Source organism: Pseudochrobactrum algeriensis, assembly GCF_018436245.1.
GTDB classification, from domain to species: Bacteria; Pseudomonadota; Alphaproteobacteria; order Rhizobiales; family Rhizobiaceae; genus Pseudochrobactrum; species Pseudochrobactrum saccharolyticum.
Window position 1 is genome coordinate 634,386 of record NZ_CP075361.1, and the last position, 57,671, is coordinate 692,056.

At 52.2% G+C, this 57,671-nt stretch carries 52 protein-coding genes and 1 riboswitch (2 of these 53 cut by a window edge); of the genes, 33 read left to right on the forward strand and 19 right to left on the reverse strand.

Going from position 1 to position 57,671, the window contains the following annotated elements; translation table 11 throughout:
• Together KHQ09_RS04905 and KHQ09_RS04910 are read left to right on the forward strand one after the other, a co-directional pair.
• Positions 1-781: the 3' end of a glycosyltransferase family 2 protein gene (locus KHQ09_RS04905; protein WP_213596739.1), read on the forward strand. The gene continues 1,163 nt to the left of window position 1, outside the view; the window shows 781 of its 1,944 coding nt (coding positions 1,164-1,944); its start codon lies beyond the left edge, outside the window; the stop codon is at positions 779-781.
• A gap of 225 nt (positions 782-1,006) precedes the next feature.
• Positions 1,007-2,314, forward strand: coding sequence for an ATP-binding protein (locus KHQ09_RS04910; RefSeq protein ID WP_213596741.1), 1,308 nt, complete (start codon positions 1,007-1,009; stop codon positions 2,312-2,314).
• Positions 2,315-2,343: 29 nt separating this feature from the next.
• Here the strand turns inward: KHQ09_RS04910 and KHQ09_RS04915 are convergent, their stop codons facing one another.
• On the reverse strand, positions 2,344-3,612 hold the full coding sequence (locus KHQ09_RS04915) for a GNAT family N-acetyltransferase (protein WP_213596743.1): 1,269 nt from the start codon (positions 3,610-3,612) through the stop codon (positions 2,344-2,346).
• A gap of 334 nt (positions 3,613-3,946) precedes the next feature.
• On the opposite strand from KHQ09_RS04915, the gene KHQ09_RS04920 reads away from it, so the two are divergent.
• Entirely contained in the window at positions 3,947-4,945 is a 999-nt protein-coding gene (locus KHQ09_RS04920) for a glycosyltransferase family 2 protein (protein ID WP_022711107.1), read from the forward strand.
• 142 nt (positions 4,946-5,087) lie between these two features.
• Here KHQ09_RS04920 and KHQ09_RS04925 read toward each other — a convergent pair whose 3' ends face one another.
• Entirely contained in the window at positions 5,088-6,383 is a 1,296-nt protein-coding gene (locus KHQ09_RS04925; RefSeq protein ID WP_238481565.1) for a lipopolysaccharide biosynthesis protein, read from the reverse strand.
• A gap of 275 nt (positions 6,384-6,658) precedes the next feature.
• Between KHQ09_RS04925 and KHQ09_RS04930 the strand changes: the two genes are divergently transcribed.
• From KHQ09_RS04930 to KHQ09_RS04950, 5 genes are all read left to right on the forward strand, one after another.
• A complete protein-coding gene (locus KHQ09_RS04930; protein ID WP_213596745.1) occupies positions 6,659-8,227 on the forward strand; it encodes a GumC family protein in 1,569 nt (522 codons plus the stop codon).
• A gap of 33 nt (positions 8,228-8,260) precedes the next feature.
• Positions 8,261-9,562 carry an O-antigen ligase family protein gene (locus tag KHQ09_RS04935; RefSeq protein WP_213596747.1) on the forward strand — a complete coding sequence of 434 codons (1,302 nt, stop codon included), beginning with the start codon at positions 8,261-8,263 and terminating at the stop codon, positions 9,560-9,562.
• A 44-nt stretch (positions 9,563-9,606) separates the two neighbouring features.
• Positions 9,607-10,338, forward strand: a complete 732-nt coding sequence (locus tag KHQ09_RS04940) for a polysaccharide deacetylase family protein (protein WP_213599815.1) — start codon at positions 9,607-9,609, stop codon at positions 10,336-10,338.
• A 137-nt stretch (positions 10,339-10,475) separates the two neighbouring features.
• Positions 10,476-11,720 (forward strand): glycosyltransferase family 4 protein, encoded by a 1,245-nt coding sequence (locus tag KHQ09_RS04945; protein ID WP_213596749.1) that lies wholly within the window; start codon positions 10,476-10,478, stop codon positions 11,718-11,720.
• Positions 11,717-12,844, forward strand: coding sequence for a glycosyltransferase family 4 protein (locus KHQ09_RS04950; protein WP_238481566.1), 1,128 nt, complete (start codon positions 11,717-11,719; stop codon positions 12,842-12,844). Before KHQ09_RS04945 ends, KHQ09_RS04950 begins: the two co-directional genes overlap by 4 nt.
• A 155-nt stretch (positions 12,845-12,999) precedes the next feature.
• On the opposite strand, the gene KHQ09_RS04955 is transcribed toward KHQ09_RS04950, so the two are convergent.
• The gene (locus tag KHQ09_RS04955; protein ID WP_022711114.1) at positions 13,000-13,560 is read right to left on the reverse strand and encodes a GcrA family cell cycle regulator; all 561 of its coding nucleotides are present in this window, start codon (positions 13,558-13,560) and stop codon (positions 13,000-13,002) included.
• Between the two features lie 607 nt (positions 13,561-14,167).
• On the opposite strand from KHQ09_RS04955, the gene KHQ09_RS04960 reads away from it, so the two are divergent.
• The 4 genes from KHQ09_RS04960 (at position 14,168) to KHQ09_RS04975 (ending at position 18,031) form a co-directional block, all read left to right on the forward strand.
• Positions 14,168-15,361 (forward strand): aspartate aminotransferase family protein, encoded by a 1,194-nt coding sequence (locus KHQ09_RS04960; RefSeq protein ID WP_121993728.1) that lies wholly within the window; start codon positions 14,168-14,170, stop codon positions 15,359-15,361.
• Positions 15,362-15,373: 12 nt separating this feature from the next.
• The gene (gene argF, locus KHQ09_RS04965) at positions 15,374-16,300 is read left to right on the forward strand and encodes an ornithine carbamoyltransferase (protein ID WP_213596751.1); all 927 of its coding nucleotides are present in this window, start codon (positions 15,374-15,376) and stop codon (positions 16,298-16,300) included.
• 196 nt (positions 16,301-16,496) lie between these two features.
• A complete protein-coding gene (locus KHQ09_RS04970) occupies positions 16,497-17,495 on the forward strand; it encodes an Hsp33 family molecular chaperone (RefSeq protein ID WP_238481701.1) in 999 nt (332 codons plus the stop codon).
• Positions 17,492-18,031 (forward strand): GNAT family N-acetyltransferase, encoded by a 540-nt coding sequence (locus KHQ09_RS04975; RefSeq protein ID WP_213596755.1) that lies wholly within the window; start codon positions 17,492-17,494, stop codon positions 18,029-18,031. The genes KHQ09_RS04970 and KHQ09_RS04975 overlap by 4 nt, the downstream gene beginning before the upstream one ends.
• Here the strand turns inward: KHQ09_RS04975 and apaG are convergent, their stop codons facing one another.
• Complete coding sequence (gene apaG / locus KHQ09_RS04980) at positions 18,032-18,442, reverse strand: Co2+/Mg2+ efflux protein ApaG (protein ID WP_022711120.1); 411 nt, start codon at positions 18,440-18,442, stop codon at positions 18,032-18,034.
• Positions 18,443-18,519: 77 nt separating this feature from the next.
• On the reverse strand, positions 18,520-19,716 hold the full coding sequence (locus KHQ09_RS04985; RefSeq protein WP_213596757.1) for an O-succinylhomoserine sulfhydrylase: 1,197 nt from the start codon (positions 19,714-19,716) through the stop codon (positions 18,520-18,522).
• 89 nt (positions 19,717-19,805) lie between these two features.
• Positions 19,806-19,885, reverse strand: a riboswitch (SAM riboswitch).
• Between the two features lie 152 nt (positions 19,886-20,037).
• Here KHQ09_RS04985 and KHQ09_RS04990 point away from each other — a divergent pair.
• The 12 genes from KHQ09_RS04990 (at position 20,038) to KHQ09_RS05045 (ending at position 30,640) form a co-directional block, all read left to right on the forward strand.
• A complete protein-coding gene (locus KHQ09_RS04990; RefSeq protein WP_213596759.1) occupies positions 20,038-21,129 on the forward strand; it encodes a 2'-deoxycytidine 5'-triphosphate deaminase in 1,092 nt (363 codons plus the stop codon).
• A gap of 112 nt (positions 21,130-21,241) precedes the next feature.
• Entirely contained in the window at positions 21,242-22,087 is an 846-nt protein-coding gene (locus tag KHQ09_RS04995; RefSeq protein WP_213596761.1) for a glycosyltransferase family 25 protein, read from the forward strand.
• Between the two features lie 139 nt (positions 22,088-22,226).
• Positions 22,227-23,222: a GlxA family transcriptional regulator gene (locus KHQ09_RS05000; RefSeq protein WP_420801466.1), complete on the forward strand. Its 996-nt coding sequence runs from the start codon at positions 22,227-22,229 to the stop codon at positions 23,220-23,222.
• Positions 23,223-23,323: 101 nt separating this feature from the next.
• Positions 23,324-23,590 (forward strand): DUF6460 domain-containing protein, encoded by a 267-nt coding sequence (locus tag KHQ09_RS05005; protein WP_022711125.1) that lies wholly within the window; start codon positions 23,324-23,326, stop codon positions 23,588-23,590.
• A 72-nt stretch (positions 23,591-23,662) separates the two neighbouring features.
• Entirely contained in the window at positions 23,663-24,157 is a 495-nt protein-coding gene (locus KHQ09_RS05010; protein ID WP_213596765.1) for a CAP domain-containing protein, read from the forward strand.
• A 295-nt stretch (positions 24,158-24,452) separates the two neighbouring features.
• A complete protein-coding gene (locus tag KHQ09_RS05015; protein ID WP_116086872.1) occupies positions 24,453-25,811 on the forward strand; it encodes an MATE family efflux transporter in 1,359 nt (452 codons plus the stop codon).
• Positions 25,812-26,148: 337 nt separating this feature from the next.
• Positions 26,149-27,447 carry a cell wall hydrolase gene (locus KHQ09_RS05020; RefSeq protein WP_213596767.1) on the forward strand — a complete coding sequence of 433 codons (1,299 nt, stop codon included), beginning with the start codon at positions 26,149-26,151 and terminating at the stop codon, positions 27,445-27,447.
• A 211-nt stretch (positions 27,448-27,658) separates the two neighbouring features.
• Positions 27,659-28,084 carry an AtpZ/AtpI family protein gene (locus KHQ09_RS05025; protein ID WP_022711129.1) on the forward strand — a complete coding sequence of 142 codons (426 nt, stop codon included), beginning with the start codon at positions 27,659-27,661 and terminating at the stop codon, positions 28,082-28,084.
• A 180-nt stretch (positions 28,085-28,264) separates the two neighbouring features.
• Positions 28,265-29,017, forward strand: coding sequence for a F0F1 ATP synthase subunit A (locus tag KHQ09_RS05030; protein WP_022711130.1), 753 nt, complete (start codon positions 28,265-28,267; stop codon positions 29,015-29,017).
• A gap of 181 nt (positions 29,018-29,198) precedes the next feature.
• The gene (locus KHQ09_RS05035; protein WP_022711131.1) at positions 29,199-29,426 is read left to right on the forward strand and encodes a F0F1 ATP synthase subunit C; all 228 of its coding nucleotides are present in this window, start codon (positions 29,199-29,201) and stop codon (positions 29,424-29,426) included.
• A gap of 111 nt (positions 29,427-29,537) precedes the next feature.
• Complete coding sequence (locus KHQ09_RS05040; RefSeq protein ID WP_213596769.1) at positions 29,538-30,149, forward strand: F0F1 ATP synthase subunit B; 612 nt, start codon at positions 29,538-29,540, stop codon at positions 30,147-30,149.
• Positions 30,150-30,160: 11 nt separating this feature from the next.
• Positions 30,161-30,640, forward strand: a complete 480-nt coding sequence (locus KHQ09_RS05045; protein WP_022711133.1) for a F0F1 ATP synthase subunit B — start codon at positions 30,161-30,163, stop codon at positions 30,638-30,640.
• A gap of 146 nt (positions 30,641-30,786) precedes the next feature.
• Here the strand turns inward: KHQ09_RS05045 and KHQ09_RS05050 are convergent, their stop codons facing one another.
• From KHQ09_RS05050 to KHQ09_RS05085, 8 genes are all read right to left on the reverse strand, one after another.
• Positions 30,787-31,497, reverse strand: coding sequence for a ribonuclease HII (locus KHQ09_RS05050; protein ID WP_213596771.1), 711 nt, complete (start codon positions 31,495-31,497; stop codon positions 30,787-30,789).
• Between the two features lie 113 nt (positions 31,498-31,610).
• Positions 31,611-32,795 carry a PA0069 family radical SAM protein gene (locus tag KHQ09_RS05055; RefSeq protein WP_213596773.1) on the reverse strand — a complete coding sequence of 395 codons (1,185 nt, stop codon included), beginning with the start codon at positions 32,793-32,795 and terminating at the stop codon, positions 31,611-31,613.
• A gap of 163 nt (positions 32,796-32,958) precedes the next feature.
• Complete coding sequence (moaB, locus tag KHQ09_RS05060; protein WP_151158448.1) at positions 32,959-33,507, reverse strand: molybdenum cofactor biosynthesis protein B; 549 nt, start codon at positions 33,505-33,507, stop codon at positions 32,959-32,961.
• Positions 33,508-33,519: 12 nt separating this feature from the next.
• Positions 33,520-34,443 carry a 4-(cytidine 5'-diphospho)-2-C-methyl-D-erythritol kinase gene (locus tag KHQ09_RS05065; protein WP_213596775.1) on the reverse strand — a complete coding sequence of 308 codons (924 nt, stop codon included), beginning with the start codon at positions 34,441-34,443 and terminating at the stop codon, positions 33,520-33,522.
• Between the two features lie 9 nt (positions 34,444-34,452).
• Positions 34,453-34,641 carry a membrane protein gene (locus KHQ09_RS05070; RefSeq protein WP_022711138.1) on the reverse strand — a complete coding sequence of 63 codons (189 nt, stop codon included), beginning with the start codon at positions 34,639-34,641 and terminating at the stop codon, positions 34,453-34,455.
• 113 nt (positions 34,642-34,754) lie between these two features.
• Positions 34,755-35,609 (reverse strand): S49 family peptidase, encoded by an 855-nt coding sequence (locus KHQ09_RS05075; RefSeq protein WP_213596777.1) that lies wholly within the window; start codon positions 35,607-35,609, stop codon positions 34,755-34,757.
• Between the two features lie 82 nt (positions 35,610-35,691).
• Positions 35,692-36,873 (reverse strand): Na+/H+ antiporter NhaA, encoded by a 1,182-nt coding sequence (gene nhaA / locus KHQ09_RS05080; protein ID WP_213596779.1) that lies wholly within the window; start codon positions 36,871-36,873, stop codon positions 35,692-35,694.
• 152 nt (positions 36,874-37,025) lie between these two features.
• On the reverse strand, positions 37,026-37,808 hold the full coding sequence (locus tag KHQ09_RS05085) for a tRNA1(Val) (adenine(37)-N6)-methyltransferase (RefSeq protein ID WP_213596781.1): 783 nt from the start codon (positions 37,806-37,808) through the stop codon (positions 37,026-37,028).
• Positions 37,809-38,087: 279 nt separating this feature from the next.
• Between KHQ09_RS05085 and KHQ09_RS05090 the strand changes: the two genes are divergently transcribed.
• The 4 genes from KHQ09_RS05090 to glyS all read left to right on the forward strand — a co-directional run bounded on the left by KHQ09_RS05090 (position 38,088) and on the right by glyS (position 44,673).
• Entirely contained in the window at positions 38,088-39,104 is a 1,017-nt protein-coding gene (locus tag KHQ09_RS05090; RefSeq protein ID WP_121993792.1) for a polyprenyl synthetase family protein, read from the forward strand.
• Between the two features lie 283 nt (positions 39,105-39,387).
• On the forward strand, positions 39,388-41,190 hold the full coding sequence (locus KHQ09_RS05095; protein ID WP_420801467.1) for a tetratricopeptide repeat protein: 1,803 nt from the start codon (positions 39,388-39,390) through the stop codon (positions 41,188-41,190).
• 203 nt (positions 41,191-41,393) lie between these two features.
• Positions 41,394-42,362 carry a glycine--tRNA ligase subunit alpha gene (locus tag KHQ09_RS05100; RefSeq protein WP_033316061.1) on the forward strand — a complete coding sequence of 323 codons (969 nt, stop codon included), beginning with the start codon at positions 41,394-41,396 and terminating at the stop codon, positions 42,360-42,362.
• 160 nt (positions 42,363-42,522) lie between these two features.
• Positions 42,523-44,673 (forward strand): glycine--tRNA ligase subunit beta, encoded by a 2,151-nt coding sequence (gene glyS / locus KHQ09_RS05105; protein WP_420801468.1) that lies wholly within the window; start codon positions 42,523-42,525, stop codon positions 44,671-44,673.
• A gap of 75 nt (positions 44,674-44,748) precedes the next feature.
• Here the strand turns inward: glyS and KHQ09_RS05110 are convergent, their stop codons facing one another.
• Positions 44,749-45,849: a quinone-dependent dihydroorotate dehydrogenase gene (locus KHQ09_RS05110; RefSeq protein ID WP_213596786.1), complete on the reverse strand. Its 1,101-nt coding sequence runs from the start codon at positions 45,847-45,849 to the stop codon at positions 44,749-44,751.
• Positions 45,846-46,211, reverse strand: coding sequence for a DUF952 domain-containing protein (locus KHQ09_RS05115; RefSeq protein WP_213596787.1), 366 nt, complete (start codon positions 46,209-46,211; stop codon positions 45,846-45,848). Before KHQ09_RS05115 ends, KHQ09_RS05110 begins: the two co-directional genes overlap by 4 nt.
• 248 nt (positions 46,212-46,459) lie before the next feature.
• Between KHQ09_RS05115 and KHQ09_RS05120 the strand changes: the two genes are divergently transcribed.
• The gene (locus KHQ09_RS05120) at positions 46,460-46,936 is read left to right on the forward strand and encodes a hypothetical protein (protein ID WP_213596788.1); all 477 of its coding nucleotides are present in this window, start codon (positions 46,460-46,462) and stop codon (positions 46,934-46,936) included.
• A 55-nt stretch (positions 46,937-46,991) separates the two neighbouring features.
• Here KHQ09_RS05120 and pip read toward each other — a convergent pair whose 3' ends face one another.
• Positions 46,992-47,948, reverse strand: coding sequence for a prolyl aminopeptidase (gene pip, locus KHQ09_RS05125; protein WP_075654379.1), 957 nt, complete (start codon positions 47,946-47,948; stop codon positions 46,992-46,994).
• A 534-nt stretch (positions 47,949-48,482) separates the two neighbouring features.
• On the opposite strand from pip, the gene KHQ09_RS05130 reads away from it, so the two are divergent.
• A complete protein-coding gene (locus KHQ09_RS05130) occupies positions 48,483-49,133 on the forward strand; it encodes a response regulator transcription factor (protein ID WP_022711153.1) in 651 nt (216 codons plus the stop codon).
• Positions 49,134-49,154: 21 nt separating this feature from the next.
• Here the strand turns inward: KHQ09_RS05130 and KHQ09_RS05135 are convergent, their stop codons facing one another.
• The gene (locus tag KHQ09_RS05135; RefSeq protein WP_213596789.1) at positions 49,155-52,652 is read right to left on the reverse strand and encodes a PAS domain-containing hybrid sensor histidine kinase/response regulator; all 3,498 of its coding nucleotides are present in this window, start codon (positions 52,650-52,652) and stop codon (positions 49,155-49,157) included.
• A gap of 232 nt (positions 52,653-52,884) precedes the next feature.
• Between KHQ09_RS05135 and mscL the strand changes: the two genes are divergently transcribed.
• Positions 52,885-53,301: a large conductance mechanosensitive channel protein MscL gene (gene mscL, locus KHQ09_RS05140; RefSeq protein WP_213596790.1), complete on the forward strand. Its 417-nt coding sequence runs from the start codon at positions 52,885-52,887 to the stop codon at positions 53,299-53,301.
• A 151-nt stretch (positions 53,302-53,452) separates the two neighbouring features.
• Complete coding sequence (locus tag KHQ09_RS05145; RefSeq protein ID WP_213596791.1) at positions 53,453-54,529, forward strand: AbrB family transcriptional regulator; 1,077 nt, start codon at positions 53,453-53,455, stop codon at positions 54,527-54,529.
• A 35-nt stretch (positions 54,530-54,564) separates the two neighbouring features.
• On the opposite strand, the gene hemA is transcribed toward KHQ09_RS05145, so the two are convergent.
• Positions 54,565-55,809 (reverse strand): 5-aminolevulinate synthase, encoded by a 1,245-nt coding sequence (gene hemA / locus KHQ09_RS05150; protein ID WP_213596793.1) that lies wholly within the window; start codon positions 55,807-55,809, stop codon positions 54,565-54,567.
• Positions 55,810-56,086: 277 nt separating this feature from the next.
• Here hemA and KHQ09_RS05155 point away from each other — a divergent pair, with 277 nt between their 5' ends.
• Positions 56,087-56,803, forward strand: a complete 717-nt coding sequence (locus KHQ09_RS05155; RefSeq protein ID WP_151158436.1) for a TetR/AcrR family transcriptional regulator C-terminal domain-containing protein — start codon at positions 56,087-56,089, stop codon at positions 56,801-56,803.
• Here KHQ09_RS05155 and KHQ09_RS05160 read toward each other — a convergent pair.
• Positions 56,766-57,671, reverse strand: partial view of an FAD/NAD(P)-binding protein gene (locus KHQ09_RS05160; protein ID WP_213596795.1) — the 3' portion only. It continues 630 nt past the right edge of the window; the window shows 906 of its 1,536 coding nt (coding positions 631-1,536); its start codon lies beyond the right edge, outside the window; it ends in the stop codon at positions 56,766-56,768. The two genes, KHQ09_RS05155 and KHQ09_RS05160, sit on opposite strands and share 38 nt — an antisense overlap.

The window sequence follows — 57,671 nt, forward strand, 5'->3', positions numbered from 1 at the left end:
CGGGTTTTTGCCATGGCTCAGCCGTCGTGGTGCCGTAATGCCTTTGGGCGGAACATCCAATCATCTCCGGCGTAAAGTACTGCAGAAGGTCGGTGGCTGGGACAGCTATAATGTGACGGAAGATGCAGATCTGGGGATGCGACTGGCACGCTTCGGTTACAGGGTGGATGTGATTAACCGTCCGACGACCGAAGATGCACCGGAAAATTATAAGGACTGGAAAACGCAACGCACCCGCTGGTTTAAAGGCTGGATGCAGACATGGCTGGTGCATATGCGCTCGCCTGTTCAAACCTGCCGTCAGTTAGGTGCAGCACGTTTCAGTCTATACTTGTTATATACAACAGGTCTGCTGTTATCCGCTTTGCTGCATCCCTTTATGCTGGTCAGTCTGATTTGGGGTATTGCTCTAACAATCTCCGGTTATCACGACCAGTCGGTTGTGGCTGCGGTTTTGTTTAATGGTCTGAATTTGCTGACAGCTTATCTGAGCTTTCATTTGCTGTGTCAGAAGACACTGCGTTATGAAGAAAAACGCCGGTATTTTTATCTTTGGGGCGTGCCTTTATATTGGCTTCTACTGTCCGTTGCATCATGGCGGGCATTTTATCAGATGTTCACTGCGCCCCATCACTGGGAAAAAACACCGCATTTTCCTAGCCGTATTGAGAGCGGGTTAAAACACGTTGAGGACGACAGAAGAACTGTGCAGACTTTACCGGCGCATTATGCACAGGAAGGCTTAATCATCCGGCCGGATTGTCACAAAACCGCAATATAAATCATAAATAGTCCGGCTGTTCTTTCGGGGCGGAGTATGCGCTTTTCCGGAAAAACATTTGTAATCAGCAAAATAAATGTATTCTGTGAAACTGTGCTGCTATCGGAAAGATAATATGCGCATCTGTTGGAATAGAACATAGCAGGCTGCAACAGGGCAGGCATAAAGGCGGCATTCAGATCTATGGTTACCGGTCAGAAACAGCAAGGCGGCGTTTCAAACATAATGGCATCAGATACAGATGGTGAGCGGAAGCAGGAGAGTAGTCAGCAGAGATTGCTAAAATCTTTGCGTAAATCGGCGTCTTCTATACTGATAATCTTGCCGTTGTTTTTGCTGCTGCGCTATTGGGGCGTTTCCGTACCCCTTGCTGCGGCAGGCTGTGTGCTGCTTTTTATTCTGGTGATTGCTCTGGCGTTTTTCAGTACACCGAAACCAGTTGCGGTTACGACCAAAACCGGCAAGCGGGAGGGGCCGCTGTCGCGCCTGTCCGGTGAGCGGCTTGCCGATTTTCTGCCTGATCCGCTGGTGCTTTTTGATACAGACGGTACGATCCTTTATGTCAATCATGCAGCTCGCGAAGCATTCCCGCCACTGGCTCGGGATGCGTCACTGTATTTATGTTTTCGCTCGCCGGAAATGCATTCACTGATACAGGGGATTATTGCTGACGGGCAGGCGCGGTCATCGGATTATCTGGAGCGGCTGCCGTTTGAGCGCTGGTATCGTGCTTCGGTCATGACTTTTGAAACGGCAAAAGGTGAGGCAGATTGTTTTATCCTGATCTTCCGCGACCAGACGGAGTTACGCCGTATTGACCGTATGCGGTCAGATTTTATTGCCAATGCCAGTCATGAACTGCGCACGCCTCTGGCTTCATTGCGTGGTTTTATTGAAACGCTGCAAGGCCCTGCGCGCGACGATGCTGCTGCGCGCGAGCGTTTTCTTGGCATTATGCAGACACAGGCAGACCGCATGTCGCGTCTGATCGATGATTTGCTGTCTCTTTCCCGTCTGGAAATGAAGGCCGCTATTCCGGTTAAAGAACGCATTGATATCGGGCAGGTGCTGAGCCATGTAGTGGAAACACTGGCGCCAATGGCCTCGGGTGTTGGTGTAACCATTGAATGGACAAAGCCGGATCATCCGGTCTGGCTGCCCGGCGACAAAGACGAGCTTATTCAGGTGTTCCAGAACCTGATTGAAAATGCCTGTAAATACGGGCAAGCGGGTAAGCGTGTTATTGTCAGTCTTGATGAGCAGGGGGGCGAAGCAGCGTCAACCACTGCAGATGCATTGCGTGGTTTTTCCGTCAGCGTAGAGGATTTCGGTCCCGGTATACCGGCGGAGCATTTGCCACGTCTGACGGAGCGCTTTTACCGTGTCGATGTGGATAGCAGCCGCGCTCATAAAGGGACGGGATTGGGGCTCGCCATTGTTAAACATATTCTGACCCGCCATCGCGGAAGGTTGATCGTACGCTCGCAGCTTGGAAAAGGCGCTGTATTCACAGTCGTATTTGCTGGGTCATAATCATAGGGTGCGATCCGCGGGCGGACTAATCAGCGTTTAACGCCGCGGATCAGCTGCCATTTCAACGGCCGCAGAGCCTGCCAGAATGACGTGGCACGTAAACGCGCCATTATTTCTTTATGTGCTTCATAGAGGCGGCCACGTAAAGTGGCGCAGACGGTGAGACGTTTAAGCGGAATGGTCAGATCACAGTTCTGCAATTTCCAGTCTTCGTCACCAACGCCAAGATCAAGGCAATTATAGCCTTGCTCTTTCAGGTCTTTGATAAGCAGATAATGTAATACATGGCCGGGGGAATATTTTGCCCAGTTTTTCAGATTAGAAGCAATCATGATGCCGTAATAATGTGGGCCGCTGACCAGTCCCCACATACAGGCGAGAATTTCACCATTCAGTTTCAGCGCAGAAAAATGCAGCACACCGGCTGATTGAAATACCCGTGTTGCTTCGTTGAAATAGTGAATTTTCTCAGGATATTGCTCAAATCCCGGCACATGCGTTTCAATAAAGCGCTGTTGTTTTTCTCGCAGCATGAAGTTCAGCAATGCCTGATTTTCGGCGTCATTTTTCGAGATAAAAAACTCGCAATTGCCTAATTCATGGAGGCGGCGGAGTTTGCGCCGGATAATTTTCGGGCGCACGAGGCTTTGCTGTACTCTGTCCCAGTCATGAGACAATATATTGGCATGGCTGTCCGCTGAGTTGCTCTGATTGGCCAGCAAAAATATCGGATTGGTCAGATTACCCAGTTTTTCAGGCATATTATTCAAATCGGCAAAATCAAAAACCGGCAGAGCTTTCTGTATCTGCTGCCACACATTTTCTGCCTGCGCACGGGTCCAGATCATTCCGCAGGCAAACAATACTGGCGCATTATAATCGGCCACACCCTGATCTGTAAAAGACAGGATGCGTGTTCCGTTGCGCACAAAGATAGCCAGAGGCAGAAACATAACCGGTCTGCCGTTTTCTGTACGAACTTCGATAAGGCACAGCTCGGCCTTCAATGCCGTAGCATAGGTTTTTTCCCAGATTTTCAAAAATGTTGTGGTCTGAAAAATATGATAATTCGGACTTGCATGGCTATGCAGTTTGCCGGGCCCGTTCTTTTCAGCGGCAGGCCAGTCGCCGGAAACATCGTCAACGGACTTAAAACAGCGGATCTGATAGGTCGGGCATAGGGAGATTTGCGGATCGGAACTGAGGGCAAGATATTCGCTTTTAGGAACTTGCGCAGTTTCGAACAGGCTTAAATCCGGCTCTCCCCGGGAAAGCTGTATCGAACTGATTAATGCCATGCCGCTTGCCCTGTTTTGTTCAATGATAGTCAGGCGTGATGCTGAAAGCCGTTTTATGTTTGATTGAAAGCTAGGGCGACTCTGGCAGAATTGTGTAAACAATGTCCTAGGGAAAAATTTGAAACACAGAATTATTATGTTGCTTTGCAGATAAGCAAAAAACAGGACGTTGCTTGGTGGTATTTAAGTGAGTTTTATTTAAGTGAAATAATAATATTAACGTATTTTGAGAATATAGTCTGCCAGCATGTTCCATGGCCGTGTTAATTGCATTTTATATGTCTTATGCCTATATGCGCGTGATAGCCCGATGCTCAGACAAGCAGGATGTAAGATGGCGGTCTCAATCATTATCAAAGCATTGAATGAAGAACGACGGATTGCCGCCGCGCTTGAAAGTGCTCTTGCGGCTTTGCCTGACGGGCAGGGTGAAGTTATTCTGGCTGACAGCGGTTCCCGCGACCGTACGATTGAGATTGCAAAGCAATATCCGGTAAAAATTGTTCAGATTGAAGCGCCTGCCAAAGCCAGTTGCGGATTGGGGCCTCAATTGGGCTATCAGTATAGCAGCGGCTCTTTTATCTGCCTGATGGACGGTGATACAGAACTGGCACCGGACTTTATTATCGAGGCGCTGAAATATCTGGAAGCAAATCCGCGCGTTGCCGGTGTTACCGGCCATGTGATGGAGCGCAATAATGAGAGCCTTGAATATGTCCGGCGCGGCTTGCGGAAAACCGCGTATAAAGCAGTCGGAACGATCGACCGTATTAATTGCGGAGGACTTTACCGGCGCGAGGCGATAGAAGAAATCGGCTATTTGTCTGACCGTAATCTGCATAGCTATGAAGAATATGATCTGGGTGTGCGTTTACGTGCCAAAGGCTGGACATTGTTTCGTCTCGACCGGCGCTTCGTGTATCACACGGGGCATAGTGCCAATGCATACAAGCTTCTAATTAAGCGCTGGCAGTCAAAATATATTCGCGGCATCGGAGAATTGCTGCGCTCGGCAACGGGCAAGCCACATTTCAAAATGTTGTTTGCCGAATTGCCGGAATTACGTCTGTGGATGGCAGTTTATGGATGGATTATCGCGATGCTGCTGGTGCTGGCTGTTTTGCCAACCGGTATTGCACTCTTGATTGATCTGGCGATGATTGCTGCTGCAGTAGCTTTGATGAGTGTGAAACATCGCAGTTTTTCAATCGGACTCTATTCAGTTACAGCATGGTTTTTCCATGCTGCGGCACTGCCGCTTGGCTTTTTCACGCCGCGCAAAAATCCTGCTGCTATGATCGAGAGCAAAATCATTCAGGAAAACAAGCATTAGAGCATTTCACAGTCAAGTTGGATCAACTTGACGCCCGTGATAATGCGACCAAATAAAGAATTGAGACGCGAGCGCTATGATCCAATCTGGACGTAAACCGCTCTAGAGCGACGGACACCTCTTCGGGTGCAATAAGGTCGCTCTAAACTGAGTTCTGTTTTGCCCTGCGCATCAAGCGCAACAGCACCAGCCATGCGCAGATAGCGATGGAGATTTCAATCAGATAGATCGAAATAAATGTACCTGTCGGCGGCATCAGCCATGTGGCAAATGCCAGTATCGGCGCACCGATTATATTGCCGGTGTTAAGAATAGCCGCGCGATAGCCGTGTTCACCGGCGGATCCCATTACCTCGACGCTGACAGACCATAATGCATAGAAAATAATGACCCAGCACAGCACCTGCGTGAAATAGACCATGGACTGATATTCCTGACCGAAAATCAGTGGCAGATATGGTGCCAGAAAATAAACAAATGTCGCTGTGAAAACGGAAATACCCAATGCCATCAGCGTGGCTTTTTGTGCCAGCGGCCAGGCTTTGTCGATGCCGTTCGCACTCATTTTGGCAAAGCGGGGATAGAGCAAACGGCTCATGGCATCAATATTCAGATAGCTGCTGTCGACAATACGTCGTGCAACGCCGTAGCTGCCGATGACTGCGGGGGAGAGAAGAAGACCAAGCAGCAGCAAGTCGATATTCTGGCGAATGGCGCGGAAGATGAAGGGTGTTGCAAAGAAAATACCGAGTTTGATTTCTTCACGCATAATACGGAAGATAGGTTTGCCCAGTCGCATTAAAAACAGCCAGTATATTCCGGCAACTAAAACGTGACAGGCAAATTGCCACCAGGCCCAGCCGTTAATGGTGCTGACGCCAAACACAATACAGGCCAGAACAGCCGCAAGTGTACGGGCAAGGGCGAAGCCGACCACAGAAAGATTGGCTGCTTTGAAATTGCTGTGTCCGATATAGACGGCCTCAGCCAGCAAAATCATGCGCAGCAAGACAATATTGGTAACAAGATAGAGAAAGAGACTGATCGCGTTGGTGACAGGATCAGGTGAGAATTCGATCCAGTAGGGCAGGATAAGCATTCCGGCAGCTACGAGCAGAGCACCGCTGATACCGATCAGTATCAGATTGTGACCGAGCATGACCGGATATATTTTTTTATTCTGCGCCACGCGCCGCAGCAGACTTTCAGCGCTGCCAATGCCGCAAATATGCACGACAATGCTGGTGATTGCCATGATAGTGATGAACATACCAAATTCAGCCGCGCCGAGAAAACGCGCGAGAATAGCAAATGTCGCAAGCTGTGCTACACTTGCCATAATGAGGCTGCCGCTGGAAGCCATATAGGAGAGGAGCGACGGTAAATATCGTCGGATACGTGCAGACATGCGGTTGTCCGGCAACTCCGTTTCACTCATAGTTTTATTTCCCTTGTCGCAGCCTCTCTATAGCATTTTCCGGTGAAAGGGAACAATTTTAGACCGATTTAGGCCGGAAAACAAAAAGACAGGGGAAGCCTGTTATTAATTATTATAAGTAAAATTTAAAATAATGCTTTTCATGAAATCTAATACTTAAACTATGCCGATGAGGCTTTGTTAACCTTTTTTTTTAATATCTCTGTTACTGCATAAGTAGATACAGCAATTGAGCCCTCTATACGGGTTTTGCCTCAAGCGATTAGAGATGTCTGATGTATACGCTGCAAGAATTAGCTAAAAAAGCCAAACCCGCGTCTGCCGGCAGCCGTGGTGCAGAAGCTGTTTTGCAGCCGGATACAGATATGCAGCCGGATATACGAGCCTCTCAAACCGCTTCTGCACCTTCGCAACAAGATTATGCAGACAGTGACGAGGCGCGTTCTGCACAGCGCAGCTGGGTTTTTCCGGTTGTTGGTTTTTCAGATATTATCAATTGGTTGCTGCGCTTTTGGTGGCTGATCCTGCTGCTGGCTCTGGTGGGAGCAGCTGTCGGCATAGGTTTTGGTAAAACCGCCAAGCCGCGTTTCACTGCGGGTTCGGATATTATTGTTGCACCATCGAATTTGCAGGTTGTGCCGAATGATGTTTATGCCACCAGTATGCAGGCAGAAAGCCAGCTGATGGATATTGAAAGCAAGCTGCGCTTGCTGACATCCGGTAATGTGATGCAACGTGTGGTCGACGAACTGAAATTGCAGGATGATCCGGAATTTAACGGAACAGAGAAAACATTATTCTCCGGTCTTCTGGGTGAGCCGAAGAAGGATGATGCAGTTGATCCGCAACAGGCAAAAAATATTGCAGCCTTGCGTGAATTGTCATCACGCGTTGAGGCGCGCCGTCCGGAACGCTCTTATCTGATTAATCTCACTGTCTGGGCGCGGGAGCCTGAAAAGGCCGTTATATTAGCAGATACTGTCGCCAAGGCTTTTCAGGATGAAGTTGCACAGAATGAGCGGGATGGTGCCGCACGCGCTGCCCGTGCTTTGACCGAGCCGCTGAGTGAGCTGAAAAAAGCTGCAACTGAAGCCGAAATGAAAGTAGCGCAGTTCCGTAATGCGCAGGGGCTTCAGACCGGTAATACCGGTGAGCTGGTCAGTGCGCAGGCTTTGACAGAAATCAATTCACAGCTTGTCGGCGCTCTGAGCCGTCAGGCCGAGGCAAAATCCCGTTATGCAGAACTGACCAGTGCCGGTAATCAGGCTCTGGATCCGTCCGGTACATTGCAATCCCCGACGCTGACTGCACTGCGCACACAATATGCGACCCTGAAACAGCGTCTTGATGCTATGACCATGACTTATGGTCCGCGTTATCCTGAACTGGCCAGCACGCAGTCGCAGATTGCAGGCCTGCAGGCACAAATTTCGCAGGAAACGTCACGGATTTTACGTGCCGCAAAGCTGGATCTGGATCAGGCAAATTCTGTGGTCGAAACTTTGCGCCGTCAGATTGAGACTGCCCGCTCAGCGGTTTCCCTCGATACGGATGCACAGGTTACGCTGAATGATCTTGAACGCGACCGCCTGACAAAAACAACTCTGTATCAGACCTATCTGACCCGTGCGCAGGAAATTGCCCAGCGCCAGCAGATCGATGCCACCAATATCCGTATTGCTTCACCGGCCTTGCCACCGAAAAGCCGCTCATGGCCTCCGGGTACAGCTCTTCTTACTGTTGCCGGTGCCGTTGTCGGCGGCGGTCTCGGTACTGGTTTGGCTTTGCTTTTCGGATTTATCGGTCTTTTACGTGCACAGTCCCGCGCTTCTTATAAAAAATAGTGAAGCAAGTTGCAGATGATCCGCACCTCCGGCATGAGTGATATAAGGGGTTTTCTTGCTGCGACCTTATTCATGGCGCAGTTCTTTTACCTCTGGGTGACGATCGAGCCTTTTCCTGCGGAAACGGCTTCGGCGGCGGCTGAAGGCGGCTCAAGCCTGTTTAATCAGGTCGTTTCCTTGCTGCTTTTTGCCAGTGCTATTTGTTATGTTGCCCTCAGCCCGTTAAAGAAGCTGGTATTGCAACCCAGACCTTTAATCGTGTTGCTGGTCATATGGATTTTGCTCGCGGCGCTTTTCTCTGCAGAGCGGGTTGAATCCTTAAAACAGCTTATTCTTTCCTGCATCATTATGCTCAATGCCTCAGTATTCCTGCTATTGCCGCGTTCTGAAGAGCAATTTGCTAAAATGATTATGGCAGGACTGTTTGTTATGCTGGGGCTTGCCTATTTCGGTGTAATGTTCAAGCCGTTAGTGGCTATTCATCAGTTCAGTTCCGAATTGGGCGACGAGCAGTTAGGGAACTGGCGCGGCCATTTTGCCCATAAGAATGTCGCCTCTGCAGCCATGCTGGTCAGTGGCTTCTTCGGGCTCTACCTGAAAGATAAAGGCTATCATCTTGCGGGCTGGCTGATCCTTGTTTTGTCGGTGTTCTTTTTGATGCATACCGGCGGCAAGACATCGACAGCCATGTTCCCGATGATCCTGCTGATTGCCTATGTTTTCGAGAAAATTAAGTGGCTGCGCGTGCCGATTGCTGTCGGGGGGGTGTTAACGATCAATTTTTTAACGGTCGGCGCTGCATTGATACCGTCTGTCTATGAGTTTATTACATCGCTCGGCATTGATGCCAGTTTCACCAACCGTTCGGATATCTGGCGGCTGGCTGTAGGGGCAATGGCTGATAGGCCATTGATCGGGCACGGGCTTCATGGTTATTGGTTGACGGACGCTTTGGTCAATAATGATACAGTGGAAAACTGGTCTCCGCGTGCTTTTAACGGTCATAATGCATGGGTCGATGCGTTAATTAATCTCGGTGTCGTAGGTTTTTTTCTTGTCTTTATTTGGATTTTAGTGCTGCCATTACTTTACATCAGGCGGATTTCACAGCAAAACCTCTATACGCCTGTTGTGCGGCTTTATGTACGTATCTGGCTTTACGGTTTGTTTGGGGGCGCGCTTGAAAGTGTATTCTTTGAAACCGGCAGTTTATTATGGTTCAGCGTTATGATGGCTCTGTTCGGCTTGCGTTTGCAGGCATTGGCGGTGCCGGTTCCTTATGACGATGCGCCTTCGCTTGCGTTCGCATCAGGCAGTATCGGAGTGACACGGTGAAGCACAAAATTAAATACTGGGTCGCTCGTTTACAGGCACGGCTGATGTCCCGCCTCGCTCCTAAAACACTTCATGTGCCAACGGATCATGCGGTGATCACGTTCACTTTCGACGATGTACCCGACAGCACTTTGTATTATGGCGCGGCCATATTGGAAAAATACGGATTGCGCGGAACATTTTATGTGGCCGGAGGGCTCGCCGGTACATCAGAAACCAGCCGTAAACTGATTACCGAAAGCGGAATTCGTGAACTGGCGGAGCGCGGGCATGAAATCGGGTGCCATACATTTTCACATGCGAATGTTGCGACACTTAAGGATGCGCAGTTGCAAAGTGAGATTGACCGAAACCGGTCATTTCTGAGCCGGATTCTGGGAGATAACAAAGGCGGACATGGTCCGAAGTTTAACTTTGCCTATCCCTATAATGCGGTTTCCTATTTTGCCCATCGGCGGTTGGCGCGTAATTACCGTACTTGCCGCGCCGGAGAAAACCGGATCAATCGCGGGGCAATAAGCCCGCAAATGTTGTATGGTATGGAGATCCGCCAGCCAGAGGCACATTCACTGCAATTGACGCGGGAAATTGATGCGGTGAAAGCGCAGCCGGGCTGGCTGATCTTTTTTACGCATGACATTTCTGAAACACCGACATCCTATGGCTGCACACCGGCGACCTTTGAAAAACTGGTTCAATATGCGGTGCAAAGCGGATGTGAAATTTTAACAGTTGATGAAGCACTGGATGATTATGCATCTGCACATGCTGTGTGATGTGTAAAATTTATAAAGCTTTAGAGCGCCAGACACCCCATTGGGCGCACAAAACTCGCTCTGACACTTTAAAGTGAGAGTATAATTTCTGTTCCAAGTTTAAGAAATTATGCTCTCAGGCCTGCTTGAGGGAACGCATGACCTTAGATGAGAAGCAGATGCGTCTGCTGGCGATTAATAATTATTTTTACCGGCGTGGCGGGGCGGAAGCGATCTTTCTCGATCATATGAGCCTGTTCGAGGATATCGGCTGGGATGCCGTGCCTTTTGCCATGCAGCATCCGGAAAATCTGCCTTCAGACTGGTCACGCTATTTTGTATCTGAAATTGAATATGGCCGTGAAAGCTCTGCGCTGACCAAGGTTAAGCAGGCTGCCAAGATCATTTATTCCCGCGAGGCGCAGCAAAATCTGAACCAATTGCTGCAAGCCGCGAAGCCGGACATTGCTCATGCGCATAATGTCTATCATCATTTATCGCCGTCAATTTTTGCGACGCTGAAGCAGCATAATATTCCGGTTGTAATGACCGTGCATGATCTGAAACTGGCCTGTCCCGCTTATAAAATGCTGGTTGACGGTCATGTTTGTGAGCAGTGCAAGGGTGGCCGGATTTATAATGTGGTCGCCAATCGCTGCATTAAAGGGTCGGTTTCGCTCAGCGGGCTGGTTTTTGTCGAAACTGCCGTTCACCGTATGCTCGGCCTTTACCGCAATAAAGTGGATCGCTTTGTGGTGCCGAGCCGTTTCTACCGTGAGAAGCTGATTGAATGGGGCTGGCCGCCGGAGCAGCTGGTCTATATTCCGAATTTTGTTGAGACAGATCATCTGAAGCCGGTTTATGAGGCGCAGGACTATCTGCTGTTTGCCGGTCGCCTCGCACCGGAAAAAGGTCTCAAGACGCTTATCACTGCAGCGGCAAAATCCGGTGTGAAATTGGTCATTGCCGGTACGGGCCCTGATGAGGCTGAATTGAAAGCACTGGCAGCGGAGCTCAATGCGCCGGTAGTTTTCGCCGGTTATGTGACAGGTGAAAAGCTGCATCGTCTGATCGGAGAGGCAAGGGCGCTGGTTCTGCCGTCTGAATGGTATGAAAATGCGCCGGTCAGTATTCTGGAAGCCTATGCGCTTGGCACACCGGTGATCGGCGCGCGCATCGGCGGTATTCCGGAGATGATCCGTGAAGGCGAGACTGGTCTGACCGCCGAGGCCGGTAATGCTGACGATCTGGCAGCGCAACTGAGGCACATGGCTGCTATGCCACTTGCGGAGCGTAACCGGATGGGACTGGCCGGGCGCGAGTGGATTTTGAATGAATTCTCGGCTGAAGCCTATCGCAACCGTATGCTCGCTCTTTACGCTGATCTGGGAGTAAGCGCATGAGTAAGCGTCCCAAAGTGATGATGCTCGGTCTGCGCGGTGTGCCGCAAGTACAGGGCGGCGTGGAAAAACATGTTGAGGAGCTTGCCCGCGTTTTTGTTGAAAAAGGCTGGGATGTCGAAGTGCTGGGGCGCAAACCCTATCTGACCCAGAAAAAACCTTATCAGTGGGAGGGTGTACAGGTCACGCCGCTTTGGGCGCCGCTTTCCACGAAATTTGAAGCGATTGCTCATACATTTCTTGGTGTTCTGGTGGCGGCAGTCCGTCGACCTGACATCCTGCATATTCATGCGATCGGCCCCGCTTTGCTGACCCCTTTGGCACGATTACTTGGGCTTAAAACCGTCGTCACCCACCATGGGTTTGATTATAATCGCGATAAATGGGGCGGACTTGCCCGCAAAATGCTGAAAACCGGCGAATGGGCAGGCATGCGTTTTGCCAGTCAGCGGATAGCCGTTTCCCGTCATATCGCTGAGGCTATGGCAGAACGCTATCAGGTTTCCGCACAATTTATTCCGAATGGTGTGACCTTACGGGAAACCGGTGGGGCAAGCGCTGTGTTGCAGACATTCGCGCTGGAACAGAAGAAATATGTGGTGATGGTTGCCCGTATCGTGCCGGAAAAGAACCAGCATGATCTGATTGCTGCTTTTGCTGCCATGCAGGCTGCGGGTTTTCACACGGATAAGAAACTGGCGATTGTCGGTGCCGCCGATCACCAGTCACCTTATGTCGATCAGGTGAAAGCTCTGGCTGCCAAAACGCCGAATATCGTGCTCACCGGCATGCAACGCGGCGATGATCTGACGGCGCTTTACAGCAATGCAGCTTTGTTTATTTTACCGTCCAGTCATGAAGGCATGCCGATCGCGATGATGGAGGCGATGGGCTACGGATTGCCGGTTCTGGCCAGTGATATTACCGCCAATCTTGAAGTCGGCTTGCCGGAGGCTGATTATTTCCCTCTCGGAGATACGCAGGCCTTAGCAAAGCAAATGGCTGAGAAACTGGATCAGCCTTTCAGTGCAGCGCAGGCGGCTGAACAGAGTGCGGAAATTGCAAAAAACTACAGCTGGTCTGGAATCGCAGATCAGACTTTGGCGGTTTATCAGCGCCTGCTTTAAGTTTTGCGCGCTGAGTGGTGCAAAAAGCAGTGCATTTCCTGCTTTGCCTTTGCACTATATTCGGATGAATTAATGCCGCTTGCGCATGATGCGCCGGATATCAGGACAATAAAAAAGGCGCTGAAAAGCGCCTTTTTGTTTGCGTATGGTGCCGATTAGCGGGCGCGGCGGCGCTCTGCAGTCGGCTGGAAAGCCAGCTTGGAATGATAGCTGCAATAAGGGCTGGATTCACCGGATTCATGACCGCAGAAGTGGAAATCTTCGTGCAGCGGATCACCGACCGGCCATTTGCATGTGCGTTCTGTCAACTGCAGCAGGGTCAGGTGACGGGAAATCGGCACAACAACATTTTCATTGTGACGGATAATCGGTTCCGCAACGGCATCAGCCAGAACTTCTGCCTGCAGTGCTGCGGCACCGGAGGTTTTCATCACTGTGGCACGCATTGTCGGCTGCGGTGCACTTGCACTGCCGGATGACATGCTGCTGCTTGATGTTGTTGTCGGGCGTGGTGCAGCGACCGGAGCGGGAGCCGGTTTCTTGCTGCGTGGCGCGGCAGTGGTTGTTTTGCCGCGTCCGGATAGTTTAAGCCGGTGCACTTTCCCGATCACCGCATTGCGGCTGACGCCGCCCAGCTGGGCTGCGATCTGGCTTGCACTCAGACCTTCACTCCACAATTTCTTGAGAAGCTCGACGCGTTCATCTGTCCAGTTCATTGTGGCTCAGGCTCCGTTCTTTATAATCTTTATAGCGTCCGGCTATCGTTTTTGCGGGCCCGTCCAAGCAGGCACCATATGTACCGGACAGCTGGCGCTGTCGCACTAAATCTAGTCTTACTTTAATATGAAACTACCTTAAGCAAGGACTCCGTGACAAGCGCGGCGCCCGGTGCTGGAATGGTTTTCCCCAACCTTGGAGATCAGCGGGCATTTAATAGACCGGTTTTTTTTAAATACAAGGTTTTCGTGCAACACTTCGGAGTTTATTTCACGGGCACGGGGCTGAAAATTGACAATTATGGTTGTACCGGCCTGTTGTTCAGGCCAGATCCCTTATTGAAGCCTGCGTAACAAAATTGCGCAACAGCGACATTTTTGCACATTTTAAGGGGGCGGTTTTCACCCCGCAGAGCCGCGGTCTTTGATTGACATTTATATATTGGCGAACAATAGTGCATTGTCGAGCCGCCCTGAGGGCGGCTTTTTGATTTCATCCGCGCGCAACAACCGCTTCTCCGGGGGGAGTTTTAGAGAACTCACGGAGACCGGTGAAGACTGATGTTGATGCCCGCTTCAATTTAAAGGCTTTGGAGGCCTTATTGGCATGACGACTGCGACTGTGCACCCGCTTTACGACACCTATAATCGTGCAGCGTTGCGCTTTGAGCGAGGGGAGGGCGTTTGGCTGATTACCGAGGGCGGCGAACGCTATCTCGATTTCGCAGCCGGTATTGCTGTGAATTCACTCGGACACAGCCACCCGCATCTGGTAAAGACACTTCAGGATCAGGCCGCCAAATTGTGGCACCTGTCCAATGTCTATGAAGTACCGGGTCAGGAACGCCTTGGTCAGCGCCTCGTCGATAATACATTTGCCGATAAAGTCTTTTTCACCAATTCCGGTGCCGAAGCTCTGGAATGCGCGATTAAAACCGCGCGCCGCTATCATTTCGCCAATGGTCAGCCTGAGCGTTATCGCATCGTTACCTTTGAAGGTGCTTTCCACGGGCGTACACTGGCAACCATCGCAGCCGGCGGTCAGGCCAAATATCTGGAAGGTTTCGGCCCGAAGGTTGATGGTTTTGATCAGGTGCCGTTCGGTGATGAAGCTGCCCTGCGCGCTGCTATTACACCGGAAACCGCGGCTATCCTTCTGGAACCGGTACAGGGCGAGGGCGGTCTTCGCTCCTTCTCAAATGAATTTCTGCGTCTGATCCGTCAGATCTGCGACGAAAACGGCCTGTTGCTGATTTTGGATGAAGTGCAGACCGGCGTTGGCCGTACCGGCAAATTCTATGCCTATGAATGGGCAGGTATTGAGCCTGACCTGCTGGCAACTGCCAAAGGTATCGGTGGCGGTTTCCCTATGGGGGCCTGCCTGGCGACTGCTGAAGCAGCCAAAGGTATGGTCGCAGGCGTGCATGGCACCACTTATGGCGGCAATCCGCTGGCTATGGCCGTCGGTGAGGCTGTACTGGATGTGATGCTGGCCGATGGTTTCTTTGACCATGTTAATGAAATGGCATCGCAGTTCCGTCAGGGGATGGCGTCGATCATCGACCGTTATCCGGATGTATTTACTGACGTGCGTGGTAAAGGCCTGATGATCGGTCTGAAATGCGCCGTGCCAAATACAGATGTGATTACCGGATTGCGTGCGGAGCATATGCTGAGCGTTGGCGCCGGTGACAATGTTGTGCGTTTGTTGCCTCCGCTGACAGTAACGGCAGATGATATGCGTGAAGCTCTGAACCGGATTGAAAAGGTTGCAGCCAAGCTTTCCAAAGCTCCTGCATAACGGTGACTAATAATGGCAAATGATAAGACTTTAAGGCATTTTACCGACCTCTCTGCAGTCAGCCCGCAGGATTTGCGCTTCATCCTGGATGAAGCGCGCGCCCGCAAAGAACGATTAAAAGCCGGTGAGCGCGATAAGCCGCTTGATGGCAAAGTTCTGGCTATGATTTTTGAAAAACCGTCAACGCGAACCCGCGTCTCTTTTGATGTGGGTATGCACCAGCTCGGCGGCGAAACAATCATGCTGACCGGTTCGGAAATGCAGCTTGGCCGCAGTGAAACCATTGCGGACACAGCCAAAGTTTTGTCACGTTTTGTCGATGCCATTATGATCCGTACAACCTCTCATGATCGCATGCTCGAACTCGCCGAGCATGCGACCGTGCCGGTTATCAATGCGCTGACCGATGATACCCATCCGTGTCAGATCATGGCCGATATTCTGACTTTTGAAGAACATCGCGGACCAATCAAGGGCCGCACGGTGACGTGGAGCGGTGACGGTAATAATGTGCTGCATTCCTTCATTGAGGCTGCGGCGCAATTTGATTTCCGTCTGAATATTGCAACACCATCGGGCAGTGAACCGCTGTCGCGTTTTGTTGACTGGGCAAATGCAAAGGGTGCTAAAATCTTCTCAACCACCAGTGCGGAAAAGGCTGTGGCCGGTTCGGACTGCATCGTGACCGATACATGGGTTTCGATGGGGCAGGAAGATAATGCGCGCGGCAATAATGTTTTCATGCCATATCAGGTGAATGCGGATCTGATGGCGAAAGCCAATAAAGATGCGCTGTTCATGCACTGTCTGCCAGCCCATCGTGGCGAGGAAGTGACGGATGAAGTGATCGACGGCCCGCAATCCGTGGTCTTTGATGAGGCAGAAAACCGTATGCATGCGCAGAAAGCGATTTTGACCTGGTGTCTTGAAGGACGCTGATCGCTTCTTATCTATAGGATAACGTATGGATCGGCTGCCCTGATCCTGATTTGAAGATTGAACCACGGCTTGCAGGTCGTATAACGCCTGCGAGCCGTGTGTTATTTATGGCGCAGTGATGCAGCCCCAGTGGCGACACCCGTGGCAGCCAATAAAAAAGAGATAAGTGATGAATAACCAGACCAATACAGACCAGATGATGATTGATAGCCCGATGCCAGACCATATTACCCTGTCCGGTGATGATGTTGTTGTGCCTTTTCAGGTTGAAGGTCTGGATGTGCGCGGCCGCACAGTGCAGCTTGGTGCGGCGCTGGATGCTATTCTGAAACGCCATAATTATCCGGAAGTCGTGTCCCGCCTGTTGGGCGAAGCCGCGGTTTTGACCGTGTTGCTCGGCACATCGTTGAAATTTGAAGGCAAATTCATTTTCCAGACCCGCTCGGATGGTCCGGTAGATATGCTGGTGGTGGATTTCCGCACGCCGGATGCGATCCGCGCTTATGCCCGTTTTGATGAAGAGCGTGTGGCAGAGTTTGTGGCTGCCGGTAAAACCAAACCGGAAGAATTACTGGGCAAGGGTACGCTGGCGCTGACCGTCGATCAGGGCGAATTCACCCAGCGCTATCAGGGTATTGTTGCACTGGACGGCTCGTCGCTGGAAGATATTGCACGCAATTATTTCATGCAGTCTGAACAGATTGCCACGGAAGTGCAGCTGGCTGTGGCCAAACTTTTTGAGCGCGGTGCCGATGGCAAAGCGAGTGAACAATGGCGTGCCGGTGGTCTGATGGTGCAGTTTCTGCCGCAGTCCGAATTGCGTGCGCGTCATCGTGATCTGCATGGCGGTGATAATCCGAATGGTACTGAAGCTGAACAGGCTCCGGTTGAGGATGAATGGCAGGAAGCCCGCTCACTGGTTGCGACCATTGAGGATTCCGAGCTGACTGATCCGCAGGTGCCGTCTGAACGTCTGCTTTATCGTCTGTTCCATGAACGCGGCGTGCGGGTTTATGAAGGCACCAAAGTCGTCGATCATTGCGCCTGTTCGCGGGACAAGATTTTTGGTGTGCTCAAAGGCTTCTCGGCTGAAGAAATCGAACATAGCACTGAGAATGGCAAAATCTCGGTGACCTGTGAGTTCTGCTCCAGCCGTTATGATTTTGACCCTTCGGAAATTAACGCGCCACAATGAGTGCCGAGCATGACAAAAGTGCCTGCCTGATAAGGCGGGCACAGCCGTCTGATGCTGCGTTGCTGCCGGAGATTGAACGCTCGGCAGCTTCAACATTTGCAGTTGACCCGTCTTTGCATTTTATTCTCGATATGCCTGTCATGTCTGCTGAGCAGCATCTCGATTTTATGCAGAAAGGCCATGTGCTGGTTGCAGAATGCGATACTGTGCTTGGCGGTTTTCTGGTGGCAGAAACCATGCCGGATGAAGGTTGCCTGCATGTCTGGGAGCTATCTGTGCATCAGGATTTCCAGCGCCGCGGGCTTGGCCGTAAATTGCTGGATGCTGCGGCTGACCTTGCGAAAGCGCAGGGCTGCTCAAGTCTTAGCCTGACAACATTTGGCGATATACCATGGAACCGGCCTTTCTATGAAGGCTGCGGCTATCAGGTGCTGCCGGTATCGCAATATAATGCGCGGTTCCGCTCGATTGCCGAGTTGGAAGAATCCATCGGCCTACCGATTGAGCGCCGTGTGGCGATGATTAGAACTATTTAGTCAGTTCAGAACCGGTCTGTGTCCGGGCATGTCGAGCGAAAATGCCGGAATGGTAATAGGGAATAGTTTGCCTTCATCAGGGCTGCCAGCCTCATGATTCTGCATCATATAGCTGCCGGACATCATGCCGGATGAAGTCGTCAGCGGACAACCGGACGAATATTGATAGCTGTCTCCCGGTTTCAGAAACGGTTCTTCACCCACAACACCGGGGCCGCGCACTTCTTCAGTCCGGCCATGGGCATCGGTGATCTTCCATGTCCGTGAGCGCAACTGCACCGGAATATCCGAATGATTGATAATCGTTACCCGATAAGCCCAGACATAACGGGATTCATCCGGTGAAGATTGTTCTTCCAGATAAAACGGCTCGACGGTGACTTCGATATTTTCGGTAATGGCGCGATACATAGAGGTTACTCTGGAAAGCCACGGGAGCTGGCAGGATATGACGGCTGCCGGCAAATCAGCAGCCGTCTGATACCAGTTTAGCCTTGAGCCGCTTTCAGTGCAAAGCCAATATCGTCAATCAGATCATCTGCATCTTCCAGACCAATGGAAAGGCGCAGCAGACCGTCGGTAATACCGAGTTCTGCCTTGGCATCGTCGCTGAGATTTTTATGGGTCGAGGTTGCCGGATGGGTAATCAGGCTTTTTGCGTCACCGAGATTGTTGGAAATGCTGATGACTTCCAGCGCATTCTCAAAGGCAAAAGCTGCTTTCTTGCCGCCTTTCAGCTCCAGCGCAATCATGGTTGAGCCGCCGCTCATCTGTTTGGCGATAATGTCTGCCTGCGGGTGATCTTTGCGACCCGGATAAATTACGCGGGCAATGGCATTCTGTTCGGCCAGAAAATCGGCAATCTTAGCGGCAGAACGGGTTTGTGCTTCCACGCGTACGGCCAGTGTTTCCAGACCTTTGAGCATCGTCCATGCATTGAACGGGCTGAGACCCGGACCGGTATGGCGGAAATAATCCTGCAGAACTTCCGTAATCCATTCACGATCAGACAGAACAACACCGCCGAGGCAGCGTCCCTGACCGTCAATATGTTTGGTGGCAGAATAGACAACAATATGAGCGCCGAGCGCCAGTGGCCGCTGATAGAGCGGGGTGGCAAACACATTGTCGACGATCAGCTTGGCACCGACACTATTGGCAATGCCTGCAATTCTGGCGATATCCATCACTTCCAGCGTCGGATTGGTCGGGCTTTCCAGAAACAGCACTTTGGTATTCGGGCGGATAGCGTTTTCCCAGTTCTCAATATTCACGCCATCAATCAAAGTGAATTCAACGCCGTATTTAGGCAGCAGGGTTTCAATAATGTACCGACACGAACCAAACATCGCTTTGGCTGCCAGCACATGGTCACCTGCACGAACCTGACAGAGAATGGCCGCAGCAACAGCAGCCATGCCGGAGGCAGTGGCGCGGGCTTCTTCCGCGCCTTCAATCGCGCACATGCGCTTTTCAAACATATCCGTCGTCGGGTTTGCATAACGGGAATAGATGAAACCCGGATCTTCACCGGTAAAACGGGCTTCGCAAGCCTCGGCGCTGTCATAAACAAAACCCTGCGTCAGAAACAGCGCTTCTGATGTTTCGCCATAAGGCGTGCGGGTTGTGCCGCTATGCACAAGCTGAGTTGCAGGGCGAAGGGTACGAATATGTGTCTTTGTCATCGGTCCAGCCTATATAAAAGGATGGTCGGCAGGGTTCGGGCCACACCGGCCAATAAAAAACCGGCCTTTGCATGAAGACGCAAAAAGACCGGCTCGGAACCGCGGCCATATTTAGCGACTTCTTTAACGTGGCTGCAAGCCGGCCGGCCAAATCACCACGACTGATTTTGTAGGACTGTTATGATTATAATGTCAAGCACTCGATTTCACAGGACTTGACAGCGGGGAGTGAAATCTATCTGTAAATGCGCATATCACAGTAGCCCTCTTTTAACCGTTCAAGGCTAGATTGCGGCAAAATAGTATTTTATGACTGGACAAATGATGACCCGAGATAGCGGAATTTTGGCAGACAGCGATATTGCAGCTCTGTTTGAAACCGGTGCGCTGACTTCAGCGCGGGACTTGGATCATGATCAGATACAGCCTGCCAGTCTTGATCTGCGTCTTGGCGAAAAAGCCTATCGCGTCCGCGCATCTTTCATGCCGGGGCCGGACACACCGGTTGCCAAAAAACTGGAACGCCTGAAGCTGCACGAGATTGATCTGCGTGAAGGTGCGGTGCTGGAAACCGGCTGCGTCTATATTGTGCCGCTGTTGGAAGGGCTGGCGCTGCCATCGGAATTGTCGGCTTCCGCAAACCCGAAAAGCTCGACCGGCCGCCTCGATATTTTCACCCGTGTGATTACCGATAATGCGCAGGAATTTGACAAGGTGCCCGCCGGTTATAACGGCCCGCTGTATCTGGAAGTCAGCCCGCGCACTTTCCCGATTGTGGCGCGTACCGGTTCGCGTCTGTCGCAGATCCGTTTCCGTAAAGGCACTGCGCATATCAATGAAGCCGAACTCGCTGCATTGCACGCAGCAGAAACGCTGGTGGCCTCCGCTGTGCCGAATATTTCCAATGGTGGAATTGCCCTGTCGATTGATCTGAGTGGTGGTGAAAACGGCCTGATCGGCTATCGCGGCAAACATCATACGTCTGTTGTTGATGTCGATAAACGCGCGCAGCATGATGTGCTGGATTTCTGGGAACCGATTTATGATCGCGGACATCGCGAATTGGTTCTCGATCCCGATGAGTTTTACATTCTGGTTTCACAGGAAGCCGTGCATGTGCCGCCGCTTTATGCTGCGGAAATGACCCCTTTTGATCCGCTGGTCGGTGAGTTCCGCGTGCATTATGCCGGTTTCTTCGATCCGGGTTTTGGTAATGTCTCTGCCGGTGGCAAGGGCAGTCGCGCAGTGTTGGAAGTGCGCAGCCATGAAGTGCCGTTTATCCTTGAACACGGACAGATTGTCGGTCGTCTGATTTATGAACATATGCTCAAACGGCCGAAAGCGCTCTATGGCAGTGATCTCGGCTCGCACTATCAGGCGCAGGGTTTGAAACTGTCAAAACATTTCCGTTAAAAACTCATAATTTCTTGATTGTATCTCCGCAAATGAACATCTAGTGATACGTCGCTGATGCGCGCCTGCCGGTTTTTGGCAGGAGGCTTTAAGCCATTTTATGGCGGAGATTATGGTGAGAACCTATCTTATAAATCTTGACGGCAGTCAGGAACGGCTGGACATTTCCCGCGGACAATTGGAGCGCGCGGGTATGGAATTTACCCGCGTTCCGGCGGTAGATGGCCGGAAAAGTGATCCGAGAGCGCATCCGGCCTATCATGAAAAGCGTGCCTTGGCGTTTATGGGCTGTCAGGTCAGCGGCGGAGAGCTCGGATGTTATCTGAGCCATCTTAAAGCGGCGCAGATGTTTCTGGATTCCGACGAGAAATACGCAATGGTGCTGGAGGACGATATGTCTGTTCCGGCAGACCTTGCTAAAATGACGGAAGAACTGCTGTCATGGCTCGAAAAAGACGGGCGTTACTGGGATCTCATTAATATCGGCACAGACGGAATAAAACGTCATACACCGCTTTGCACTCTTCAGGGGCAGGATCAGCAGCGTAATCTGACCAGTGCGCATTATTTTCCGATGACGACAGGCGGTTTGATCTGGTCGCGTGCCGGTGCGCAGAATTTCGTCAACAGTCAGCATGAGATTTTTGCGCCGGTTGATAATTATCTGCGTTTCTGGCTGACAAGAACCAATACCGGTCTTGCCGTTTGGCCGCCTTTAGTCAAAGCGCGCGGCGCGCAAAGTGACATAGATGCGCTAGGAACCGGATCAAGAACGGCTGCGTCCGTTGAGAAACATTTCTTCTACAATCTGATCCGGCAAAGATGGTTTGTGCTCAACAAATTGCGCTCCTACCGGCATTTATGGACAACACGTCTGAAGCGGCGCCTGAGTGGTAATTCTGCTCTGCCGGTGGCTGATCAGATTGTTTTACCGCCAAAAATCAGTCCTGCCGAATGAGAGGTCATAAGAGCGCGTGTTGTACTCACAATTCTATGTGCTCTTTACAAAAGCTGTGACGGACTTTATCGCTCAGATTGGCCTGTATGCCGGATGACAGACAGGATTATGCGTTTCAAGGGGAGTGATGCGCACGATCATGGCAATGGAAAAGAACCGAACAGTTTTAAACGCAGAAACAGAAGCGCAGCGTCTGACGCTGGGTATTGTTGTTTTACCCGGTTTTACCCTGTCTGCACTCAGCCTGTTTCTCGATCCGTTTCGCCTTGCCGCAGATGATAAGGATAAGAGCCGCCAGATCCGTTGCGGCTGGAAAATCTGCACGCTCACCGGCCTGCCGGTTGAATCCAGCTCCGGCATGGCGGTGGAACCAACCGCCCCGATCGGTGCGCTGGATGATTGTGATTATATTGTTGTTGTCGGCGGCGTTCTTCCTCATTACCGGCCGGGACAAAATACGCTGATTGAAGTGCTGAAACGCGCCGACCGTCAGAAGAAAAATGTCATCGGCCTGTGTACTGCTGCTTTCATTGTGGCTGAAGCCGGATTGCTGGAAGATCGCAATTGCTGCGTGAACTGGTTTCATAAAGACGATTTCCTGCAATTATTTGACGGGTTCACGGCAGATACAACCAGCCTGTTTCATCGCAGTGGCAGACATTTTACCTGTGCGGGCGGTTTGGGCGCTGCTTCACTGGCGCTCTCCATCATTCAGGCGGAAATCTCTGAGGAACTGGCACGTAAAAGCGCCTCCATCCTGATGTTTCCTTATGAGTTGCTGACATCGGAGCAACCTGCGCTGAGTTTCAACGGTGTTCGCTCGCCGATGATCCGCAAGGCAATCCGTATTTTTGAGGAAACGCTGGAAGATCCGCTGGCAATGGCTGAAGTCGCACGCCGTCTTGGGATTTCCACCCGCCAGATGGAGCGCGGGTTCCGCTTGGGATTGGGCAAAACGGCCTTTCAGGTGCGCGAGGAATTGCGTGTGCAGCGCGCCAAGGAATTGCTGATGAGCGGAAATGCATCTCTGCTGGAGGTGGCTGTCGCCAGCGGCTTCACAGACACACGCAGTATGAACCGTTCTTTCCTGCGCCAGAGCCAGAGCCTGCCGCGTACCTATAAAAACAGCCGCTGAAACCTGAATGTGGAACGCAACCGGCCAATATCCGGCACAGGGAAGGCTTGTCTCTTCAGATATTCGCGCTTATTTGTTGGTCTCAACAAAGGAGTGCTTCTATGTCTGACCGTGCTACCCGCTTTCTGGGCGATACACCGGGTCGTGTTATCGTTAAACTGATACTGGTGTCACTGATTGTCGGCGTTGTGATGCATGCCTTTAACTGGACGCCTTATGACATTCTCTGGAATATCCGCGATTTCTTCGTGAGAATCTGGAATATGGGTTTCTCGGCCTTGTCACGTTTTGCTGATTATCTGCTGCTGGGCGCGGCAGTTGTGATCCCTGCCTTTATTTTGCTCAGAATTATCAATTACAGGAAATAAAATGCATGCTGAAGGCGTGAAGCGGCTTCGGGAATGCATCTGAAAAATCCTTCTTTTTATTTATGGTTTTCGATGACTGATACATTGCTGCCTTCTGCGTTGATTTCACGCCGCCGGTTACTGGTTGCCGGTGGCGCTTTGTTGCTGAGCCCTGCCATCCTGCCGCTCTCTGATGCTTTTGCAGAAGAGGATGTGGCGGCTATGGTGAATAAAGTGCGCCGTCAATATGGTGCGCCGCCGATGATGCCGGAAGCAAAACTTGAACAGGCCGCACTGCATCAGGCACGGTTAATGGCAAAGCACGGCAAAATCGGTCACAGTATCGGCTGGGGAAACAGTTTTGGCGGCAGGCTGAAACAGGCCGGTATCCGCGGCCCTGCTGCGGAGAATGTTGCATCCGGCCAGAAAGACGTGCCGGACGCGCTGAATGCCTGGCTGAATTCTGCCGGTCATCGTAAAAATCTGCTTGATCCGATCTTTACCCGTTATGGCCTTGCCTATGCGGCGCGGGCAGACAAGCCGCATTATCTCTATTGGGCGATGCTCTACGGAGTTGATCTGCCGTAATACGAGAACGGGTATGCGCGACAAATTGCTGTCCTGATGCAGAAACCTGCTGACCATGACAGGAAAACAGGATATGACTGTGCAGGATCTTCTGCGCTGACCGGAAAAACTATCTGCACTTACTATCTTCAGGTGAGGAGCACGCACGGCTGACAGCAGGATCTTTTTATTCGCTGACAGTATTCGTGTGGTATCTAAGCATTCCCATTAGCAGTGGAAGCCGGTTTTGCGCCGGACAATGCGTTAATACCCAAATAGAGCGGTTCCTTGAGGCCGCTTTAAGTGGAACCGCTCTATGTTCAAGCCAGATAATGACGCGCTCGAAACGTCTCTCGTTCGCCCGTTTACCGTGACGCACCGCATGGTGCTGACGATCGCTATTCCTATGACATTGGCCGGTATGACCACGCCTTTGCTCGGGCTGGTGGATACAGGTGTGATCGGGCAGCTTGGCAATGCCGGTATGCTCGGCGGTCTGGCCATGGGCGCTCTGGTCTTTGATTGTCTGTTTTCTATTTTCGGCTTTTTGCGTTCCGGCACGACAGGGCTTGTTGCGCAAGCCATGGGGCGCGGCGATCGTTCGGAAGAAATTATGGTGTTCTGGCGCGCAATTATTGTGGCGCTGGTTGCCGGTTTGCTGATGATCGCGCTTCTGCCGCTCACACTCTATGCGGCCAATGATATTCTCAAGCCCACATCCGATACAGCCAAAGCATTGAACGAATATGTGTCGATCCGTATGCTCTCGGCACCAATGGCGTTAGTCAATTTCTCGGTGCTGGGCCTGCTGCTCGGGCGCGGGAAGGGGCTGTTCGGTCTTGCGCTGCAGTTCCTGCTCAATGGTATTAATATTATTCTGGCGCTGGTTCTGGGGTTGGGGCTGGGCTGGGAGGTCTCCGGCGTTGCATGGGCGACCGTCACCGGCGAAACCGTGGCAGCCATTACAGGTATGACAGTGCTGATCTGGCGCGGCGGCGCTTTGCGCAAGCTGGATGTCAACCGCCTGTTTGACAAGGCCGGTATGTGGCGGATGATCGTTATCAGCCGCGATATCATGATCCGTTCGCTGTTGCTGATGTCGACCTATGTATTCTTTGCCCGCGTCGGCAATGAAATGGGCACAATCACTCTGGCGGCCAATGCGGTGCTGATGAATTTCTATCTCGTTGTCGGCTTTTTTCTTGAAGGGGTGACGATTGCTGCCGAACAGCTGGCAGGGCGGGCAGTCGGTGCGCGTTACAGTCCGGCTTTCCGGCGCTCCATTCAGCTGACCTTCTTCTGGGGGATGGTCATGGCCTTTGTCATGGGGCTGATCTTCCTCGCTTTCGGAGATCGTCTGGTCAATATTCTGACAACGGAGCCGGATGTCCGCATGATGGCGGTTTATTATCTGCCTTGGGTGTCACTCACCGCACTCACTGGTCTTTATGCTTTCCAGATGGACAGTATTTTTATCGGTGCATCCTGGTCGAAAGACATGCGCAATATGATGTTCCTGTCGCTGTTTGTGTTTTTCGGTGTGCTCTATGGTACCCGTGACTGGCTGGGTAATCACAGCCTGTGGCTGGCGCTGAATATGTTCCTGTTTATTCGCGGCGTTACTCTGTCTGCGATGTTGCCAAGGCGCTATCGCGGGGAGTTTCCGGTCGCCTGACGATACCGTCTCTGCATTAAAGCCTGTAATGGACAATATTAAACCTGCCGGATCATCATGCCCTGATGATCCGGCAGGTTTATTTTTGGACTAATGATTTTTCTAAATTAGAAATATTTTTTATGAACTATCCCTGTGGGTGAAGTTCGGATTTTTGCCGCCCTGCCACGGGAAAGGTCAATAAAAACTAACCGCTTAAGGTGACTGGCAATCTTCGTGTTAATTAAAAATTAATAAATAAAATCAATGACTAAACGCTGCCGGCGTTAACGAAGCATCAAGGTTAATAGATCATTATCTGACTATAGTCATCTTGTTGAGTGAGTGGAGTATTCCGGTGCGTAGTGTAGCTTTGCGGGCCCTGTTTGGCCGATCCGGCAATGAGCCAGCACAGGTCTGGTATTATCCTTCCGAGGGTTACTGCCCGCAGGATGGCCGCTATTATCCGGTGGCCGTAACAGTGAAGCAGAAGCGCAAATCCGCGACCCTGCCAAAGCTTCTCGCCGGAGTAGGGCTGTTTTTCTATTCAAGCAATGTCATCGCCTATCAGGATATGGCCAGCATGATGAGTGTTGCCGAGCAATCGGGCAGCCGCTGGGCAACCTATATGGTGGATGCGCCTGCCGGTTCCATTCATCAGGCGGAAATGCCGTTTGTTGATTCGTCCGTGGTCACAGGCAGCCTGAGCGCTGCGGCAGATATCAGCGGCGTGGGTCGCGTGGTAATGAGCGGACGCGTTGCCGGCGGAAAACGCGGTGTCGACGATCCAAATCCCGATGAAAAACGTATCAGCCGCACTGACAAGCAGGGGCGTCTGGTTTCCGTGCAGACTAAAGCTCCGGCACGCATGTTCAATGCCGGTTCGCTGGCAGAGCAGGTTTCATCGGTGAGTCCCAGGCTGATGCAGCCGGTAGCCGGTAAAAAAGACGTCAAAACAGCTTTCGTTAAAGGTCCGATCCGCGGCAAGGAAGTGGAAATCACACTCGCTTTCCATCGTCCGGAAGTGAAGCCGGTCGTGCCGGTGCCGACCGCACTCGCATCACTGATTACCAATGATACACCGGATGTGCTGGCGCTTGGTTATGCGCCGTCCAAGCCGGATTATGCCAAAACATCGCCTTTTGAGAGCATTTTGGTGCCTGAAAAGGACAATGGCCGCTTCATTCCGCCAATCAGTGCGCGGGATCACAATTGGGCGGCAACCCCGTTGCCACCGGCGGCATTCAGTGCGGCAGAGCAGAAATGTCTGGCTGAAGGTATCTATTTTGAAGCGCGCGGCGAGCCGGTCAAAGGGCAGGCGGCCGTTGGTCAGGTTATTCTCAACCGCGTACGTAACCCTGCTTATCCTTCCACGATCTGCGGCGTGGTCTATCAGAACAAAGACTGGCGTAATGCCTGTCAGTTCTCCTTCGCCTGTGACGGTTTAAAACATCGTGTCACAGAGCCGGGTCACTGGCGCATGGCACAGCAGGTAGCAAAAGCTGTCACAGCGGGTCAGATCTGGCTGCCGGAAGTGGGTTCGGCGACCCATTATCATGCAACTTATGTGCGTCCTCGCTGGGCCTCAACAATGGAAAAAGTCAAAAAGATCGGCCTGCATGTTTTCTACCGGACTTATGGCGGCGGCTGGAGCTGATCTGTCAAGGATTCGCTGTCTGAAATCACGGCGTGAAGCAGGATTCAAGGCCTGCTTCATGCTGCTGCCTGTTAAGTATATGATTTAATAATACAAAAAACCTTCAACTTCTGTGCAGACAGTGCCTTGACGAATGAGTTGGCTGTTAATATGTTGCGGCCGACTTCAGAGTGGGGTGGAAACCTCGGTTTTCTTGCCAAAGGAGGCATGAATGGCAGTCGGGAAAACACCCGAAAAGCCACAGCAATCCGATGATGCGGCAAGCGAAGCTGGTGGTCCGGTGCAGACCGGATCTCAGGCCGACGCTCAGGGGAGTCTGGACGACCGTCTTCGTAAGCTTGAAAGCCATCTGGCTGCTAAGGGCGTGGGGGTGGAATCCAAAAAAGATGAACAGGCTGAGAAAAACGCAAGCTCTATGGCGCAGGCCATGAAATTATCCAGTGAATTTATCGCTGGTATCGTGGTAGGTGCGGTTTTAGGTTGGTTTTTTGACCGTGTTCTGGGTACGAACCCTTGGGGATTGATTATCTTTCTCTTTTTAGGATTCGGTGCCGGTACTCTGAATGTTTTACGCACCGCAGGATATGTTGCAGAAAGCGGCAATAATGTGGGCGAGAAGCAACAGAAAGAAAAATAATGTGCATAAAGGTTATCCTTCATATGCACGGCAGTGAATAAGCCTGTAAAGGCAATCAGGGCGGCTCAGGCAGATTTGCTTTTGAGTGTTCTGAAAAGACCGGAACGCAAGTTTGCGGTTGAGAAGCGCCCTCGGGCATGAATGTAACGCCTTCGGGCACGGGTGACAGGTGAGGTTAAGGTGGCAAACGATCCGATCCATCAGTTTCAGGTTTCCAGATGGATTCCTATCGATGTCGGCGGTGTCGATCTGTCGTTTACGAATGTGTCCGCCTTTATGGTGCTGACTGTCGTAACCGCTTCCGCTTTTCTGTTTCTGACATCAGCAGGCCGCGGCATTGTTCCGACTCGCCTGCAGTCAGTTTCTGAGATGGCCTATGAGTTTGTGGCATCCTCCTTGCGGGATTCTGCCGGTTCTCATGGGATGAAATTTTTTCCGTTTGTGTTCTCTCTGTTCACATTCATCCTTGTAGCAAACTTTATCGGTCTGTTCCCGTATTTCTATACCGTAACCAGTCAGATTATTGTTACTTTCGCGCTGGCGCTGCTGGTGATCGGAACAGTGATTATTTACGGTTTCTTCAAGCACGGTTTCCGCTTCCTCAAGCTGTTCGTGCCAAGCGGTGTTCCTATGGCTATCGTGCCGCTGGTATCCGCGATTGAAATCATTTCCTTCCTGTCCCGTCCGATCAGCCTCTCTGTGCGTCTTTTCGCCAGTATGCTGGCCGGCCACATCACCGTAAAGATTTTCGCAGGCTTCGTGGTTTCCATGGCTGCACTCGGTCCGCTCGGTGTTGGTGGTGCGATCCTGCCTCTGTTCATGACCGTTGCTATTACCGGTCTGGAATTCCTGGTCGCATTCCTGCAGGCCTATGTGTTCACTGTTCTGACCTGCATGTATATCAATGATGCAGTTCATCCGGACGGTCACTAACTGAAATTACTGCTGTCCGTTATCGGGCAGCAGTCTTGCCTATCTACCAATCAGGCTCTGCATTTTGAAAATACCTGTGTCTGACACATGATTTTGAAATAACAGGTCGCTCTGAAATATCACCGGCGGGTTTCCGCCAGAACTGAAATCCGCATTTATATCAATCCAGAAGGAGCTTAACATGGAAGCGGAAGCAGCAAAGTACATCGGCGCAGGTCTGGCCTGTTTCGGTATGGCCGGTACGGCTCTCGGCCTCGGCAACATTTTCGGTAGCTTTCTTTCGGGTGCACTGCGCAATCCGTCTGCCGCTGACAGCCAGTTCGGCCGTCTGGTATTCGGCTTCGCCGTAACTGAAGCTCTGGGCATCTTCTCGCTGCTCATCGCGCTTCTGCTCCTGTTCGCAGTTTAATCTTAAGCTGCCGGATTAAATCGGCCGCATATGCAAAAATCTCCTTGTGAGACCTGAAGGCATATGCGGCTGGTTATCGTTTATTAAGCCTGAGTGATAAGGGGAAAATGGATGTTCGTGTCCACGGCGTTTGCCCAAACCGCAACTGACTCTCAGCCGGCACCAGTGTCGGGAGCTGACAGTGGCAACTCTGTTGTGCACACTGAAACAGGTGTGGCGCACGATGCCGGTAAAGGCGTGTTTCCACCATTTGATTCCACCCATTATGCATCGCAGCTTCTGTGGCTCGCGATTACCTTCGGGCTGTTCTATCTGTTCATGTCGCGCGTTGTGCTGCCACGTATCGGCGGCGTCATCGAAACGCGTCGTGACCGTATTGCACAGGATCTGGAACAGGCTGCACGCCTGAAAACCGATGCTGACAATGCAATTGCTGCTTACGAGCAGGAACTGGCTGAAGCCCGCAGACACGCGGCTGTTATCGGTCAGGAAGCCCGCGACAAGGCAAAGCATGACATTGATGCTGAACGCAAAACCGTTGAAGCATCGCTTGAAAAGAAATTGGCTGAAGCTGAAGAACGCATCGCTGCCATTAAGGCAAAAGCGATGAGCGATCTCGGCTCGATTGCTGAAGAAACAACTGCAGAAATCGTTGAGAAACTGCTTGGCGGCAAGTCCGACAAAGCTGAAATCTCAGCTGCTGTTAAAGCTGTCAGCGCGTAAGGGAGACCATTATGGATGCAACATTTATTGCCCTCGTCGGTCTGATTATTTTCCTGGCGCTGTTGGCCTATCTTAAAGTGCCTGGCATGATCGGCCGTTCGCTTGATGAACGTGCTGCCAATATCGCCAAGGAACTGGACGAAGCACGCACCCTGCGTGAAGAAGCTCAGGCTCTGCTTGCTGAATATCACCGCAAGCGCAAAGAAGCTGAAAAAGAAGCCAGCGAAATCGTTGCTGCTGCACAGCGTGAAGCTGCAGCTCTCCTGAGCGAAGCAAAAGCGAAGTCGGAAGATTATATTGTTCGCCGCAACAAGCTGGCTGAACAGAAAATCGCTCAGGCTGAAAGCGATGCTGTTAATCAGGTTCGTGCATCTGCAGTGGAAATCGCTGTTGCTGCTGCCGGTTCGCTGATTGCAAATAAAATGGACGCAAAAACTGCCGGTGAAATGTTCAAAGCATCACTGGATCAGGTTAAAACCAACCTGAATTGATTGCAGTTCATAAAGTTCAAAAAAACGCCGCTTTATGCGGCGTTTTTTTATGTCTGAAATCGGGCTTGCTGTTCTGCGGCGATGCTTATTTCTTGCAGTTAAGGATATCCTGAAACCGGCTCGGGGGCGCGTATTCAGTATCTCGCTTATTTATCCGCTGTCCAGCGTCCCTTGATTGGCGCAAAGCTGTAGCGATGCAAACCGGTAATCGGCCCTTGTTCTTCAATCGCCTGCCGGTGCGCCGCAGTGCCGTATCCTGCATGTTTCTCAAGGCCGTAAGCAGGATGGATAAGACCTGCGCGTTCCAGCATCTTGTCGCGGGTGACTTTGGCAATGATCGAAGCGGCGGCAATAGTCAGGGATCGCTGATCCCCTTTGACCAGTGTCATGGCAGGGCAGGGCAATCCGCTTGGGGTTTTATTGCCGTCGATCAAAGCATAATCCGGACTGATTGTCAGACTATCCACGCAGCGCTTCATTGCCAGCAGTGAGGCTGCGAGAATATTGCTTTCATCAATGGTACGGGCACTGAGGCTGCACAGGCTGACTGCAAGTGCCTTTTCCATGATGCTGTTAAACAGCCGGTTGCGCTTGGCAGCGGTGAGCCTTTTTGAGTCATCCAGACCTTCAGGCAGATTATCAGGGTCGAGGATCACGCAGGCAGCAACAACAGGCCCTGCAAGAGGGCCGCGGCCGACTTCATCGAGCCCTGCAATCAGTTTGTACCCCTGAGCTTGCAACTGCTGCTCATGGCTGTAATCCGGCGTGAAGATTTCAGATTTGTCAGCCTTTATCTTGGCTGGCGACTTCGGTCGCTTTTCAGAAAAAAGCGGAGAATCAGATGGTGCTTTACTCATGTGCTGAGATTGCATCCTATCTAATTCTCCGCAAGCCACATCGCAAAAAGGGGGGCACGATGTGGAAGGCTGCTGGCAAAAGGACGGGCAGCCTATATCTGCTGGAGGGCAGATCAGAAAAGCGAGAGCTGAACGCCGCTTGTTTGCGGCGGGGTGAACAGATCACAACGCAGGCGCCGTTTATGAATATTCAGCCCGAGCTTTTTAGAGGTAATCTCAAAACGCCGGCCAATTTGCCATGCATAAGGACCATCACCACGCATCCGCTTGCCCCATTCCGCATCATAGTCCTTGCCGCCGCGCATTGAGCGCAACAGGGACATGACATGGCGGTAACGGTCAGGAAAATGCTGCAGCAGCCAGTCCTTGAAGAGGGGCGCGACCTCATAAGGCAGGCGTAGCAAGACATATCCGGCCTCGCGTGCGCCCATCGCATAGGCGGCATCCAATATACGTTCAATCTCGTGGTCATTGATGCCGGGGATCACAGGGCCAAGCATCACCGATGCCGGAATACCTGCCTCATTCAGCTGTCGGATGGCCTGTAAGCGCAATCCCGGAGTTGAAGCACGCGGCTCCATATTCCGTGCTAATTTGGCATCCATCGTGGTGACAGAGAGGGCAACCTTTGCCAGACCACGCTCGGCCATCGAACCCAGAATATCAATGTCGCGGGTAACCAGTGCGGATTTGGTGACGATGCCGACCGGATGATTGGCGGCATCCAGCACACTCAATATATCCCGCATAATCCGCCATTTCTTTTCTACCGGCTGATAAGGGTCTGTATTGGTGCCAATGGCGATCGTCTTGGGAATATAACCGGCTTTGGAAAGTTCCTTTTCCAGCAACCGTGCTGCATCGGGTTTAGCAAAGAGTTTGGTTTCAAAATCAAGACCGGCAGACAGTCCCATATAGCTGTGGGTAGGGCGGGCGAAGCAATAAATACAGCCATGCTCGCAACCGCGATAAGGATTGATTGAGCGGTCGAAATTAATATCCGGCGAGTCATTGCGGGTGATAATGGTGCGCGGCTTTTCGATTTGGACTTCTGTCTTGAACGGTTCCAGCTCTTCCAGAGAGTTCCAGCCGTCATCACTGTCGATACGTGTCTGACTTTCAAACCGGCCGGAAGGATTGATACCGGCACCACGTCCGCGACGGCGGCTGTGGTCAATCCGCAAGCCGGTTCCGTCAACAATAGCATTTGCCTGATCTGTGCGCTCCGATCCGAAGACTGCCGGACGGGAGAAGACGGCCTGATCGGCTGGTCCGAAAATCTCCTGTAAAATTGCCATAGCTTTCTCCTTGCCGGAAATGCAGAGGCATGACCGGAGCAAAACAATCAAAATGAAGCAATGAATACAGCGCGAATTATGCGACTCTGATGCGCCGTTTATGGTTCAAATTTAATCTGAAAATAAGAACAAAGCAAGAACTTAATTTATGTCTTTTTAGCAGTCAGCTTTTGCGTTTCAAATGCTCATCAAGGCGCGGCATGATTTCAACGAAATTGCACGGGCGGTGACGATAGTCGAGCTGCTGGGCGAGAATACCGTCCCATGCATCGCGGCAAGCGCCGCCGGAACCCGGCAGGACAAAAACAAATGTCTGGTTGATGAGACCGGCAGTTGCGCGGGACTGGATCGTGGAAGTACCGATCTTGGCATAGGACTGCTGATGGAAGATCACTGAAAACCCGTCCATACGCTTGTCGAAGACCGGCTCCAAAGCGTCAGGTGTCACATCGCGTCCGGTGAAGCCGGTGCCGCCGGTGGTAATCACCACATCAATCGCCGGATCTTTGGACCATTGCACAACCAGCTCGCGGATTTTTGCAGCGTCATCAGTCACGATCTGCCGGTCACGCAACAAATGGCCTGCCTCTTCAATACGGGAGGCAAGAAATGCACCGGATGTATCGGTTTCCAATGTCCGGCTGTCTGATACCGTCAGCACCGCAATCCCCACCGGAATGAACGGACGCTCGGCTTTGGCTGTATCGGACATGGTTGTCTCCGGTTAAATCTTGTCGGGCAGGGTCGTGGTTGCGCAGACAAACCAATGCGGATTTTGCTGTTGCAAATGCATTACCGCCTGTTGCGCCTGATCCTCTGTATCATAAATGCCGAAGCAGGTCGCGCCTGAGCCGGACATTTGCGCATATTGTGCGCCGCTGTCCCGCAAAGTCTGGAGAATTTCCGGCAATTGCTGTGCAAGCTCTGCAGCGGATGGCAGCAGATCATTGCGGGTTGATTGCAGGAAGTTGCAAAGCTCCGCCTGACTATTCAAGCGTGTCAGTTCCGGCAGTGCAGGATTATCACGCTTCTGCATATGTTTGAAAATCTGGGGCGTGGAAATTGCTGTTCCGTCATTCACAAGCACCAGCGACAATACCGGCAGGCCGGACAGCCGCTGCACATCTTCACCGATGCCCTTGGCAATCAATGCACCGCCGTTGAGCTGACCATGCAGGCACATCGGCACATCAGCGCCAAGCTGAAGGCAAATCTGCTCAAGCAAAGCCTGTTCCGCTTCGATATTCCACAAGCGCAAGAGCAGCGCCAGTACTGTGGCGGCATCGCTAGACCCGCCGCCGATACCGGAAGCAACAGGGAGATTTTTTTCCAGATGAATGGCAACGCCGGAGCTGTGCTGCGGAAAATGCGCGCGCAGAAGATCACGCGCTTTTAAAACAAGATTGTCGCCATTGGCTGGCAGCCCCGCACCAAAGCGGCCGGAAAGCGTAAAACTGTCTTCCTGCGTAGAGGAAACTGTGAGTTCGTCACCGTAATCGGCAAAGGCAACAAGCGTATCCAGCAGATGATAGCCGTCCTCGCGCCGTCCGGTCACATGCAACGCCAGATTAAGCTTGGCATAGGCTGTGGCGCGAAGATGTGAGGCAGTCTGTTGGCTCGCTGCCTGTGAAGCTAAAATATCTGGCATGCTTTAGGATCAGTCTTTATCTGCCGGACGGTAAACACCGGTTTTCGGGTCGCGCACCAGCGTGCCACTGGCTCCTGTGCGAGCTTCCTGTTCGGCCTGACGAACTTTCTGGGAAACACGCGCCGCTTCGCGCTTGAAGGAGCGATAGCCATAGATCGCAGCTGCAACCAGAAGGATCAGAAAAATCAGCTGTGGCATACCGGCTCCTTTCCGGAAAAATAACATGCCTGTTGATTTAATCAGGCTGTAACCTCGTTTCAAGAAGCTCTTATAGCATCTTATTCTGATGATATTATGATAACATATGCCTGTTACAGGCCATAGCGTGACCAAAGAGCTTTTTCTTCGAGTACATTCATCAGGCTTTCACCTGCTGCGCCAAGCATTTGCGCATGAGAAATACCGCCGGTATTTTTGCGCCCCAGCAGTCCGCGCGAAGGCTGGATCAGATTAAGCTTGGTTTTTTCGCCATAGAGCTTGCGCAGATGTGAGCGCATATCATCCAGACCATCAATCAGCCCGAGCTGCAAAGCTGTAATGCCTGTCCAGAACTGACCGGTGAAAAGATCGTCATTGTCCTGCAATTTACTGCCGCGGCGCTCTTTCACCATATCAATAAAGGTCTGGTGAATTTCCAGTTGCAGCGCTTTGATATGTTCGACATCCGATGCTTTTTCCGGCTGAAACGGATCCATCGTGGCTTTGTTTTTACCGGCTGTGTACACGCGGCGCTCAACGCCGATTTTCTTGATCAGTTCGGTAAAGCCAAAGGAAGCGGAAACCACGCCGATTGAACCCAGAATGGAAGACGGATCAGCAATAATCTCGTCTCCGGCAATAGCGATCATATAGCCGCCGGAAGCCGCCACATCCTCAACAAAGACATGGACTTTCTTGTTCTTTTCTTCGGCCAGGTCACGGATGCGCTTATAGATCAGCCGCGATTGTACCGGTGAACCGCCGGGGGAATTAATGCTCAGCGCCACAGCGGGACTGTGCTTGTTGTCAAAGGCTTTTTCCAGCTGAACCGCGATGCCTTCGAGCGACAGATTTTGCCGTAAAGGGCTGTTGCCTGTCATGATCGCACCGCTCAGCCGGACAACCGGAATTTCAACACTGGAAGCCCGGAAGCGACGCGGGATAACACGGCTGATAAGTGACGGCACTGAAAATCTCCGGTGTGAAAATGCAGACGATAAAATAGTTTTCACCCGCTGTTATAGCCACAGCGGGTGAAAACTGAACCTGTTATTTTACAGCGCGGTTGCGTGTGGAAATGCGCAGCAATGCCCAGCCACAAACGGCGGAGAGCAGGGAGCCGAGCAGAACACCAATCTTGGTTTCGCTGTGCAGCAGGTCATTGTCAAAGGACAGCAGGCCGATGAACAGGCTCATGGTAAAGCCGATACCGCAGAGCAGTGCCACACCATAGAGCTGTGTCCAGCTTGCACCCATCGGTTTGGTGGCAATCCCTGCACGGATAGCAATCCATGCGGCACCGAAGACGCCAATCTGCTTACCGACAAACAGGCCGAGCGCAATACCGAGTGTGAGCGAGTCACCAAGGATCGACGGGCTCATGCCGGCGAAAGAAACGCCCGCATTGGCAAAGCCGAAGATCGGTACAATGACAAAGCCGACCCATTTTGCCAGCGCATGTTCCAGCGTGTGCAGCGGGGAGCTCATATCATCAGGGCGGCCAAGAGCCGGCTTGATCGGAATAGTCAGCGCGGTCAGCACACCGGCAACCGTTGCATGAACACCGGAGCGCAGTACAAAATACCAAAGCACGGCACCGAGGATCAGATATGGAGTGAGGCGCATAATGCCCATCTTGTTCAGAACAAACATCAGCGCAAAAATACCGGCAGCACCGGCGAGATAGAGCGTGGCAATATCGGCGGTGTAAAACACGGCGATAATCGCAACGGCCGCAAGGTCGTCAAGAATGGCGAGTGTTGCCAGAAACACTTTCAGGCTGGTCGGAACGCGTGGGCCGAGCAGCGACAGCACACCGAGTGCAAAGGCAATATCGGTTGCCGACGGAATAGCCCAGCCGCGAATGGTTTCAGGATTTGACCAGTTGAAACCGGCAAAAACCAGTGCCGGAACAATCACGCCGCCCGCGGCGGCAATGCCCGGCAAAGCGCGGTTCGACCAGCTGGCAAGCTGGCCGTCGAGAAATTCACGTTTGATTTCGAGGCCAACGAGAAGGAAGAAGACGGCCATCAGCGCGTCATTAATCCAGTGCAGAACGCTCATCGGGCCGAGCTTGCTCTCCAGAACCTGAAAATATGTGGCTGCAAGCGGCGAATTAGCAACGATCAGAGCCAGAGCAGCGGCAATCATCAGAGCGATACCGCTGGCGGATTCACTGTCGAGCCAATGGCGGAGCGTTGAGAAGGGGCGCTTGGTCTGGCTTTGTGTCATCCGGTATCGGCCTTTTTCTTTGCGGGCAGCGTTTTGACAACGCTCAACCCTTGATCTGTCCTCAGAGTTCCGCGCTTTAAATAGAGCGAAAGACCTGTTCGGACAGTCCGTGTTTTCGGGAAAATGTGCTCCGTCCTCCTGAACAACAACCGTTACAGGCTGTCGCAACCATTAATGAGGCTTTCTGCACGTGGCGTAAATTCATGGCCGGAACTTTTATGCAAAATTAACGGCGGCGCAAGGAAAACCGGAGCGCGGCTGCCTTTTATGCCCGTAATTACGACACGGATGGCCGGTTCATCCGGTCTGGCATAGAGCGGAAGAATTGCGATGCCGCCAAAACGGCGCTCCATCGCGGACAGAATTTCATTCAGATTAGCGGGGCGTGCGATAATCGCAATATTCCCGCGCGGGCGTAAAATGCCGGATGCTGTGCGTATCCAGCTTTCAAACATGCCCTGATGCATCACATGCGCCTGTGCCTTTAAATCGTCCGGCGTGGCACGGTCATGGCTCTGGTTGAAAGGCGGGTTCATAATCACATAGTCAAACTGATTATCAGCCAGCCCTGCTTCATGACGGGCTGGGCCGGTCATTGTCACATCAGCCTGCAGGTATGACAGACGGCCATGCATATGGGCATTTTCGGTCAATGCGCAGGATTTTTCCGCATAGAGCAGCATTTCCGGTGAGCGTTCAATCAGGGTGACATCTGTGCTTGCGCAGCGCGAGGCAACGGCCAGTCCCGCCGCACCGGCACCGGCACCGAGATCTGCTACTGTACCTTTGAAATCCGTTGGCACCGCACTTGCCAAAATCATGGCATCAATCCCCGAACGGTGACCTTTTGCGGATGGCTGCACCAGGTAGAATGCACCACGGTGAAAGGCATCAAGAGTTTCGCCATAGGGCAGAGAGCTGAACGGAGCAGACATAAAGACGGCAGTTTCCTGACTTGTTGCAGACTGAAAGCGATCAAACCGGCTTTAACCGATTCTGTATAGAGGCGGTGAAAGCCGCAATTCTGTTTGCTGACAGCAATTTGACATCTTATATCAGCAGAATATGCTTTATTGTGTTGTGTTGCGGCTCGCAACACTTGCCTTTAGCACGGCTTTTGGTGCATTTGACGCTTGAGCATAAAGGCCGCCTTGAATAATGTGTGGCTATAAAACGGGTCTCATTATCAGGCCGCGTGAACTGGAGATATGGCATTGGGTGTGGTTCTCAATCTCGATGAGAAAAAAAATCAGCAGGCGTCCATTCAGAAGCTGGTTGATCTGACGAAAGCGGATATGGGACGTGTCAATGCGCTTATCCTGTCCAAGGCCGGTTCTGATGTTGAGATGATACCGGAAGTAGCCAATCATCTGATTTCATCGGGTGGTAAGCGTTTGCGTCCGATGATGACGCTCGCTGCTGCAGCCATGTTCGGCTATGAGGGCGAAGGTCACGTGCAGCTCGCAACCAGCGTTGAATTCATGCACACGGCAACGCTTCTCCATGATGATGTGGTGGATGAGAGCGATCTGCGCCGCGGCAAAAGCACCGCGCGGATGATCTGGGGCAATCAGGCCAGCGTTCTGGTCGGCGATTTCCTGCTCGGTCAGGCTTTCAAAATGATGGTGGATGTCGGCTCGCTCGACGCGCTGGATGTGCTGGCAACTTCGGCTTCGGTGATTGCCGAAGGTGAAGTGATGCAGCTCGCCGCCGCTAAAAATATGGAAACCACGGAAGACGAATATCTGGCCGTTATCAAAGCCAAGACTGCGGCGCTGTTCTCTGCTGCTGCCGAAGTTGGTCCGATCATTGCCGATGCTCCGCGTGCACAGCGTCTGGCGCTGCGCTCCTATGGTCTCAATCTCGGTCTTGCTTTCCAGCTGATTGATGATGCGCTGGATTATGGCGGTTCGGCTGCGGATCTCGGCAAGAATGTGGGTGATGATTTCCGGGAAGGTAAAATCACTATGCCGCTGCTGCTCAGCTATCGCCGTGGTTCTGAAGAAGAACGCGCTTTCTGGAAATCATCCATTGAGCAGGGCAATAATGATGATGAAGCCTTGCAGAAGGCTATCGGCCTGATGACCAAGCATGGTTCAATTGCTGATACCGTACAGCGTGCCCGTCATTTTGGCGAAATCGCCCGCGATGCACTGGCTCCGCTGCCGCAGAGCCCGCAAAAAGATGCTCTGATTGATGTGATTGATTTCTGCATCAGCCGTGTAAACTGATTATTGACCGGTACTGGCGCATATTTCCGGTACCGGACTTTGAAATACCCTTTTCTCCGGCCATATAAAAACCACGACATGGCCGGATGGTGTGTTTGTTTCGGAAATAAGCCAGACCAGAGCATTTCCAGCAAAAGTGGCAACCGGTTTTGCGTCAGGAAATGTGTAAAATAAAGAGATAGAGCATTCCTTCTGTTTCAAAATTGGAAATGCTCTATAAATGCAAGGGGAAGTGCCAATGCGGCGGAATACAGTTAAAGCGCGTGCTCTGGTTTTCGCTTTGATGGCAGGGGCGGCTTTCACAAGCGGTGTCTCCGGCGCGGCCTATGCTGCATCTGCGGCAAAGACAGCGGCGACAGACGAGCCGGTGATTGTCTCGCGTGCAGGTTCTTTCCCTGGTGCTTATCTGGCTGGTCGCATTGCCGAGATCGACAATAATCTCCCTGTAGCCATCGCTTATTATCGTCAGGCACTGGCATTTGATCCGTCAAACCAGCCGATGAAGCGTGATTTGTTGCTGTCCTATCTGACCGACGGTCAGCTGGATGAAGCGCTGCCCTTTGCCCGCGCGCTCAAAAATGAGCCGGAAGTCGAGCGTTTCTCCCGCATCATTTTGGCGATCAAGGCTTTTAACGACAAGCATTACCGCACTGCCCGTACCAATCTGAAGCTCACGCAGCAGTCAGAAATGGATCGTTTAGCGACCGGCCTGATGACGGCATGGACATTCTACGGCGAAGGTCGTCCGAAAGACGCGCTGGCAGCAGTTGATAAGCTTGATGGGCCGGTCTGGTACGATCTTTTCAAAACTTACACATCGGCATTGATTGCAGACAGCGCTGGTCAGACCAAGGCTGCGGATAAATTCTATGCGCAGGCCGTGGCTGATAAAGAAGGCGGCAGCGCTGCCCCCGATACTTATGAGCGCATCATTTACGCCTATGCCGATTTCAAACAGCGTCAGGGCGATAAAGCCGGTGCGATCAAGCTGGTGGAAGATGCCGAGCAAATTCTCAGCGGCCGCGTGATCCTGCGCGAAGTACGCCAGAAGCTTGAAGACGGTGAAAAGCTTGATCCGCAGATGCGCAGCCCCCAGCAGGGCGCGGCTGAGGTTCTGTATTCTTTGGGTACCGCGATTAACCGTGGCGGTGCTGAGGCTTTTGCAACCATTTATCTGCAAATGTCCGGTGAGCTGCGCGAGAATAATGACGCTACATTGTTCCAGCTTGGCGATATTGCTGCCAAACTGCGCCAGCCGGAAAAAGCGATTAAATATTACGGCCGCGTTGCGGATAAATCGCCTTATAAGCGCGATGCGGAAATGCAGCTGGCGCTTAATCTGGCTGAAACAGGCAAGCCGGATGAGGCGATTGAGCATCTGAAAAACAATTTGCGCAGCAATGATAAGGACAACCGTTCCTATCTGGCGCTGGGCGGTGTCTATGCCCAGAAAGAAGACTGGGCAAATGCGGCAAAGACTTATGATCAGGCCGTTGCGGAAATTAAATCACCGGTTCGTCAGGACTGGCCGGTTTTCTATCAGCGCGGCATTGCTTATGAGCGTCTGAAGCAATGGGATAAGGCCGAGCCTAATTTCCGCAAAGCACTGGAGCTGTTTCCGAACCAGCCGCAGGTGATGAATTATCTCGGCTATTCATGGGTCGATCGCGGTGAAAATCTGGAAGAAGCTTTGCAGATGATCCGCAAGGCCGTCGAGATGCGCCCGCAGGATGGCTATATCGTCGATTCCCTTGGTTGGGCCTATTACAAGCTTGGCCGCTATAATGAGGCCGTTGTCGAACTGGAAAAGGCAGTCAAGCTGCGTCCGGAAGATCCGACAATCAATGATCATCTGGGGGATGCCTATTGGCAAGCAGGGCGCGGGCTGGAAGCGACTTTCCAGTGGAACCATGCCATCGCCGGTAAGCCTGAAGCGGCAGAGCTGGCCAAGATCGAGAAGAAGCTGAAGCAGGGGCTGACACAGACGGCGGAAGCTGATGTGAAAGATATTGCGCCAGTAAAATCTGACACTGCGCCGGAGAAAGCACCGGATGCTAAGCCTGCCGATCCTGCTGCCAAGCCATAATGCTTGCTATCCGGCTTTAAGTCTTGACCGTTTAACGCGGAATAATTAGGACAAACTATCTGTTTTTCGGCGGAGCTGAGCTGTTATGGCTCAGCTTTCACCGTTTTCACCACGCATGATTTGCAAGAAGATCAGTTTTGATAGCCGATCTCGCCAAGAATGCTCCAACGAGGCCTTCCGTGACCAGCACATTGCCTGAACACCTGCATCCGACCCGCTCTTTTCAGGGCTTTATCATGGCGCTCCAGCACTACTGGGCGCAGCATGGCTGCACAATTTTGCAGCCTTACGATATGGAAGTCGGGGCGGGTACGCTGCATCCGTCCACCACTTTGCGCGCATTGGGGCCAAAGCCGTGGAATGTTGCCTATGTGCAGCCGTCGCGTCGTCCGAAAGACGGCCGCTACGGTGAAAATCCGAACCGTATGCAGCATTATTACCAGTATCAGGTATTGTTGAAGCCAAGCCCGCCGAACCTGCAGGAGCTGTATCTCGGCTCGCTAAAGGCGATTGGCATTGATACCGATCTGCACGATATCCGCTTTGTTGAGGATGACTGGGAAAATCCGACCACCGGTTCATGGGGACTGGGTTGGGAATGCTGGTGCGATGGTATGGAAATCTCGCAGTTCACTTATTTCCAGCAGGTTTGCGGTATTGAATGTTCGCCGGTTGCCGGTGAGCTGACCTATGGTCTTGAGCGCCTCGCCATGTATGTGCAGGGCGTGGACAATGTTTATGATCTGAACTTCAATGGTCTGGAAGGTGAGGATAAGGTCACTTACGGTGATGTATTCCTCCAGACCGAGCAGGAATATTCGCGCTACAATTTCGAAATCGCCAATACCGATATGCTGCACCAGCATTTCATTGATGCGGAAGCGGAATGTAAAGCTGTGCTTGCTGCAGGGGCACCACAAGAGGCGACGAGTGCCGAAGGCACGAGCGGGAATAAAAAAGAGACAGGGAACTTACATAAATGCGTGTTCCCCGCTTACGATCAGGCGATTAAAGCATCACATATTTTCAATCTGATGGATGCCCGTGGTGTTATCTCGGTGACCGAGCGCCAGAGCTATATTCTGCGTGTGCGCAATCTTGCGCGCCAGTGCGGTGAAGCCTTCCTTCAGACCGATGCCGGTGGCGTCAACTACAAGAATGAGACACGCTGATGCCTGATTTGTTGCTTGAACTTTTCTCGGAAGGAATTCCGGCACAGCCGTCCGCCCGCAACGAAGTGAGGACAGACAAAACAAAAAATGAGCATGCGGAGGGCGCACGCTGATGCCTGATTTACTGTTAGAATTGTTCTCCGAGGAAATCCCGGCGCGCATGCAGCGTAAAGCTGCCGGTGATTTGAAGAAAATGATCACCGATGGTCTGGTTGAAGCCGGTCTGACCTATGAGGCGGCAACGCCTTACTGGACACCACGTCGTCTGACTTTGGATATTCGTGGTCTGACTGTGCGTTCAAAAGACGTGCATGAAGATATCAAGGGCCCGTCCGTTTCTGCACCGGAAGCCGCAATTCAGGGCTTCCTGCGTAAAGCTGGCTTGAGTGATATTGCACAGGCGCATGTGCATTCCGATCCGAAAAAAGGCGATTTCTACGTCGCCCATATCACCAAATCCGGACGCGCTGCGGAAGAAATTATCGCGGAACTGGTACCGAATGTGGTGCAGAATTTCCCGTGGCCGAAATCCATGCGCTGGGGCAAGGCCTCGGAACAGTCCGGTTCCTTGCGCTGGGTGCGTCCGCTGCAGTCGATCATCTGCCTGTTTGGTCCTGAAACTGAAGAAACCGTTGTGGTGGACTTTGAAGTCGGCGGCGTACGCTCCGGTAACACCACGCAAGGTCATCGTTTCATGAGTGATGGTCAGCCGATCACCGTGCGTCGCTTTGACGACTATGTTGAGAAGCTGGAAAAAGCGCATGTGGTGCTCGATGCTGAACGCCGCAAGGAAATCATTCTCACCGATGCCCGCAATCTGAGCTTCGCTTCCGGTCTGGAACTGGTTGAAGACGAAGGTCTGCTGGAAGAAGTGTCGGGTCTGGTTGAATGGCCGGTGGTGCTGATGGGTGAATTTGAGGAAGAATTCCTCTCCATTCCGCCGGAAGTTATCCGTCTGACCATCCGCGCCAATCAGAAATGCTTCGTCACCCGCAATCAAGGTGAGACAGATGCACTTTCCAACAAGTTCATTCTGATCTCCAATATTGCTGCCCGTGACGGCGGTAAGGAAATCGCTTTCGGTAACGGCAAGGTTGTTCGTGCGCGTCTTTCCGATGCGCTGTATTTCTGGCACACCGATCAGGCAGATATGCCGGATATGGACAAGCTCAAAGCGTCTGCCTCAAAATTTGCGCTTGATCTGGCTAAACCGCTCGATCAACGAATGGCGCGTCTGGATGCGCTGAATGTAACCTTCCATGCCAAGCTCGGCACGCAGGGGGCGCGCGTGGCACGTATCAAGGCGCTTGCAGAAGCAATTGCACCGCTGGTCGGCGCAGATGTTGCGTTGACTGCCCGTGCAGCAGTGCTGGCGAAAGCCGATCTGCAAACCGAAGTTGTCGGCGAATTCCCTGAATTGCAGGGCGCGATGGGGCATAAATACGCTTTGCTTCAGGGCGAAGATGCTGCTGTCGCAAAAGCACTTGAAGATCATTACAAGCCTCAGGGCCCGTCCGACCGCGTACCGCGTGATCCGGTTTCAGTTGCCGTTGCGCTTGCTGACAAGATCGACACGCTGGTTGGTTTCTGGGCAATTGATGAAAAGCCGACAGGTTCGAAAGATCCTTATGCGCTGCGCCGTGCTGCCCTTGGTGTAATCCGTCTGGTTTTGGAAAATGATCTGCGTATTAACTTGATCGAGATCATTGAAAGCCATAGGTTCAGTTTTCAGTTTGGAAATTATCTTGATCGTTATAACAATCTCAACGGTCAGAGATTAAATATTATAACGATAGACCTGCTTTCCTTCTTCCATGATCGTTTCAAGGTCTATCTGAAGGATGAAGGTGCGCGCCACGATGCGATTGATGCAGTTCTGTCAGCCGATGCTGATAATCTGCTGCTGGTGGCCCGTCGTCTGGAAGCGCTGATCGTTTTCATCAATGAAGAAGACGGCAAGAACCTGCTGGCAGGCACCAAACGCGCAGCCAATATTCTCGGTGCTGAAGAGAAAAAGGGCACTGTTATTGCCGCCAATGTTGATGCTGCACTCTTCAACAATGAAGAGGAAAAGGCACTGTTTGCTGCGGTGCAGTCGGCAGAAACCAAGGCTGCTGCGGCCATTGCCAAGGAAGATTTCTCGGCTGCTATGTCGGCTATGGCCGAGTTGCGTGCGCCGGTTGATGCCTTCTTTGACAAGGTAATGGTCAATGATGAGGATGACGCCATCCGCGCTAATCGCCTGGCACTGCTGGCGAAAATCCGTTCAGTGACCGGTCAGGTTGCTGACTTCTCAAAGATCAGCGGCTAATTAAACATATTGATAAGAAAAAGCCGGAGTGGTTAGAACCGCTCCGGCTTTTTTATATTCAGTTTTTAAAAAAGATCAGGCCGGAATATCTTTGGCTGCCCAAGCCGCAGTTTCCATGTCACGCAGCTCGGAAATATTGGCGACGCCTGCCTGTTTCACCAATGCGGAGAGTTCTTTGACGATCTCTTTTGGCACAGTCGGACCGCGATAGATCATACCGGTATAAAGCTGCACCAAATCGGCACCGGCTTTAATCTTGGTGAGCGTAGTTGCGCCGCTGTCAACACCGCCTACACCGATGATCGGCATGGCTTTGCCGATGCGCTGGCGCATTTTAGCAAGCACAATGGTTGAGCGTTCAAAAATCGGCGCGCCGGAAAGACCGCCGGTCTCTTTCGCTTCCACCTGATTAACCAGATTGGTGCGCGACAAAGTGGTGTTGGAGATAATCAGACCATCAAGCGGATGAGCGAGAGCCACTTCGGCAATATCGTCCAACCCTTCTTCTGTCAGATCCGGTGCGATTTTCAGGAAAACCGGACGTTTCAGGGTGCATTTTTCAGCTTCCTGATCGCGGGCTTCCAAAACTTTCTCCAGCAGAATATGCAGGCTGTCTTTGGCTTGCAGATCACGCAGACCTGGTGTGTTCGGCGAAGAAATATTGGCGGTGAAATATTTCGCCACGCTGTAGAAGCGGTGAATACCGGCCACATAATCGGCCACGCGATCTTCACTGTCTTTATTGGCGCCGATATTCACGCCGACAATACCGCAGCTGCTGCAGCTGTTGCGCTGGCTCAGGCGTTTATAGGCGGCATCATGGCCTTCATTGTTAAAGCCGAGACGGTTGATGACCGCACGGTCTTCCACAAGGCGGAAGATGCGCGGCTTCGGATTGCCAGCCTGCGGGCGTGGTGTGATGGTGCCGACTTCTGCAAAACCAAAGCCGAGTTTCAGCAGTGCATCCGGCACTTCGGCATTCTTGTCAAAGCCTGCGGCCATACCCAGCGGATTGGTAAATTTAAGACCGGCAATGGTCTGCTGCAAAGCAGGGTCAAGCGGCGCAGGGCTGGAAAGGACGCCGGTTTTCAGCGCGGCAATCGACAGGCCATGCGCCTGCTCACCATCCATCGCAAAAAGTGCGCGACGGGCAATATTTTCAAAAAAAACGCTCATTGTTCAAGCTCCGGAAACTGATGCTTGCCGTCGCTGTCGAGCGGCAGGTCTTTCACCCAGCGCACCGCAGTGAGCTGGAGATGTGTGTAGAGATGCGGGAAGGCTTTGCCGCCGCGGGAAATTTCATAGCGAAGTTCATCTCCCAGCTGGTTTGCATCAACAGCCACCAGCAGCAGGTCATTCTGACCGGCAAAATGCTTGGCAGCGGTTTCTGCAACCGTGTCATGGGTGGAAAAGTGGATATATCCATCCTGCAAATCAACAGGGGCACCGGAAAAATGCCCTGCCTTTTCAGCGTCTGCCCATTGGGCGCGCGTGGCAATCTTGTAGATGGTATGGTGTGACGGATCACTGTTTGACATGAAAAACGCTATTGTTGTGAACGGAAAAGCTGTTCAGACATTTTATATATCTGGCCGGTTTGGCGCATCCGGCAGCTTTTAAGACAAAATTAAGTCACAAGCCACCTCTAAATTTTAATAAAGGGTTAACGCCATTTTTGCAAATGAGCAAAAGTGCGCTTTGACAGCTCTGTGTTTTTGACAGGATGCACTGGAAAATGCTTGGATAAAACCCATATACCAGGCAGACAGATTAAAGGAGTGGGCAGATGAAGAACCGGTCCGGTATCGCGATTGCGGTGGCAAAAGAAAACAAATCCAAGCTTATCATACGCAGTGCCGTTCTTTCGGCTCTCACAGGTTTGGCTCTGGTTTGGGGGATGAGCCCGTCTCCGGCACAGGATATGCAGCGTTACTCCATGGAAAAAACCGAAGCCGGTATTATCCGTCTTGACCGCCAGACCGGTGAGTTTGCACTGTGTAAGGAACAGGCCGGTAAAATTGAATGTGCTGAAACCAAACCGGCACAGCTGAGCAATGACGAACGCACACTTCTGCTGGAAAAACAGGTTGCTGATCTGACTGCGCGTATCGCCAAGCTTGAGAAAAGCGGTGTCGCCAGCAGCACCCTGCCAAGTGAAGAAGAGTTCGAAAAAGGGCTCGGCTATATGGAGCGTTTCATGCGGTCTTTCATGGGCGTAGCCAAGAGCCTTGATGAGCCGGCACCGGTGCCGAACCGCACATAATTCCACCCAAAGAAAAAGCGCCGTTTCCGGCGCTTTTTTTATTAGTAAACCAGCTTTAGCCGATATTGGCAAAGCGGCGTGTCGCTTCGATCAGTTCGTGCGTGATACCCGGCTCGGTCACTGCATGACCGCCATCTTCGACAATACGCAGATCAGCTTCCGGCCAGACTTTCTTCAGATGCCACGCATTGATGAACGGCGTGCACATATCGTAGCGGCCATGGATGATTACACCCGGAATATGGCGGATACGGTCAGCCAGACGCAGCAGTTGATCGTCGGTGTCAAAGAAAGCGCGGTTCTGGAAATAGTGACATTCGATACGCGCAAAAGCGATGGCGAAGTGATCCTGTGCAAACGCATTTTCGCGTTCCGGATCCGGCAGCAGGGAAATTGCCGAGCCTTCCCAGCGTGACCAGCGGCGTGCCGCTTCAATCTGCACCTGCGGGTTCGGATCAGTCAGGCGACGGTAATAGGCTGCCACCATATCGCCGCGCTCGGCTTCCGGAATATGCAGCTGATAGGCTTCAAAGCGATCCGGATAGATAATGCTGGCGCCGTTGCTATAGAGCCAGTCCACTTCAAAACGGCGTGCCAGAAAGATACCACGCAGCACCAGTTCGCTGACGCGCTCCGGATGGGTTTGTGCATAAGCGAGGCCAAGGGTCGAGCCCCATGAACCGCCGAAAACCTGCCATTTTTCAACACCAAGATGGGTGCGCAGACGCTCCATATCCGCAACCAGATCCCATGTGGTATTTTCGCGCAATTCCGCATGGGGTGTGGAGCGGCCGCAGCCGCGCTGGTCAAACAGGATAATGCGATAGGCTGAAGGATCATGCAGACGGCGCATAGTCGGCGAGATGCCGCCACCCGGTCCGCCGTGGATCATGATGACCGGCTTACCGTTCGGGTTTCCGCATTCCTCAAAATAAATCCGGTGCAGCGATGAGACCTGCAACATCTCTTCCCGATAGGGTTGAATTTCCGGATAGAGGCTGTGGCGTGTCATAGGTCGTCCTTTTGCGTTATTTTATCTGCGAAGCAATAAGATTTTCTCTTGCATATAGAGCAGGCATCACCCTAACTGACAATACGGCACCATCGCGGCAAAAGCAGAAATCAGACTGTATATTGTACGCTTTGCCTGTAATATTGCATAATGAATATGCATGCCGTCTGCTACAGGCGGCTTTTATTGTGCTGGAAATTGCATTCACCGGTTTTCTCAAGCCGGATTTATCATTGAAATGAAATGCCGGTGGCCGGAGCGCATTGCGAAATTGTGAAGCGCTGAGGTATGGAAATCAGTTTGTCTGACCGGTTTCTGATCCTGATTACGGATCAGTTATGCTGCATGTAAAAACAAAGAACAGAGCATTTTCAGAAATGCAGGCGGAGCGGGAAGGGCTCTATGCTTGAAGAAAATGCAAGATGAAAACAGGTCATTTCTAACTTTATCTTTGGTTATATAAAGAGATAAGGTGCTTTCAGGAGATGATTTGCGGGGAGACTGCTGAGGGGGCAGGCAAGGGGTAGGAAATTTATGGAATTGAATTTTATTATTGCCGACGATCATCCTTTATTCCGTGGCGCATTGCGACAGATTTTACAGGACGGTTTTCAGCCTGAGAGTGTGACTGAGGCTGACAATTATCAGCAATTACAACAGGTTGCAGAAGAGGCGCAGGATGTTGACCTGTTGTTTCTCGATCTGACCATGCCCGGTGTCAGCGGTTTGTCCGGACTGATCAATCTCAAGGCGCAGCATCCGCAGCTGCCGGTTATGATTGTTTCCGCTACCGATGATGTCACCACAATCCGCCGCGCCATGGAGCTCGGAGCCTCCGGTTTTGTTTCAAAATCCGCGAGTCTTGAGGAAATCGGCGAGGCCGTGCGCACCGTGCTGGACGGCGGGGAATGGGTGTCCGGTGATATGGAACTCGGCGCGGAAAATGATGCGGAGATTGCCGATCTGATTGCCCGTATCCGAGCACTCACACCGCAGCAAACCCGCGTGCTCTCAATGCTTGGACAGGGGCTTCTGAACAAGCAGCTGGCTTATGAGCTGAATATTTCAGAAGCTACGGTGAAAGCCCATGTATCTGCGGTTCTGCAGAAGCTGGGCGTGGACAGCCGCACACAGGCGGTGATTCTGCTCTCGCGGCTTGGTCCGGGTTTTGCACTTTTGGATTGAGCCGGAGCATTTCACAGTCTCTCACCGCATATGATAATGCGCCAGCAAAGCCCGCAATGCTGCGGGTTTCAGCGGCTTGTTCAGCACATGAACATTTTCTTCCGTGGCCTGTAATTTGACCTCTTTTGAACGATCGGCCGTCAGCAGAACGGCCGGTATGGTATGACCCAGCGTTTCGCGGATATAGCCGATCATATCCAGCCCGTTTTCACGGTTGAGATGGTAGTCAGCCAGAATAATATCCGGCAGGATTTTGACGCTCATCTGTGAGCGGGCGATATGATTGCACCAGTCTTTGAGTTGTGCGCCGTCACGGATCAGAGTGATGTCACAACCCCAGCCCTCAAGCAGAATGCGCATGCCGTCGAGGATCAGCGGATCATTATCAATACACAAAACCCGCATATTTTCGAGCGCATTGCTGCGGCGTCTGGCCTGTGACGGTTCAGGTGAAACTTCAACCGCAGGCTCCTGAGACACCGGCATAATGATGCTGAAACAGGTGCCTTTGCCATGTTCGGATTGCAGACGAATTGTCAGATCCAGCACACGGGCAATACGGTCGACAATGGAAAGACCAAGTCCCAGCCCGTCTGCCTGACTGATCCCTTCATCCAGCCGGTAAAATTCGCGGAAAACCAGCTGCTGTTTTTCCGGTGCGATGCCGATGCCGGTATCGGCAACCTTGATTTCCAGATCACCGCCGCGACGGCGCACACCAAGCAGAATTTTGCCGCTGCGGCTGTATTTGATGGAATTTGAGATCAGATTTTGCAGCAGACGACGCAGAAGATTGCGGTCGCTATAGACTGTGAGGGAGCAGGGCACGACACGAAGCTTCAGGCCTTTTGTGGCAGCAAGCGGTGTGAAATCTGTGACAACCTGCTGGAGCAGGCGATCCAGCCGGAACAGTGAAAGCTCCGGTTTGAGTGCGCCGGTATCAAGCCGTGAAATATCCAGCAGCGCACTGAGAATACCTTCAACCGCTTCAAGGGATGAGTCAATATTGCGCGCCAGTTGCGCTTCCGATGCGCCGAGCCTTTCGCTCAAGGCTGTGCTGTAGAGGCGGGCAGCATTGAGCGGCTGCAAAATATCATGACCGGCAGCAGCGAGAAAACGTGTTTTGCCGAAATTGGCCTCTTCCGCCAGTTTCTGCGCACGAACAAGCTGCTGGTTCACTTCCAGCAGTTCGGTGGTGCGATCGGCGACGCGCTGCTCCAGCGTTTCATTGAGACGCTTCATGGAATTATCGGCTTCAACCGAGGCGGTAATATCAGTGTAACTGGCAACAATGCCACCATCCGGCATCGGATTGGCTGCAATTTCAATGATTTTGCCGGTGGAGTGCAACAAGATACGGCTTGGCTCATGGGTGCGCTCCAATGTGCGCATCATCATCGCGGCATCACCCGCATGAATTTCGCCATTATGCAGCAAGCGGTCGAGCACATCGGAAATCGGTGTGCCAACCTGTGTCAGCCCGTCCGGTAGTTGCAGCAGATGGCGGAAACGCCGGTTCCAGCAGGTCAGACGAAAATCCTTGTCGAGAACGGTAATGCCCTGTTCCATCTGATCCAGCGCGGTTTGCAGCAGATCGCGATTGTGCTGCAGGGCTTCGGAGGCATCATCCAGCAGGCGCAGCGTATCCGGTGCAGTATTGTCCTTGCGCTGAAGCAGCAGCGACAGCACCAGCCGCGCGGAAGATGAGCCGATGGCGCTGCCCAATATTTGCTCGGCAAACCGGATCAGCGGCACATCGGCGACAGCTTTATCATCGAGCGGCTGGTCGCCATTATGTTCATAGCGGCTGAAAGCAAGGGCAACGCGGTCTTCACCCAGATAACGGGCAATTGTATTTTTGATTTCCCCGACAGTGACACTGGTGCGGAAACGGCGCAGAACCGGCACGGTTTTCAGATTGCGCGGCATGAATGTGCTGGCCTGAATGCGCTCCAGCGGTGTTGATTGGCGGGAGAGCGAACCGATCACGAAGAATAGTGCATTAATGGCTAGGCTCCACAGAGCGCCGTGGGTGAGAGGCAGGGCATCAACGCCGAAAAGTGCCTGCGGGCGCAGATAGGAAAGCCCCCATAAACCTTCCCGCAGGATCGGCGCATCGGGATTAGCCAGTGTTGGCAGCAGCAATGTATAGGCCCAGACAGCAAAGCCGCTGACCATGCCCAAAACAGCTCCGCGTGCATTGGCATTGCGCCAGATCAGCCCGCCGATGAGCGGCGGCGCAAATTGTGCAATCGCTGCAAAAGAAACCAGTCCGATAGAAGCCAGTCCGAATGTGCTGGAACTGGCGCGATAATAGCTGAAAGTCACCGCCAGAATAATCACGATGGTTGCCCGGCGGGTATAGAGGATAAGACGGGTCAGATCTCGTTGCTGATGTTTTTGGCGACGATAGACGTAGCGGATCAGTAATGGCAGCAGCAGATGGTTGGAGATCATGATCGACAGCGCCACGCAAGCCACAATCACCATCGCCGTGGCAGCAGAAAGCCCGCCGACAAAAGCCAGCAGAGTTAAAAGATGTGAGCCCGCTGCCAGCGGCAGTGCCAGAACATAGAGATCCGCATTGGTTGTGGAGCCGAGATTGATAATGCCCTGTAAGGCAATCGGCAGGACGAACAGGTTAATCAGGATCAGATAGACCGGAAACAGCCAGCGGGCGGTACGCAATTCCTTTTCGCTGCGGTTCTCAACCACGGTGACATGAAACTGGCGCGGCAGCATCAGAATAGCCGCGGCACTCAGAACGGTGTGAACAATCCAGGTGCTGGGGCTGGTGCGGGTTAACATGCTCCAGAAATCAATGTCCCGCTCCTGCAATTGTTGCGGCAGATCGAAAGGTGAGCCGAACAAAAAGAAGGTTGTGGCAATGCCGACAATCAGAAAGGCGGTGATTTTGATGACGGATTCCAGCGCAACCGCAAGAATTAGCCCGTCCTGATGCTCGGTCGCATCCGTATGTCTGGTGCCGAAAAGGATGGCGAATATAGCCAGCAGAGCAGTAACAAACAGCGATATATCGCCGAAGACATAGACAATCGGGTCATAGGAAGCCTGATATTCAGCCAGAACCATATCGACACTGCCGGATACGGCTTTCAGCTGCAGAGCAATATAGGGCATCGAGCCGACCACTGCGATACAGGTGCCGATCGTGGCGACGCTGGTGCTTTTGCCGTAACGGGCGGCGAGAAAGTCAGCGATAGAGGTAATGCGCTCGGCTTTTGCCAGCCGCACCACATGGCGCAGGAATTTATTGCCGAAGGTGAAAACCAGAATGGGGCCAATATAAATGCCCAGAAATTCAAGCCCGCGGTCAGCCGCAAGCCCGACCGAGCCGAAGAAGGTCCATGATGTACAGTAAACAGCAAGGCTGAATGCATAAATATAGGGTCTTGGCTTGGAGCCCCAGCGCGATGCTTTACTGTCGCCAATACTGGCAACCGCAAAGAGCAGGATCAGATAGAGAAATGCGATGCCGATAATGATCCAGCCGTGCATTCAGCCCCCTTGCTGACCGGTTAATGATTGCGGGACAGAAAGATCCTGTATATGGCTGCAATAATGGCAGTCTCTGTCCGCTGATTATTCTGTACCTATGTTTGTATGCAACACTTCAGGATAATCAAGCAGTAAGCTGCTTTCTGATCTTGAGACTATAATAATCTCCGCTACTTTGTTTTTATTGCCGGATATAAAAAGAGTAAGCCCCCGTACTTGTAAAGGATAGCTCATGCTAAAGGAATTTCGTGAATTTGCCCTCAAGGGCAATATGGTCGATCTGGCCATCGGTGTCATCATCGGCGGCGCATTTGGCGGTCTGGTCAATTCCATCGTGAATGACATTATCATGCCGATTATCGGTCTCGTCACCGGTGGTATTGATTTCTCCAACATGTTTATCCAGCTGGCCGGTGAGCCTAAGGGTACACTGGCAGCAGCCCGTGAAGCCGGTGCAACCATTGCTTACGGTAACTTTGTCACGCTGCTGATTAACTTCCTGATTATCGCATGGGTTCTGTTCCTTGTTGTTAAGGGCATGAACCGCATGAAGAAAAAGGAAGAGGCCAAGCCTGAAGCTGAAGCCGCAATTCCGGCAGATCAGGTTCTGCTGACAGAAATCCGTGATCTTCTGGCGAAAAAAGCCTGATTATAAAATCCTAAACCCGGCCTCAGAAATGAAGCCGGGTTTATTTTTAATTTGTCTGATATTTTGGTTGCATAAAATGCGGCCAACACAACAAGACTCCGGCGCGACGATTATGCCTGCCATCCGGAAATGCTCTGGTTAAGAATATCCCATGTCCCGTCAGTTCTCTCTGAAAAATATCTATGCGCTTTTCCTGACATTTCTGATTGCCGGCAGCGGTGCCGCAATCGCTTATCTGACCGGACTGCCCATTCCTTTTCTGCTCGGCTCAATGTGCAGTGTGACCATTGCATCTCTGAGCGGTATTCGTATTTATCTGCCTGTCTGGTTGCGTAATGCGGTTTTTATCATGCTCGGCCTGCAAGCCGGTTCCGGCGTGCGTCCTGAAACGCTGAGCCAGATCGGCGAATGGCCTTTGAGCTTTATGCTGCTGTTTGTAATGCTGGTAACTGTGACCGGTTTTACATTTATGTTGCTGCGCTATGTGTTTCGCTGGGATGCGCAAACGGCTTTTTTCTCCTCTTTGCCCGGTGCCTTGTCTTTCGTGATGGCTGCAGCCAGCGAAACCCGAGCCGATCTGGTTAAAATCACCATTATTCAGACTGTGCGCCTGTTGTTGCTTATCGGGTTGCTGGCGCCGGTGCTCAATGTGCTTGGGCAATCCGCACCGCATATCGATTTTGTAGCAGGTTCAGGCAGCCAGCAAAAAGAATGGCTATGGTTGTTCGCTGCGGGCGGCCTTGGTGCGCTGATCGGCCATTACAGCCGTTTACCGGGCGGGATGATGCTGGGCGCATTGCTCGCCAGTGCGCTGGTCTATGTGACCGGTTTTGTAACAGTGCGCGTGCCGCCTGAAATGGCGGACTTTGGTATGGTTGTTCTCGGAGCTCTGATCGGCTCGCGGGTTGATGCACGGCATCGCGGCGCTATCCTGAATTACTTGCCGGTGGCGCTGATGGCTTTCATCGTTGGCACGGGAACTGCCGCTGCAATCTGTGCGCTGGCATGGCTGGCAACAGGGCTGCATCCGGCGCAGATTGCGCTGGCTTTCGCGCCGGGTGCATTGGAAGCGCTGACTGTGATTGCTTTCTCGCTGGGTGTTGATCCGGCCTATGTGGCTTCGCACCATGTTGTGCGCTTTATGATGATTGCGATCTTTGTGCCGTTTCTTGCCCGATCGCTGCGCCGTATGGATGAAAAGCAAACAGCCGCACAGGCGGAGCTCTGAGCGGCTGTCAGGATTGGAACCGGTACGCGGCGCTATCAGGCAGATTGTTTCAGCGGGCTGCCGGTAAAATCCGTTGCATAAGGAATGTTCAGAGCCTGCCAGACTTCCAGCAGTGCCTCTTTCAGACCGGAAATCAGTTCTTCCCCGTGAACAGGAGTCGGTGTGATGCGCAGGCGTTCAGTGCCGCGTGGTACGGTCGGGAAGTTGATCGGCTGAATATAAATGCCATGAACTTCCAGCAGGCGATCCGAAGCTTTTTTGCACAAATCCGCATTGCCGACAAAGAGCGGCACAATATGTGTTTCTGTCGGCATAACCGGCAGGCCGGCACGTTTCAGCGTGTCCTTAGTCAGTTGTGCATTCTTCTGTTGCAATTCGCGCTCGGTGCCCGAGGCTTTGAGATGGCGAATGGCTGCAACAGTTGCATTGGCAATTGCCGGTGGCAGGGCTGAAGTAAAGATGAAGCCCGGCGCATAGGAGCGCACAGCATCAACCACAGCTTTGGAGCCGGTAATATATCCGCCCAGTGTACCGAAGGATTTGGCTAATGTGCCTTCAATAATATCAATACGATGGCTCAGGCCTTCGCGTTCTGAAATGCCGCCGCCGCGTGCGCCGTACATGCCAACGGCATGCACTTCATCAAGATAGGTCATGGCATTATATTTTTCCGCCAGTTCCACAATTGCTTTCAGCGGCGCCACATCACCATCCATGGAATAGACGGATTCAAAAACGATCAGCTTGGCGCGGTCTTTGCCTGCTGCTTTCAGCAGCTCTTCAAGATGCTGCACATCATTATGCCGGAAGATCTGCTTGTCGGCACCGGAATGGCGGATGCCGGCGATCATCGATGCATGATTGAGTTCATCCGACAGGATCAGGCAATCCGGCAGGAGTTTGGCAATGGTCGATATAGAGGCATCATTGGAAACAAAGCCGGAAGTGAAAACCAGACCGGCTTCTTTGCCATGCAAATCCGCGAGCTCATGTTCAAGCTCAACAAGCGGATGATTATTGCCGGAGATATTGCGTGTGCCGCCGGCGCCGGACCCTTGCGAGACGGCTGCATCGGTCATGGCTTTCAGAACATCAGGATTTTGCCCCATACCGAGATAGTCATTGGAGCACCATACGGTGATTTCACGCGCCTGACCGTTATGGCGCCATATTGCTTGCGGAAAGCGGCCGACAATACGCTCCAGATCAGCAAATACACGGTAACGATTTTCAGTGTGAAGGCGGTCAATGGCCGCTTCAAAAAACCGGCTATAGTCCATGAGGCATCTTCCTTTTCTTCACCGTTACCTAATCCTTTAGAGGCGCGCCGTCTATAAGGACATGTGCGGTAAATAGACCTAGGCCGGTTTTGCGGCATTGATTTCAGTCAATCAGGCCGCCTCAGTCACGGGTTTTCGATATATTCCGGTTGAAAAGGCCGGAGCTGTCCGCAATTTTAGTCACACTCTGTTGTAAAAGGGCGCATTCAACGCTAATTGAGTTTGCAACAGAGTGTTTAATCCTTACGTGCATGCATAATTTTCGGACGGGGCGGCTATGAAAAAGCAAATTTCGGCAAAGTCATGTGTGGCGCCAAGCCCGCGTATCGGTCGTCCGGCGCGGATTTCTCTTGAGGAAATCGCGCGTGTGACGCTGAAAATCGGTCTCGATGATGTGACGATGATTGCAGTCGGTCAGGCGCTCGGGGTCGATCACTCATCCCTCTACCGCTATGTCAAAGGCCGTAATGAATTGCTGCTGGCTGCTGCCGATCTGGCCATTACCGAACTGGACTGGCGCGGTAATCCTGCCGACTGGTATGAGTTTGCGCAAAATGTCGCCAATTCGGCCTGGGAATTATTCAACAGACATCCGGGGCTGGCCGATGCCATGCGGGAACTGGAAGTATCCCCGCCATCCGGTATCCGCGCTTTTGGCGAAATGGCGAACCAGTTTGTGGAATATGGTTTCTCGGCTGAGGAAGCCGTTGTGCTGATCGACAGTATGATGGATATGACGGTCGATTACTTCACCGGCTGGCGCAGAGCCTATAAAAAACCGGGTCGCATTGGCGAGCGCGGAATTGAGAAGGTTGTGCAGTCGTGGCAGGCAGAGGCCGCACGCAATCCGGATACGGCGCGACCGATCCTGATTATGAGCCGTATGATGACCGATCATCCGAAGGATTGGTGGGACAAAAAACTGCTTCTGATCCTTGATGGCGCGCAGGCCGTTTTCAACAGACGTCAGCAGATTTATGAGGCTGCTGAATAAGCGCAGTAGCCTGTCTGATTACGTCCGCCAATGTTTCTGTATAGCGCGCCACTTCCGGCGCGCCCATTAATTCCCCGAATGTACCGCGGGCTAAAGGCCCTGCGATAAACAGATTATCAGCAATACTGCCGTCTTTGCCGATGGCACGCATGGTTTTATCCGTCTGCTCAGTGCGGCTTGTATGCAGACCAAGACCCGTAGGGTCCATTTCAATCAGACCGTCTTCCCGCAGCATTGCCAATGGCGGGCACTGGCCGATAATATCGCTATGTGCAGGGCCGGTGGTAACAATTATAGCGTCAAAATGCTGTGTGATTGTTCCGAATTGTCCGCGCAGGCGATAGGTCACGATAAAGCCGTGACCATCATCAGCGCGTGCAGCATCTGTGAGGTGTGCGCCGAGAAATTTCAGTGTTCCCGAGCGGCAGCGTTCATCAAGAGCATCATCTGTTTGTGTTGCTAGGCGAAACCTATGCGCATCCCAGAACGTGCGCAGATGGCGAACAATGCGCTTGCGCTCACTGAGCGGCAGAGCAAGCCATATCTCGCCGCCCTGATCGCGCAAAGTATCAATCACCGATTGCCACGGCACAGATTGTTGTGCCGCTTTGCGGATTGTCCGGCGGATTTTGTGCAGCAAGCGCACGGCCGATGTTTCCGGCGGATTGATAAAATCACCGAAGAAACGCGGCGGTCTTGGCTCATCGGCTTTGAGTCGCAGATTGGAACGGGAGCGCAGACCGTGACGGGACAAAACGGTGATATTGCCGCGATGTCCGTGTTGTGACAGCCCTGCAACCATATCGGCAGAGGTGAGACCTGCGCCGACGATCAGAACCGAACTGTCCGGACCTGTCTCCTGAAGCAA

Coding starts and splice junctions, on each gene's coding strand:
- KHQ09_RS04910 (WP_213596741.1), top strand. CDS start 1,007: ATGGCATCAGATACAGATGGTGAGCGGAAGCAGGAGAGTAGTCAGCAG.
- KHQ09_RS04915 (WP_213596743.1), bottom strand. CDS start 3,612: ATGGCATTAATCAGTTCGATACAGCTTTCCCGGGGAGAGCCGGATTTA.
- KHQ09_RS04920 (WP_022711107.1), top strand. CDS start 3,947: ATGGCGGTCTCAATCATTATCAAAGCATTGAATGAAGAACGACGGATT.
- KHQ09_RS04925 (WP_238481565.1), bottom strand. CDS start 6,383: ATGAGTGAAACGGAGTTGCCGGACAACCGCATGTCTGCACGTATCCGA.
- KHQ09_RS04930 (WP_213596745.1), top strand. CDS start 6,659: ATGTATACGCTGCAAGAATTAGCTAAAAAAGCCAAACCCGCGTCTGCC.
- KHQ09_RS04935 (WP_213596747.1), top strand. CDS start 8,261: ATGAGTGATATAAGGGGTTTTCTTGCTGCGACCTTATTCATGGCGCAG.
- KHQ09_RS04940 (WP_213599815.1), top strand. CDS start 9,607: ATGTCCCGCCTCGCTCCTAAAACACTTCATGTGCCAACGGATCATGCG.
- KHQ09_RS04945 (WP_213596749.1), top strand. CDS start 10,476: ATGACCTTAGATGAGAAGCAGATGCGTCTGCTGGCGATTAATAATTAT.
- KHQ09_RS04950 (WP_238481566.1), top strand. CDS start 11,717: ATGAGTAAGCGTCCCAAAGTGATGATGCTCGGTCTGCGCGGTGTGCCG.
- KHQ09_RS04955 (WP_022711114.1), bottom strand. CDS start 13,560: ATGAACTGGACAGATGAACGCGTCGAGCTTCTCAAGAAATTGTGGAGT.
- KHQ09_RS04960 (WP_121993728.1), top strand. CDS start 14,168: ATGACGACTGCGACTGTGCACCCGCTTTACGACACCTATAATCGTGCA.
- argF (WP_213596751.1), top strand. CDS start 15,374: ATGGCAAATGATAAGACTTTAAGGCATTTTACCGACCTCTCTGCAGTC.
- KHQ09_RS04970 (WP_238481701.1), top strand. CDS start 16,497: ATGATGATTGATAGCCCGATGCCAGACCATATTACCCTGTCCGGTGAT.
- KHQ09_RS04975 (WP_213596755.1), top strand. CDS start 17,492: ATGAGTGCCGAGCATGACAAAAGTGCCTGCCTGATAAGGCGGGCACAG.
- apaG (WP_022711120.1), bottom strand. CDS start 18,442: ATGTATCGCGCCATTACCGAAAATATCGAAGTCACCGTCGAGCCGTTT.
- KHQ09_RS04985 (WP_213596757.1), bottom strand. CDS start 19,716: ATGACAAAGACACATATTCGTACCCTTCGCCCTGCAACTCAGCTTGTG.
- KHQ09_RS04990 (WP_213596759.1), top strand. CDS start 20,038: ATGATGACCCGAGATAGCGGAATTTTGGCAGACAGCGATATTGCAGCT.
- KHQ09_RS04995 (WP_213596761.1), top strand. CDS start 21,242: ATGGTGAGAACCTATCTTATAAATCTTGACGGCAGTCAGGAACGGCTG.
- KHQ09_RS05000 (WP_420801466.1), top strand. CDS start 22,227: ATGGCAATGGAAAAGAACCGAACAGTTTTAAACGCAGAAACAGAAGCG.
- KHQ09_RS05005 (WP_022711125.1), top strand. CDS start 23,324: ATGTCTGACCGTGCTACCCGCTTTCTGGGCGATACACCGGGTCGTGTT.
- KHQ09_RS05010 (WP_213596765.1), top strand. CDS start 23,663: ATGACTGATACATTGCTGCCTTCTGCGTTGATTTCACGCCGCCGGTTA.
- KHQ09_RS05015 (WP_116086872.1), top strand. CDS start 24,453: ATGTTCAAGCCAGATAATGACGCGCTCGAAACGTCTCTCGTTCGCCCG.
- KHQ09_RS05025 (WP_022711129.1), top strand. CDS start 27,659: ATGGCAGTCGGGAAAACACCCGAAAAGCCACAGCAATCCGATGATGCG.
- KHQ09_RS05035 (WP_022711131.1), top strand. CDS start 29,199: ATGGAAGCGGAAGCAGCAAAGTACATCGGCGCAGGTCTGGCCTGTTTC.
- KHQ09_RS05040 (WP_213596769.1), top strand. CDS start 29,538: ATGTTCGTGTCCACGGCGTTTGCCCAAACCGCAACTGACTCTCAGCCG.
- KHQ09_RS05045 (WP_022711133.1), top strand. CDS start 30,161: ATGGATGCAACATTTATTGCCCTCGTCGGTCTGATTATTTTCCTGGCG.
- KHQ09_RS05050 (WP_213596771.1), bottom strand. CDS start 31,497: ATGAGTAAAGCACCATCTGATTCTCCGCTTTTTTCTGAAAAGCGACCG.
- KHQ09_RS05055 (WP_213596773.1), bottom strand. CDS start 32,795: ATGGCAATTTTACAGGAGATTTTCGGACCAGCCGATCAGGCCGTCTTC.
- moaB (WP_151158448.1), bottom strand. CDS start 33,507: ATGTCCGATACAGCCAAAGCCGAGCGTCCGTTCATTCCGGTGGGGATT.
- KHQ09_RS05065 (WP_213596775.1), bottom strand. CDS start 34,443: ATGCCAGATATTTTAGCTTCACAGGCAGCGAGCCAACAGACTGCCTCA.
- KHQ09_RS05070 (WP_022711138.1), bottom strand. CDS start 34,641: ATGCCACAGCTGATTTTTCTGATCCTTCTGGTTGCAGCTGCGATCTAT.
- nhaA (WP_213596779.1), bottom strand. CDS start 36,873: ATGACACAAAGCCAGACCAAGCGCCCCTTCTCAACGCTCCGCCATTGG.
- KHQ09_RS05085 (WP_213596781.1), bottom strand. CDS start 37,808: ATGTCTGCTCCGTTCAGCTCTCTGCCCTATGGCGAAACTCTTGATGCC.
- KHQ09_RS05095 (WP_420801467.1), top strand. CDS start 39,388: ATGGCAGGGGCGGCTTTCACAAGCGGTGTCTCCGGCGCGGCCTATGCT.
- glyS (WP_420801468.1), top strand. CDS start 42,523: ATGCAGCGTAAAGCTGCCGGTGATTTGAAGAAAATGATCACCGATGGT.
- KHQ09_RS05110 (WP_213596786.1), bottom strand. CDS start 45,849: ATGAGCGTTTTTTTTGAAAATATTGCCCGTCGCGCACTTTTTGCGATG.
- KHQ09_RS05115 (WP_213596787.1), bottom strand. CDS start 46,211: ATGTCAAACAGTGATCCGTCACACCATACCATCTACAAGATTGCCACG.
- KHQ09_RS05120 (WP_213596788.1), top strand. CDS start 46,460: ATGAAGAACCGGTCCGGTATCGCGATTGCGGTGGCAAAAGAAAACAAA.
- pip (WP_075654379.1), bottom strand. CDS start 47,948: ATGACACGCCACAGCCTCTATCCGGAAATTCAACCCTATCGGGAAGAG.
- KHQ09_RS05130 (WP_022711153.1), top strand. CDS start 48,483: ATGGAATTGAATTTTATTATTGCCGACGATCATCCTTTATTCCGTGGC.
- KHQ09_RS05135 (WP_213596789.1), bottom strand. CDS start 52,652: ATGCACGGCTGGATCATTATCGGCATCGCATTTCTCTATCTGATCCTG.
- mscL (WP_213596790.1), top strand. CDS start 52,885: ATGCTAAAGGAATTTCGTGAATTTGCCCTCAAGGGCAATATGGTCGAT.
- KHQ09_RS05145 (WP_213596791.1), top strand. CDS start 53,453: ATGTCCCGTCAGTTCTCTCTGAAAAATATCTATGCGCTTTTCCTGACA.
- hemA (WP_213596793.1), bottom strand. CDS start 55,809: ATGGACTATAGCCGGTTTTTTGAAGCGGCCATTGACCGCCTTCACACT.
- KHQ09_RS05155 (WP_151158436.1), top strand. CDS start 56,087: ATGAAAAAGCAAATTTCGGCAAAGTCATGTGTGGCGCCAAGCCCGCGT.